53 protein-coding genes and 2 CRISPR repeat arrays (1 of these 55 running past the window's edge) are annotated in these 57,671 nt (G+C 66.8%); of the genes, 39 read left to right on the forward strand and 14 right to left on the reverse strand.

Annotated features, from left to right (window positions below; all coding sequences use genetic code 11):
* Window positions 1-20: 20 nt before the first annotated feature.
* A complete protein-coding gene (locus ACWDSJ_RS26000; RefSeq protein WP_450034910.1) occupies window positions 21-926 on the reverse strand; it encodes a hypothetical protein in 906 nt (301 codons plus the stop codon).
* Window positions 927-1,464: 538 nt separating this feature from the next.
* On the opposite strand from ACWDSJ_RS26000, the gene cas6 reads away from it, so the two are divergent.
* The 3 genes from cas6 (at window position 1,465) to cas2 (ending at window position 5,068) form a co-directional block, all read left to right on the forward strand.
* A complete protein-coding gene (gene cas6, locus ACWDSJ_RS26005) occupies window positions 1,465-2,241 on the forward strand; it encodes a CRISPR system precrRNA processing endoribonuclease RAMP protein Cas6 (RefSeq protein WP_450034912.1) in 777 nt (258 codons plus the stop codon).
* Between the two features lie 102 nt (window positions 2,242-2,343).
* Window positions 2,344-2,679: a CRISPR direct-repeat array (repeat unit 37 nt; unit sequence GTGACCGACGCGGTCTCGCCGACAGGCGAATGGAAAC).
* Between the two features lie 254 nt (window positions 2,680-2,933).
* Entirely contained in the window at window positions 2,934-4,793 is a 1,860-nt protein-coding gene (gene cas1 / locus ACWDSJ_RS26010; RefSeq protein WP_450034914.1) for a CRISPR-associated endonuclease Cas1, read from the forward strand.
* A complete protein-coding gene (gene cas2 / locus ACWDSJ_RS26015) occupies window positions 4,784-5,068 on the forward strand; it encodes a CRISPR-associated endonuclease Cas2 (protein ID WP_450034915.1) in 285 nt (94 codons plus the stop codon). The genes cas1 and cas2 overlap by 10 nt, the downstream gene beginning before the upstream one ends.
* A gap of 173 nt (window positions 5,069-5,241) precedes the next feature.
* Window positions 5,242-6,439: direct repeats of the CRISPR family, unit length 37 nt; unit sequence GTCGACAGAGCGGTCTCGCCGACAGGCGAATGGAAAC.
* A gap of 241 nt (window positions 6,440-6,680) precedes the next feature.
* On the opposite strand, the gene ACWDSJ_RS26020 is transcribed toward cas2, so the two are convergent.
* The gene (locus ACWDSJ_RS26020; protein WP_450034916.1) at window positions 6,681-7,712 is read right to left on the reverse strand and encodes a tyrosine-type recombinase/integrase; all 1,032 of its coding nucleotides are present in this window, start codon (window positions 7,710-7,712) and stop codon (window positions 6,681-6,683) included.
* On the reverse strand, window positions 7,709-8,434 hold the full coding sequence (locus ACWDSJ_RS26025; protein ID WP_450034917.1) for a hypothetical protein: 726 nt from the start codon (window positions 8,432-8,434) through the stop codon (window positions 7,709-7,711). The genes ACWDSJ_RS26020 and ACWDSJ_RS26025 overlap by 4 nt, the downstream gene beginning before the upstream one ends.
* A gap of 448 nt (window positions 8,435-8,882) precedes the next feature.
* Between ACWDSJ_RS26025 and ACWDSJ_RS26030 the strand changes: the two genes are divergently transcribed.
* On the forward strand, window positions 8,883-10,139 hold the full coding sequence (locus ACWDSJ_RS26030) for a tyrosine-type recombinase/integrase (protein WP_450034918.1): 1,257 nt from the start codon (window positions 8,883-8,885) through the stop codon (window positions 10,137-10,139).
* 403 nt (window positions 10,140-10,542) lie between these two features.
* A complete protein-coding gene (locus ACWDSJ_RS26035; RefSeq protein ID WP_450034919.1) occupies window positions 10,543-11,166 on the forward strand; it encodes a hypothetical protein in 624 nt (207 codons plus the stop codon).
* Between the two features lie 788 nt (window positions 11,167-11,954).
* Here the strand turns inward: ACWDSJ_RS26035 and ACWDSJ_RS26040 are convergent.
* On the reverse strand, window positions 11,955-12,722 hold the full coding sequence (locus ACWDSJ_RS26040; protein WP_450034920.1) for an MmyB family transcriptional regulator: 768 nt from the start codon (window positions 12,720-12,722) through the stop codon (window positions 11,955-11,957).
* 427 nt (window positions 12,723-13,149) lie between these two features.
* Between ACWDSJ_RS26040 and ACWDSJ_RS26045 the strand changes: the two genes are divergently transcribed.
* Complete coding sequence (locus ACWDSJ_RS26045; protein WP_450034922.1) at window positions 13,150-14,040, forward strand: MmyB family transcriptional regulator; 891 nt, start codon at window positions 13,150-13,152, stop codon at window positions 14,038-14,040.
* Window positions 14,041-14,134: 94 nt separating this feature from the next.
* The gene (locus ACWDSJ_RS26050; protein ID WP_450034923.1) at window positions 14,135-15,487 is read left to right on the forward strand and encodes a cytochrome P450; all 1,353 of its coding nucleotides are present in this window, start codon (window positions 14,135-14,137) and stop codon (window positions 15,485-15,487) included.
* Window positions 15,488-15,836: 349 nt separating this feature from the next.
* On the opposite strand, the gene ACWDSJ_RS26055 is transcribed toward ACWDSJ_RS26050, so the two are convergent.
* Window positions 15,837-16,652, reverse strand: a complete 816-nt coding sequence (locus tag ACWDSJ_RS26055; protein ID WP_450034924.1) for a helix-turn-helix domain-containing protein — start codon at window positions 16,650-16,652, stop codon at window positions 15,837-15,839.
* 581 nt (window positions 16,653-17,233) lie between these two features.
* On the opposite strand from ACWDSJ_RS26055, the gene ACWDSJ_RS26060 reads away from it, so the two are divergent.
* From ACWDSJ_RS26060 to ACWDSJ_RS26215, 32 genes are all read left to right on the forward strand, one after another.
* Window positions 17,234-18,112 carry a hypothetical protein gene (locus ACWDSJ_RS26060; RefSeq protein WP_450034925.1) on the forward strand — a complete coding sequence of 293 codons (879 nt, stop codon included), beginning with the start codon at window positions 17,234-17,236 and terminating at the stop codon, window positions 18,110-18,112.
* Window positions 18,109-19,338: a cutinase family protein gene (locus ACWDSJ_RS26065; protein WP_450034926.1), complete on the forward strand. Its 1,230-nt coding sequence runs from the start codon at window positions 18,109-18,111 to the stop codon at window positions 19,336-19,338. Before ACWDSJ_RS26060 ends, ACWDSJ_RS26065 begins: the two co-directional genes overlap by 4 nt.
* A complete protein-coding gene (locus ACWDSJ_RS26070) occupies window positions 19,335-20,429 on the forward strand; it encodes a lipase family protein (RefSeq protein WP_450034927.1) in 1,095 nt (364 codons plus the stop codon). The genes ACWDSJ_RS26065 and ACWDSJ_RS26070 overlap by 4 nt, the downstream gene beginning before the upstream one ends.
* Before the next feature lie 151 nt (window positions 20,430-20,580).
* Window positions 20,581-22,029 (forward strand): cutinase family protein, encoded by a 1,449-nt coding sequence (locus ACWDSJ_RS26075; protein WP_450034929.1) that lies wholly within the window; start codon window positions 20,581-20,583, stop codon window positions 22,027-22,029.
* A 120-nt stretch (window positions 22,030-22,149) separates the two neighbouring features.
* The gene (locus tag ACWDSJ_RS26080; RefSeq protein WP_450034931.1) at window positions 22,150-22,863 is read left to right on the forward strand and encodes a hypothetical protein; all 714 of its coding nucleotides are present in this window, start codon (window positions 22,150-22,152) and stop codon (window positions 22,861-22,863) included.
* A complete protein-coding gene (locus ACWDSJ_RS26085; protein ID WP_450034932.1) occupies window positions 22,860-23,537 on the forward strand; it encodes a DUF6668 family protein in 678 nt (225 codons plus the stop codon). The genes ACWDSJ_RS26080 and ACWDSJ_RS26085 overlap by 4 nt, the downstream gene beginning before the upstream one ends.
* Complete coding sequence (locus ACWDSJ_RS26090; RefSeq protein ID WP_450034933.1) at window positions 23,534-23,824, forward strand: hypothetical protein; 291 nt, start codon at window positions 23,534-23,536, stop codon at window positions 23,822-23,824. Before ACWDSJ_RS26085 ends, ACWDSJ_RS26090 begins: the two co-directional genes overlap by 4 nt.
* Window positions 23,825-23,908: 84 nt before the next feature.
* Window positions 23,909-24,826, forward strand: a complete 918-nt coding sequence (locus tag ACWDSJ_RS26095) for an alpha/beta fold hydrolase (protein WP_450034935.1) — start codon at window positions 23,909-23,911, stop codon at window positions 24,824-24,826.
* On the forward strand, window positions 24,823-25,056 hold the full coding sequence (locus tag ACWDSJ_RS26100; RefSeq protein ID WP_450034936.1) for a hypothetical protein: 234 nt from the start codon (window positions 24,823-24,825) through the stop codon (window positions 25,054-25,056). Before ACWDSJ_RS26095 ends, ACWDSJ_RS26100 begins: the two co-directional genes overlap by 4 nt.
* 25 nt (window positions 25,057-25,081) lie before the next feature.
* On the forward strand, window positions 25,082-25,705 hold the full coding sequence (locus ACWDSJ_RS26105; protein WP_450034937.1) for a hypothetical protein: 624 nt from the start codon (window positions 25,082-25,084) through the stop codon (window positions 25,703-25,705).
* 14 nt (window positions 25,706-25,719) lie between these two features.
* On the forward strand, window positions 25,720-26,499 hold the full coding sequence (locus ACWDSJ_RS26110) for a hypothetical protein (protein ID WP_450034938.1): 780 nt from the start codon (window positions 25,720-25,722) through the stop codon (window positions 26,497-26,499).
* A complete protein-coding gene (locus ACWDSJ_RS26115) occupies window positions 26,496-27,893 on the forward strand; it encodes a hypothetical protein (RefSeq protein WP_450034939.1) in 1,398 nt (465 codons plus the stop codon). Before ACWDSJ_RS26110 ends, ACWDSJ_RS26115 begins: the two co-directional genes overlap by 4 nt.
* Entirely contained in the window at window positions 27,890-29,362 is a 1,473-nt protein-coding gene (locus tag ACWDSJ_RS26120; RefSeq protein WP_450034940.1) for an SCO6880 family protein, read from the forward strand. The genes ACWDSJ_RS26115 and ACWDSJ_RS26120 overlap by 4 nt, the downstream gene beginning before the upstream one ends.
* A 41-nt stretch (window positions 29,363-29,403) precedes the next feature.
* Window positions 29,404-31,095: a hypothetical protein gene (locus tag ACWDSJ_RS26125; protein ID WP_450034942.1), complete on the forward strand. Its 1,692-nt coding sequence runs from the start codon at window positions 29,404-29,406 to the stop codon at window positions 31,093-31,095.
* 105 nt (window positions 31,096-31,200) lie between these two features.
* The gene (locus ACWDSJ_RS26130) at window positions 31,201-31,689 is read left to right on the forward strand and encodes a hypothetical protein (RefSeq protein WP_450034944.1); all 489 of its coding nucleotides are present in this window, start codon (window positions 31,201-31,203) and stop codon (window positions 31,687-31,689) included.
* 238 nt (window positions 31,690-31,927) lie between these two features.
* Entirely contained in the window at window positions 31,928-33,043 is a 1,116-nt protein-coding gene (locus tag ACWDSJ_RS26135; protein WP_450034945.1) for a C40 family peptidase, read from the forward strand.
* A 73-nt stretch (window positions 33,044-33,116) separates the two neighbouring features.
* On the forward strand, window positions 33,117-34,019 hold the full coding sequence (locus ACWDSJ_RS26140; protein ID WP_450034947.1) for a hypothetical protein: 903 nt from the start codon (window positions 33,117-33,119) through the stop codon (window positions 34,017-34,019).
* 118 nt (window positions 34,020-34,137) lie between these two features.
* The gene (locus ACWDSJ_RS26145) at window positions 34,138-35,034 is read left to right on the forward strand and encodes a hypothetical protein (protein ID WP_450034948.1); all 897 of its coding nucleotides are present in this window, start codon (window positions 34,138-34,140) and stop codon (window positions 35,032-35,034) included.
* Entirely contained in the window at window positions 35,009-35,743 is a 735-nt protein-coding gene (locus ACWDSJ_RS26150) for a hypothetical protein (protein ID WP_450034949.1), read from the forward strand. The genes ACWDSJ_RS26145 and ACWDSJ_RS26150 overlap by 26 nt, the downstream gene beginning before the upstream one ends.
* 184 nt (window positions 35,744-35,927) lie before the next feature.
* On the forward strand, window positions 35,928-36,518 hold the full coding sequence (locus ACWDSJ_RS26155) for a hypothetical protein (RefSeq protein WP_450034951.1): 591 nt from the start codon (window positions 35,928-35,930) through the stop codon (window positions 36,516-36,518).
* A complete protein-coding gene (locus ACWDSJ_RS26160) occupies window positions 36,515-37,411 on the forward strand; it encodes a hypothetical protein (protein ID WP_450034952.1) in 897 nt (298 codons plus the stop codon). Before ACWDSJ_RS26155 ends, ACWDSJ_RS26160 begins: the two co-directional genes overlap by 4 nt.
* On the forward strand, window positions 37,408-38,277 hold the full coding sequence (locus ACWDSJ_RS26165; protein ID WP_450034953.1) for a hypothetical protein: 870 nt from the start codon (window positions 37,408-37,410) through the stop codon (window positions 38,275-38,277). The genes ACWDSJ_RS26160 and ACWDSJ_RS26165 overlap by 4 nt, the downstream gene beginning before the upstream one ends.
* The gene (locus tag ACWDSJ_RS26170; protein ID WP_450034955.1) at window positions 38,274-38,864 is read left to right on the forward strand and encodes a hypothetical protein; all 591 of its coding nucleotides are present in this window, start codon (window positions 38,274-38,276) and stop codon (window positions 38,862-38,864) included. Before ACWDSJ_RS26165 ends, ACWDSJ_RS26170 begins: the two co-directional genes overlap by 4 nt.
* Window positions 38,861-39,949 (forward strand): hypothetical protein, encoded by a 1,089-nt coding sequence (locus ACWDSJ_RS26175; RefSeq protein ID WP_450034957.1) that lies wholly within the window; start codon window positions 38,861-38,863, stop codon window positions 39,947-39,949. Before ACWDSJ_RS26170 ends, ACWDSJ_RS26175 begins: the two co-directional genes overlap by 4 nt.
* A gap of 277 nt (window positions 39,950-40,226) precedes the next feature.
* Window positions 40,227-41,123, forward strand: a complete 897-nt coding sequence (locus ACWDSJ_RS26180) for a hypothetical protein (protein ID WP_450034958.1) — start codon at window positions 40,227-40,229, stop codon at window positions 41,121-41,123.
* Window positions 41,120-42,025: a hypothetical protein gene (locus tag ACWDSJ_RS26185; protein WP_450034959.1), complete on the forward strand. Its 906-nt coding sequence runs from the start codon at window positions 41,120-41,122 to the stop codon at window positions 42,023-42,025. The genes ACWDSJ_RS26180 and ACWDSJ_RS26185 overlap by 4 nt, the downstream gene beginning before the upstream one ends.
* Window positions 42,026-42,083: 58 nt before the next feature.
* Window positions 42,084-42,962 carry a hypothetical protein gene (locus ACWDSJ_RS26190; RefSeq protein ID WP_450034961.1) on the forward strand — a complete coding sequence of 293 codons (879 nt, stop codon included), beginning with the start codon at window positions 42,084-42,086 and terminating at the stop codon, window positions 42,960-42,962.
* A gap of 52 nt (window positions 42,963-43,014) precedes the next feature.
* Window positions 43,015-44,787 carry a hypothetical protein gene (locus ACWDSJ_RS26195; protein WP_450034963.1) on the forward strand — a complete coding sequence of 591 codons (1,773 nt, stop codon included), beginning with the start codon at window positions 43,015-43,017 and terminating at the stop codon, window positions 44,785-44,787.
* A 338-nt stretch (window positions 44,788-45,125) separates the two neighbouring features.
* Window positions 45,126-45,779 (forward strand): hypothetical protein, encoded by a 654-nt coding sequence (locus tag ACWDSJ_RS26200; RefSeq protein ID WP_450034965.1) that lies wholly within the window; start codon window positions 45,126-45,128, stop codon window positions 45,777-45,779.
* Complete coding sequence (locus ACWDSJ_RS26205; protein ID WP_450034967.1) at window positions 45,776-47,071, forward strand: hypothetical protein; 1,296 nt, start codon at window positions 45,776-45,778, stop codon at window positions 47,069-47,071. Before ACWDSJ_RS26200 ends, ACWDSJ_RS26205 begins: the two co-directional genes overlap by 4 nt.
* A gap of 70 nt (window positions 47,072-47,141) precedes the next feature.
* Complete coding sequence (locus ACWDSJ_RS26210) at window positions 47,142-48,974, forward strand: type IV secretory system conjugative DNA transfer family protein (protein ID WP_450034969.1); 1,833 nt, start codon at window positions 47,142-47,144, stop codon at window positions 48,972-48,974.
* Entirely contained in the window at window positions 48,971-49,846 is an 876-nt protein-coding gene (locus tag ACWDSJ_RS26215; RefSeq protein WP_450034970.1) for a DUF4913 domain-containing protein, read from the forward strand. The genes ACWDSJ_RS26210 and ACWDSJ_RS26215 overlap by 4 nt, the downstream gene beginning before the upstream one ends.
* Before the next feature lie 108 nt (window positions 49,847-49,954).
* Here the strand turns inward: ACWDSJ_RS26215 and ACWDSJ_RS26220 are convergent, their stop codons facing one another.
* From ACWDSJ_RS26220 to ACWDSJ_RS26260, 9 genes are all read right to left on the reverse strand, one after another.
* The gene (locus tag ACWDSJ_RS26220) at window positions 49,955-50,635 is read right to left on the reverse strand and encodes a hypothetical protein (RefSeq protein ID WP_450034971.1); all 681 of its coding nucleotides are present in this window, start codon (window positions 50,633-50,635) and stop codon (window positions 49,955-49,957) included.
* A 104-nt stretch (window positions 50,636-50,739) separates the two neighbouring features.
* A complete protein-coding gene (locus ACWDSJ_RS26225; protein ID WP_450034972.1) occupies window positions 50,740-51,138 on the reverse strand; it encodes a histone-like nucleoid-structuring protein Lsr2 in 399 nt (132 codons plus the stop codon).
* Between the two features lie 466 nt (window positions 51,139-51,604).
* Complete coding sequence (locus ACWDSJ_RS26230) at window positions 51,605-52,267, reverse strand: hypothetical protein (protein WP_450034974.1); 663 nt, start codon at window positions 52,265-52,267, stop codon at window positions 51,605-51,607.
* Window positions 52,260-52,862 (reverse strand): hypothetical protein, encoded by a 603-nt coding sequence (locus ACWDSJ_RS26235; protein WP_450034975.1) that lies wholly within the window; start codon window positions 52,860-52,862, stop codon window positions 52,260-52,262. The genes ACWDSJ_RS26230 and ACWDSJ_RS26235 overlap by 8 nt, the downstream gene beginning before the upstream one ends.
* A 232-nt stretch (window positions 52,863-53,094) precedes the next feature.
* Window positions 53,095-53,967 (reverse strand): hypothetical protein, encoded by an 873-nt coding sequence (locus ACWDSJ_RS26240; RefSeq protein WP_450034976.1) that lies wholly within the window; start codon window positions 53,965-53,967, stop codon window positions 53,095-53,097.
* Window positions 53,968-54,095: 128 nt separating this feature from the next.
* On the reverse strand, window positions 54,096-54,893 hold the full coding sequence (locus ACWDSJ_RS26245) for an SAM-dependent methyltransferase (RefSeq protein ID WP_450034977.1): 798 nt from the start codon (window positions 54,891-54,893) through the stop codon (window positions 54,096-54,098).
* Complete coding sequence (locus ACWDSJ_RS26250; RefSeq protein ID WP_450034979.1) at window positions 54,890-55,723, reverse strand: hypothetical protein; 834 nt, start codon at window positions 55,721-55,723, stop codon at window positions 54,890-54,892. Before ACWDSJ_RS26250 ends, ACWDSJ_RS26245 begins: the two co-directional genes overlap by 4 nt.
* 46 nt (window positions 55,724-55,769) lie before the next feature.
* Complete coding sequence (locus ACWDSJ_RS26255; protein ID WP_450034980.1) at window positions 55,770-57,134, reverse strand: cytochrome P450; 1,365 nt, start codon at window positions 57,132-57,134, stop codon at window positions 55,770-55,772.
* 73 nt (window positions 57,135-57,207) lie between these two features.
* Window positions 57,208-57,671, reverse strand: partial view of an FAD-dependent monooxygenase gene (locus ACWDSJ_RS26260; protein WP_450034981.1) — the 3' end only. Its footprint extends 1,129 nt past the window's final position; the window shows 464 of its 1,593 coding nt (coding positions 1,130-1,593); its start codon lies beyond the right edge, outside the window; the stop codon is at window positions 57,208-57,210.

The following is a 57,671-nucleotide window of genomic DNA, read 5'->3' on the forward strand; positions in this document are numbered from 1 at the left end:
GGCCACCACATACTCGTACCTCAAGTACCTAGTACTTGGAGTAGCATGCACGGAGCCGACGGCCCGTAGTCGCGGCGCAGCCGCGCCTGCTGCCACACCAGCGGATCCACCCACCCACCCAACTGAGTCGCCAACGGCCGCAACGCTTCCCCACACTCGGCGACCGGGGCCTCGGTCACCACCCGCTCGGGCCGCACCCCCGTCACCGCCGCCACCGCCCCCAACAGCCGCTGCACCGCCTCCGCCAACCCGGCGGGCGGATCGGCCAGCAACGCAACCCGATACCCGGTGGTGGCGATCGACCACGTCGACCGCGTCGCCGGACCCGACCCCCGCCCGTGCAGGCGTTTCACCCAGCCCTGGGCCGACAACCGCTCCCGCCGCTCATGCCCGCGCACCCCCCGCTTCGGCGCGGCCACCGACGGCAACCCCGGCGACTGCGTACTCAACCACGACCGCGTCACCACCAACGGCTCGAACACCCGCGACCGCCGCCGCCCCGCCACCGCCTCCCCCAACTCCCGCCACAACACCGCATACGGCTGCGCCGGACCCCGCACCGACACCCACCACACCTCCGGAAACCCCGGCGTCGCCACCACCTCCCCGAAACACCCACGCACCATCCCCGCCCACTCCGCCACCACCGCCTCCCGCGCCGCCCCCGCCACCACCACACCACGACCGGCCGGAGCCCGGAACACGATCTTGCTCGTCACCCCCCGCCCCACACCCCCCGCCTCGTCCACCACCGGAAACACCAGACCCCCCTCCCCAGCCAAGCCCTGCCGCACCGCGTGGGCGGCCGCGGCCGCCAACCGCTGCACGATCGCACTGGAATTGGCCACATCCGCCGTCGTCGCCGACTCCGCGATGAACCGCTGCACACCCCCGATCCCCACCTGAACAAGATCGACAACGTCCACGCCGAACCCCCTGCACGACAACAAGTTTCGCCAGGCTACCAGCCCCACCACCCCACCACCGGATACCCGCCGGTAACCCCACCCGCACCCGGTAATAAACCGGACGGTCCCCCAACCGCACCCCCCAACCCCCACCACACCAGCACAGAACAACCGACTCCGGCCCTTCTTGCGGGCCCGCGCCCCGACAGCTATGTTCGATATCCGCCGCGCGCGACAACACCTATTCCGGCCTGGGAGTGAGGATTTCGATGCGAAACCCACCCCCCACAGCGCCACCGACACCACGAACCCGCCCGCACCCGGCCACCCTCACACCCGAGTCGCGCCCTGGAACCGCTGCGCGACAAGACGTTTCGATCCGGAAATGTTCAACTCATCCACGATATCCCGGCAGTGCCCCGAATCCTGCTGTGTCACAGACGCTTTGGTACTCGGGTGAGCGTTTCGTCGGCGAAAATATCCGTGGCATCGGAGATCTCGCCAGCCGCCGCCGAGGACGGGCCCGTTCGCGCCCTCTGGAGCGGGAGCCGGAGCGGTGATCACCCATTGGGCAATCCCCCTGGCCGGAATCAACCCCGCCGAAGTCACTCTCACCCAGTTGCACGCTGTTGCCTCCCATCTGGCCGACCAGCACCACTGGACCACGCCCAAGCCCTGGGCCACTCGCCCCCCACGCACCCTCGACGGCCTCACCGTCCTCGAAATCATCACCCTCACCACCGAAGCCGCCCACCACCTCCACACCACCGCCACCCCCGGCACCCCAATCACCTTCGGCCACCAACACGGCACCATCCTCACCGCCCCCCACCCCCTGACCAGCACCACCTGGACCGAGCTCCACACGAGCACCCCCACCCGGCCCGCGTGGACGCTCCGGTTCCGCACCCCCGCCACGTTCGGCAACCGTGACCGTTTCTCGCCTTGGCCCGACCCCGCGACCGTCGCCCGCTCGCTCACCCTGCGCTGGAACGCCCTCAACCCCGACAGTGCTGAGCACCTCGACGAGGATCCGCGTCCTTGGCGTCGGATCTGGGTCAGCGACGTCGAAGGCCACACCGAGCTCCTCGACCTGCCCGGCCTCACCGTGCCCGGCTTCCTCGGCCGCATCCGCTACCGCTGCGACGACCCCTCCATCAGCCACACCCTGCACCGCCTGCTCGGCTTCGCCGCCCTCGCCGGCCTGGGCCGCTACACCACTCGCGGCCTCGGCGTCACCACCCTCGAACGCGGTGACGCCCCTCACAACAGGGTGGCGAGCGGACCCCCGAAACCATCCAGGTCTGTGCACGACGCCCATCAGCACAAATAACGAAATTCCGGAGGCTACGGCACCGGCAGGGAGGACCAAGGAAGGAGGTCTGTGCAGTCACGGCACGACACCGCAGATCGGACAGGCCAAAATGGCGGTAGGGTGACCGACGCGGTCTCGCCGACAGGCGAATGGAAACGGTGGTGTGGGTGTACGGGTCGATCGTGTGTGAGTGTGACCGACGCGGTCTCGCCGACAGGCGAATGGAAACTCAAGCAGACAGGTGAGGGTTAGGGAGACACGCGTGACCGACGCGGTCTCGCCGACAGGCGAATGGAAACTAGACGAGCAGCTCGTGCCACGCGTCATCGATCTTGGGCGCGTGACCGACGCGGTCTCGCCGACAGGCGAATGGAAACATCTGGTCGATCTGGTCGGTATACCAGTCGGCCATCATCCCCGTGACCGACGCGGTCGTGCCGACAGGTGAATGAACAGTGTGAGTTGAGGTGCTCCCACATTCCGTTGCAGAGCGGTAGCATCTGCTCGTGGACAGTGGTAAATTAACCTGGAAAGGTTTTTCCCCGAGATTCCGATGGAATCGCCAGCAGGCGAATGGAAACTAAATATGTAGCAAAGCGCCATGGGGTCTGTTACACGAATGCTGTCTCGCCGAAGGCGAATTAGAAATATCAACTAGTCTGATTATCGAAGCTCTGGGTCATGTCGTGGTTGATGGTCTCCTGAATAAAGTGGCCTCCTTCGAGGAGTTGAACCGCGCGTGGGGTGACATCCTGGACCGGGGTGATTCCAGTGAGCAGCTTTATGTGCCGATCGCGCGCTTCGCTGAAAACGCCGAGAGTCGGCTTGCGGAATTGCGTTCGGAATTGCTGAACGGCACATTTCGGCCCGCTCGGCTGCATGAGGTTTCGATTCCGAAATCGGATGGTGATTTCCGGCGGCTCGCCGTCCCCGCTATCCGTGACCGGATTGTCGAGCGTGCGCTGCTGTCGGTGATCACTCCCCACATCGATCCGTTGCTCGGAGCGGGTTCTTTCGCCTATCGGTCCGGCCTCGGCGTCGCCGACGCGGTACAGGCGGTTGTGCGGCTGCGGGACGAGGGCATGAACTGGGTGCTACGTGCTGACATCGCCGATTGTTTCGGCTCGATCCCACGTGAGCACGCGGTCCGTCTGGTGCGAGCGGCGCTTCCGGACCCGAGCGTCGACGCTTTGGTGGCGATGTTGACCACCCGTCGTGTCCTGACCCGAGGCGGGCTCCGCGAGGTGCCGGGCATCCCGCAGGGGACGTCGTTGTCTCCGCTGCTGTCGAACCTCGTTCTGGTCGCGCTGGACGATGCCCTGTTCGACCGTGGGTTTCCTGTTGTTCGTTACGCCGACGACTTCACCGTGGTCTGTGCGACCGCCGAGGACGCGTGGGAGGCGGCCCGCACCGCGGCCGAGGCATTGAGGAAGCTGCGCATGACGCTGTCGGAGGACAAAACCGCGGTGATGTCGTTCGAGGAGGGGTTCGCCTTCCTCGGTGAGGATTTCGGGCCACGTTACCCGCCCTCGATCGACGAGCACCGGATAGCCGAGCCGACCCGCCGCGTGGTCTATCTCGCTTTGCAGGGGAGCCGGGTGTCGATCGGGAAAGGTCGGCTGGCGGTCGAGACCCGCGATGACGAACCCATCCTCAACGTCCCCATTTCGCATGTGGCCCGGATCGTGTGCTTCGGCTCGATCGGCGTCAGCGCGGGCGTGCGTTCGTGGGCGTTCGCCAATGATGTGGAAATCGTGTTCCTGTCCCGCCGCGGCACCTATCTCGGCCAGATGCACGCCGCGTCCTCACCCACCCGCGCGGCCCGGCTGCGTGCGCACCTGCGCGCGGCCGACGATCCCTCTGTCCGAACACGTTTCGCCCGCACGGTGGTTGACGCGAAGCTTCGTCATCAACTGACGGTGTTGCGGCGGTTCGGTCGCCGCGACCACGCCGACGACCTCGCCGACCGGATCGGGCAGATCAGCGCGGCGGCGAGCATGCTGCCCATGGCCGAAACGCCGAGCGAGGTCATGGGATTGGAAGGAGCCGCCGGACGTAACTATTTCGCTGGACTGGAAATTCTGCTACCCGCCGACTTCGGGTTCCACGGCCGCACCCGCCGCCCGCCGATGGATGTGGTCAACGCCGCGCTCAGCTACGGCTACGCCGTGCTGCTCGGCGAATGCGTCTCCGCGCTCGTTGCCTGCGGCCTGGATCCGGCGTTCGGCCTCCTGCACGCCGAACAGGAGGCTCGTCCGAGCCTCGCGCTGGACCTGATGGAGGAATTCCGGCCCCTCGTCGTCGATCAAGCCGTCCTCACAGCGATCCGACGTAACGCCCTCACTCCAGAGCACGGCACCCACCGTGACGGCGAATCCGGAATCTGGCTCACCAAAGCGGGAAAACACGTCCTGGCCGACGGTTACGAACGCCGCATGCTGCAACTGACCAGTGGCGCCCTGCCCGGGTTCTCCGGCAGCCTCCGCCGCCACCTCTACCGGCAGGCCGAGCGCCTGGCCGCCACCCTCAGCGACCCCACTGCCGCCTGGACCGGTCTGTCATGGCGCTGACCGTCCTCATCTGCTACGACATTTCCCACGATGATCGCCGAGCCAAAGTCGCCGCCCAGCTCCAGCGCTGGGGCGACCGAATCCAATACAGCCTCTTCCTGTGCACCCTGACCGAAACCGACCTGGAGGTCCTCGTCACCACGGTCACCGGCCTCATCGACCCCGACACCGATTCCCTGCTCGTGCTCCGCCAATGCGCCACGTGCTGGGACCACAAGCAGGTAGTCGGCCAATCCCAACCCCCGACACCCGAACTGTTCTGGGCAGTGTTCTGAATCACCGAGAGGTGGTGAGCGAGACGAGGAGAACGGTGAGGTCTGTGCAGAGCCACTACCAGCAGAAACAGCCAGGTTGGTCGACAAAATCGTCTTCGGAGAGGGCTCCCGGGAGTAGGTCTGTGCAAGCGGTTCCCGAATCCGCCGGTCAGCAGGGGCGAAACCGAGCTAGGGTCGACAGAGCGGTCTCGCCGACAGGCGAATGGAAACGTGATTCTGCCACAGAGTCAGCCTCTTGCCGCTACCCTGTAAAGTGAAATGTCGACAGAGCGGTCTCGCCGACAGGCGAATGGAAACGGCGACGGCCATGGCCTCGCCGCTTACGTCGGTGGGCTTCCGTCGACAGAGCGGTCTCGCCGACAGGCGAATGGAAACAGAGCAGGGCGACACCTGCGTGCTCATCGACATCATTGTCGACAGAGCGGTCTCGCCGACAGGCGAATGGAAACCGCAGCAACTAGCCCGGAGAATTACCTGTCGTCGAGAATACGTCGACAGAGCGGTCTCGCCGACAGGCGAATGGAAACACTCGTCCATAGCCTCGTTCGCGGTCAGCGAATCCGTCGACAGAGCGGTCTCGCCGACAGGCGAATGGAAACCCATCAGCTAGCGGTCGCCGCGACCGCTTCTTCCGCTGTCGACAGAGCGGTCTCGCCGACAGGCGAATGGAAACTTCGGTCCCGATGACCGTCCAGGCGATAGCGATGGGCGAGAGTCGACAGGGCGGTCTCGCCGACAGGCGAATGGAAACGCGCTGTCAGGAGCGTCCTGGGCGGCCTGCTGGGGTCGCGGGGTCGACAGAGCGGTCTCGCCGACAGGCGAATGGAAACATCGATGCCCGTTCGGCGCTGGATGCGTACAGGATGTATGGCAGTCGACAGAGCGGTCTCGCCGACAGGCGAATGGAAACTGGACCCTTGTCGTCAAGAACAAACGTGGGGTAGGTCAGAGTCGACAGAGCGGTCTCGCCGACAGGCGAATGGAAACTGTAGCAGGAACACGATATAGGCCTCAGGTGCTTACGGTCGACAGAGCGGTCTCGCCGACAGGCGAATGGAAACCGGTCAGCCAAATGCGACAGGTTCCGCCGCATTGATGTCGACAGAGCGGTCTCGCCGACAGGCGAATGGAAACCGCCTACTGAGACGCGTGAGCGTTCAGCGGCACGGTGCGGCGTCGACAGAGCGGTCTCGCCGACAGGCGAATGGAAACCATGAGCGGTTTGGTGCGGCACTCCGATTGAACCACGTCGACAGAGCGGTCTCGCCGACAGGCGAATGGAAACGATACTGTGTCCCATACAGTACTGTCCTGCGCGACCTCGTTGGGTATCGGTCGACAGAGCGGTCTCGCCGACAGGCGGATGGAAATGGTCGGTGAGCGGTATCAAAAGCAACCCGGTAGGAGACCTCGGAGCAAGTCTCGCCGACGGACGCGGTTGTCCGATGTGTGGCTGTGAGGGTTTGTTGGCTCTGACAGTCGTCTCGTTGGACGACGCGTAGCGAATGGAGGGTGTTTGAGCGATCACCTGAGCGCGTCTGTGCCGCAGGCTCTTTGTCCGGTCTCACCGTTGATTCGGTGGGGTGTTAGCCGGTGGAGTAACTGTTCTTCGTCAGTGTGGTGGTGCGGGTCGAGAGTTATCTGCGTCGATGAGGGGGTGAGTCTCTTCGACCAGGGCTGACAGGGCGGCGGCTACTTCGGGAAGTGAAGCGCGGACGTAGGTGAGTGTTGGGCTGTCGTGTCCGGCCGGTTCGGCATGACCGGCGAAGGCGTGGGCAACGGCGAAGCCGAAGTTGCGTTCCACCCAGGTCAAAGTGGTGTGCCGGAGCCAATGCGCGGAGACGCCGAGGGTGGTGACCCACGGCAGATGGCGTCCGACGCGGTCCCAGAGATGGTCGTAGCGGCGTCGGGTGATCGGTCGGCCGTCGCGGTAGCGCAGGAGTTGTCCGTCGGGTTCGTTCCCGCGTCGGGCGTGGTCGATCAGGGCGCGCATGAGGGTGGGCGAGACCGGTTGCCAGCGGTCGGAAATGCCTTTTTCTCGAAGCCAGATCAGGCAGTTGTGGGGATCGAGATCTTCGGGTCGTAGAGCGAGCGCACCGCCGCTGCGGCAGGCGGTTTCGATGTGCAGACGCACGATCAGGCTGTCGAGGGCGGTGTCGTTTCCGGTCGTGGTGACCACCTGAACGATCTCGGCGAGTTGGTTGTGGGAGAGCGCGCTGCGGGAGCTACCACCACGGCGCGGCTTCATGACATGGTCGGCGGGGTTGCCTGCGCGGGGGAGATATCCGTCGTCACGGGCATGCCGATACAGGCAGCGGAGGGCCCCGACCATGTGTTCTGCCGCGGATCTGCCGCGGCGGGAGTTGCGGCGGACCCGGGCCTGTCGTTGAGCGTCTTCGACGAGCTGTTTGAGTTCCAACGGGGTTGGTTCGTCCAAATGCCGATCACCCCAGAGGGTTTCGATTCGTCGCCAGTACGGGAGATAGGTGCGGGCGGTGCCGGGCCGGACCGCGGCGACCACCCGCGGGACGTACTCCGCGAACGTGGGGACGCTGCGCTCGGGGAGGTCGCCTAGAAGGTCCTCGGGGTGAAGGTTCAGCCGTGCCAGAAGAAGTCGCGCTGCTTCGACGTCGGTGTGGCTCATTCCAGCCCCTCGATATCGGGCAGGAGCGAGCGCAGCGCTCGATGCACGGACTCGGAGGAGTAAACAGCGAGAACCCGCGCTCGGCGCGCCGCGACCAGCAGCATCGTCTCGCCGGGGCGCAACTGGGCGGCGGCGCGAAGAGAGGCGGGAAGCCGCAGATGCTTGCGGGCATCGATGCGGCTTTTGATCGCGGAGTGCTCGCCGCGTTTGACGACGACGATCCTGTTGGTGATGGCGAAGGAAATTGGTTGCCCGGCGCGCCAATCCAGGTGGGTGATCGCTGCTGCAGCCGCGAGCCGTCCCCGGTCGTTGAGGATGGAGAAGGCGAGGCAGAGGTCGTCCCATTCCGGACTGGACAACGTGGAAGCAGCAGGAAGGGCGGGTGAGTTGACTCGGACCGGCGTGAGCGGACGAGGCTGCCGCGGCGGCTTATCGAGGTGCGGTAAGGGCAGGCTCAACGCTGGCAGCGCACAGGAGCGCTGCGTGGGATCGGGCATGGTTACCTCCGGTTCGCCGTCAGCAGGCACCCGAAACGGGCACCTGCTGCTCCAGAACCCCTGGTAACCGCTGGCGCCGGAACCGGGCCAGACAGCTGGATCAAGTATACGGCTCAGATCAACAACCCGGACTGGCAACATATCGGCGAACAACTCGGGCGTTCCATCCGCCAGCGCGTCCAATCCGTCCTGAATTACTTTCGAGGATGTTTTGTTCGATTTCATCCTTCCGTTGGGCGCGGCGATAACTTTCAGTAAGTGGTGAAATCTCGCGAAATATTCGTCCCATATAACAAACTATCGGCCGAAATTATTGGCCGAGTAATTTTCGAGAGTTGTCGCAAGCACCTCATCTTGAGGTCCTCGGACGATTTGGCGAGAGGGTAGATGTTGACGCCGCCAGTTGGTAGAGGGACCGAACCGGCAGCGAACGCCACCGAACGTCGCGGTGCGCCCGTAAGATCCACTCACGAAGTGGCTGTGACCAGCGAGGATGCTGCGGCAGGGGTTAGGGGTTCGATTCCCCTAGGCTCCACCCACGCAGACTGGCCGCTCAGCGGTACGGCAACGTACTCTGGGTGGTGGCTACGACGTTCGCGTCAGTAGTACTCGTTACCAGGGGTTAGGTAACAGCGCACCGACAGGTGGGCTCGAACCGACCCGGAGGTAGACGATGCCGACCCCCCGCCCCCGGCCGCGCAGCGACGGCAGTGTGGCCTGGCAGGTTCCGTTCAATATCTACGAGTACGGCCGCCGACGCCAAACATCGGAGACCTTCGACGACTATCAGGAGGCAGCGCGCTGGGCGACGCTGGTCGAGCGTGTTGGTGCGGTCGAGGCGCTGAAGGTGCTGGATGCGCAACGCGGCGAAGCCCCAGACTGTCCCACTCTGACCGAATGGCTTCGGCGTTACGCCGACATGCTCACCGGGATCGAGCCCGAAACGCGCCGCCGTTACCACCGGTTCATCGACCGCGACATCGACCCATTCATGGGATACCTTCCTCTGCCCGCGATCGGCCCTGAGCAAGACGCGGCGTGGGTCGTGTACCTGGAAGAGGAAGTGGGTAACTCCCCGAAAACGATTTCCAACAAGCACGGCTTCCTCTCGGCGGCCTTGGCCGAGGCTGCCGCACGCCAGCCGACTCCGCTGATCCCGTACAACCCCTGTGCGAACACGCGGCTGCCTCGAAACGACGCGCCGGAGCCTGACTACTTCGACGACGCCGAATGGGAGCTGTTCGAGCAACTGATGCCGCCGCGCTGGCGTCCTCATGCTGAGTTCGCCCTCATGTCGATGGCGAGGCCGGGGGAAATCGCGGCTCTGCGAGTGGGCGACGTCAACCGCAAGACCGGCGCAGTAAGGATCAACAAGGCGTGGAAGTACGCCGGCGGCAAACTCAAATTGGGAAAGCCCAAGTCCGCCCGCGGGATTCGCACCGTGAACGTGCCGCTCGACACACTGGATCGTCTCGATCTGTCCAGACCGCGGGACGAACTGCTCTTCCACACGGCTACGGGGCAACCTATTACGGTTCCCTACTTCTACAAGAAGGCGTGGCTGCCCGCATTGAACCGGCTGCATGCTCTGGATGAACTCAACTTCCGCCCGTTCAATACGGCGACGGGTTGGGCTGGCGCAGATCCCGAAGTTCTCCTCGATCGCCTTGGTGACGCCGTCGCGACGCTGGTGGAGAAGCGTCTGACACCGTACACACTGCGGCACACAGGGATCTCGTGGAAGCTTCAGGATGGAGTTCCGCTGTTCGTCGTTTCCCGCGACGCAGGACATGAATCGGTGTCCACCACGGACAAGCGCTACGGACACATAGATCGCCGTGCCAGCGAGGCGGCGGCCGATATCATCCGCCTCCGGCTTCCGCGCGTCCGCAAAGCGGCTCTGGACGCTCTCAGCGGAGCTGCCGCGTGAGGTGTGGCGAAACTCCTAGCCCCTGAAGGCAATTCATTTCATTCCCAGGTTGGAATGAAATGTAATGAAAGGGAATGGAATTCATATGTCCCAGCCCATCGATCTACAGACCGCACGCGACAAGCAGAGACGGCAGTGCAAGTTCCCGGGCTGCACGGCCGAGCCGCCTTCCACCCGCGGCCGTCGTGGGCGACCCGCCGACTACTGCGATGATCCCACCCACAACGCTCAGACCCGCTTGCGGGCCGTGCGCAAAGAGGCTGACCAGGAGGCGCGGCGCGACCCGCCCCGACCCAAACTCAGGCCCGTCACGGACGGAATAGCTACGGTCGCAGGGCAACTCGACCGGATCGTTCTCTTGCGGGAGGAGCTCGCGGCTCTCGTCGCAGATACAGCTGAGCTGTTGAACGAGATCACAATGCCTGAATCCGTTGACCGTCAAATCGCGGATGTAGAACCGGAGGCCGCGATGAAGGTCGCGGCGGCGGAGCAGGCTAGAGCCGATGCGGAACGGGAACTCGCCGAGATGACGCAACGCTGCCAGCATGCGGAAAACGTCGAGCGGCTGGCCTTGGCCGCAGCGGACGAGGCCGCAGACGAGGCCCAGGTGGCGCGTGAGGAGGCTGAGCGAATCCATACCGAAGCGGAGGCGCGAGTATCCGCAGCGGAGGCAGACCGGGATGAGATCTACCAGGAGGCCGAGGAGACGCTGGCCCGCATGCGGCAGCAATACGACGCTGCACGCACGGCTCAAGCCCGTGCTGAAGGAGAACGGGACGCGGCGCGTGAGCAGGCCAACGTAACCGCCGACGAGAACGCTAGTTTGCGGTGCCAACTGGACGAACGAACCGAGCAGCACCGACAGCAACTTGAAGCGCGGGATCTCGAGTACGCACGTGCCATAACAGCTGCTCACGCTATGGCGGACCGCGCCGCTCGGGAGCAACGGCAGCAGGTCAACGAAATCCTCCAAGCGCGTCACGCGGTGCTTGGGCGGACCGGGGATGCACGGGAGCCAACGACCTGACCAGGGTCGCCGATGGCGCGGATGCATCTTCCGGTTCGATTGGCCGCGAATGCGTGGCCCGCAGAGGAGCACTCTGGCTCCGAGCGGCCTCGTCCAATCCAGGGATGAGGCCGCAGGCGCTGGAAGCTCCGGCGAACCCCAATCTCTCTACTTCCACTGCAAGTGCCGCGGAGCATCTACGCCCGCCCGCATTCGGCGAAGGCCGTGGGCTCGGTGGTTCAGTCCAGGGGGACGGTATCCGATGGGAACCGCGGTAGATCAGAAAGCGAGCCCTCCGAAGCGGCAGCGATTCTCGCAAAAGGGACATCTGCGCGATTTCAGCCTTGAGATGTTAGAAACACTCAGATGTTGCTACCATTCTGATTGGCACGTCCTTCGAAGTTCGCCTCCTGGGGAGGTGAACGGCACGATCGTCGAGCCGCAGGTGACGGCGCGGCCTCTCTTCGACCTATGCGCCTGGGCCAACATCCCGCGGTGGCCTGCTGAGCCGATGTCCCGGGTGGGGTGTGTCGTGAGGAACGGCTCCTGGAGGCGGCTTTGATTGGGAACGATCCGAACTCAGAAGTTCACCCGCGTTCAGCAACGATCACGTTTGAACTGGACGGCATCGTTTACGAGACGCCGCCACTCACGGAGGCCGAGGTCGGCGCGCTCCGGGCGGTGTTCGGTGAGTGGATTCCGCATGCTCGTCGTCGACGTGAGCAAGGCAGGGTTCCAGGCGGGTCTGGCTCGGTGGGTCATCGGGGTTCGGTCCGTTAGAGCCGTTGGCTACGCTGTACCGTGTAGCTTCAACCGGCGAGGGTAGCAGCAGCGACGGTGCCGTGGATAGCGAAGACTGCGGGGCACGAATCGCCCGTCGTTTGCAGCCAGAGCTCAGCGTGACGGCCGGCAGGTGGAAGACGAAATCGGACCGGGTAGGCTATCGGGCGTCCATAAGCGACGTGAAGCGGCTCCTCCGTCATAATGCGCCGAAACTCGTTGTGGTACAACAGGCTGCGAAGTAGGTGATGCGCTTGGGGCGCGTCACGGTACCGCCCGAGGGCCGCGCGGACGCGAGCAACAGCGAGACCGGCCTCAACCTCCCAGTGCTGGATCACGTCTTTTCCTGGCCCGAAAAGCCATCTCACGAGGTTTGCCTCGACGTCATCGATGCCAGGGAACAATCGGTAGAACTCGTCTGTCGCCATTAGTACGGTGGCCAGGGGATCCACAAAGGCAGAAACCACCTCGAGCGCGTCGAGATGATCAAAGTGCAGGCGCATCGCGGGGGAGTCGATGCTCCGTCGGAGATCAGCTGAAGGCGGGAGGGGCACCGACGGCTCCCACAGTTCCAAGGTGTGCGTGCGCTGCCAGGAACTGAGGCGGTAGCCGCGGGTGAGCTTGTCCCTGATCTCGGGAGTCGGCAGGCGGCGTTCCATTTCAATGCCTCGAATGTACGATGCGCTCACGCCGGTATGCCGGGCGGCGCCTTCCCGTGAATAGCCTAGGTGTTCGCGAGCGCAGCGTATCCAGTCGAAAAAGTCTGGCATAATATCAGGCGGGGTAGCGCAAACCATAATCAACTCCTTCGAACATGTGATCAGTTGTTACCGCTCGATAAAGAAATCCGTTCCGCAGTCCGGAACGAGTGTGGCACTGAAATCAGAACGTTTCGAACTTCATTGTTTCGCTTTCCAGTGTTGTTGAAAAAAACGATCCAACCGGGTCCTCTCGGCCTGGCAGGCTCGGATGGATAGCACCATCCAACTCGCCGAGACCCGAGGTGCGCTACTTCCAGGAGGTACAAAGATTTTGAACCCGATGGCAGAACCGGGCGTACCAGGGAAGGTACAAAAATTTTGAACCTGCCCCTGCGGGTCCTCGCGACCGAAGTGTTGCTGCCTGCGGCACAGTCTGATATCCAGGTAGGTAGATGAAGGTTCCCAGGCTTGGGGACAGTCTGGATCGCGACGGGGTTTGAGTGCGGTGCGTGGAGGGGAACGGATGGACGAAGCCCAAAGCGCTCCGCTGCATACCGATTCCTACCGCCGGGACAAAGACAGCGCGCTCGAATTACCCAGTCTTGGGGAGTGGATGGGCAAGATGCGTCAGGAGGTAGTGATAACCGACGAGCAGACCGGTCTTCGACGTCGCGCTCGGCAGGCAGATGCCGCGTCCTTTCTGCCGGTTAGCTTGTCCTACATAAAAAAGATCGAGTCAAATTACGTTGTGCCAGATCGCAAGGTTTTGGAAGAGATAATTACTGGCTACAAACTAGACTTCGGACAGGCTCGGCACATGCGCGAACTGGCTGAGCCGGCGCGTCCGATGCCATCAGTCGCGGAACTGCGTGAACGCCTCGCAACCCCGAATCGACTCAAAGCATTGGATACGTTCGACGAATGGGGTGTAGTATATTTATACACCGATGCGCTTTGGCAGGTTGTTCTCGCAAATAGGCGAACGTATGAGGCAATGCCTGGACTCGATGACGAAGCGGGCGACAACATCGCGGTATGGCATTTTCAGCCAGGTGTAGAGAAGCCGAGACGCCCGTATGCGCTCTTTTGGGATGATGAGGCCGATGGCACGATCAGAATGCTGCGGCCTGGATTCGGACGATACCGGGAGTCGCCGCGGGCGAAGCAGCTACTGGAACAACTGAGCGCGAGTGCCGATTTTCGGAATAGGTGGAATGCATGTCGTCATGTCGATTTCGGCCGCGAGCCAGACCGTTTGTGTCACATGCGAAACCCTGAGACAGGAGAACCCTACTCAGCCTCGATACATGTTGCTGAATTACCAGAGGAAAATCACGAAGTGCGTCTACACTTGGTGCATGTGGGTCCGTACTCTGGACCACCCCTAGGTTCTCTTCCACCATTAGAGCATTGAATGGTCATATCCTCGCGACGTTGATACCATGATGTTGCTCCTCAAGCGTCTACTTTTGATCTTGTGCAGACGCGAGCGAACAAAGGGGAATCTCATGCAAGGATCATCGGAACTGGTTCGTATCCCACGAGCTCAGGGAGGAATCCCGGTAATCGGTCACGGAGCGTTACTGGCTCGTCGCCCACTCGAATTTCTCAAGTCGCTTCCCAATAACGGACCGATGTGTCGAATCAGACTGGGTACGGCTGATGTTGTCTTCGTTTCCGAACCGTCTCTCGTCGCGCAAGTTTTGAGTCAAGATATCTTCTTTGACAAGGGCGGCCCGTTCTTCGAGCGTGCAAGACCGATAGCGGGAAGTGGCCTGGGCACTTGCCCCCACGCCGAGCACCGACGACAGCGCCGTCTGTGCACGCCCGCGTTCTCTGACGACCAAATCGACATGTATTCCGAATTAATGAGTAGGGCCATCGAAAGTCTTGTCAATAGTTGGTCCGATCGCCAGGTGATCAATGTCGGGAGGGAAGTATCTCTCACGACTTTTCAAATTGCGGTACGAGCAATGTTTTCTACGTCGCTGAGCGACGAATCCGTTCGCGGCCTTACAGATGACATCTGCGAGTTGACCCATGGCCTATTTCGCCGCACGGCGATGCCGGACGTAGTCAATCGCCTCCCGTTGCCGATGAATCGTCGATTCGATCAAGCATTGCGAAGAGTGCGCGAAACCGCACTGGCCATTATCGCCGAACGACGGCAAGAAACAGTGCGCCGCGGAGATCTACTGCAATCGTTGATGGAGGCTCGCTATGAAGACGCGCCTGAAGCCCACGCGATGTTCGCAGACGTTGAGCTGGTAGACCAGATAATGACCATGTTTTTCGGCGGCGCAGAAACCAGTGCCGGATCGATCACTTGGTCACTTTACATGCTGGATAGAAATCCTGGCGTCCGGCGTCGCTTGGAAGCAGAGGTAGACAATGTTCTTGAGGGAGGTGTTGCTCGTAAGGAGGACCTAGCCCATCTTCCCTATACAGAGAAGGTGGTCACTGAGACGATGCGGCTGTATCCGCCTTCGTGGATTTTGACTCGTGTCGTTAGCCAGGATACCGAACTCGGGGGAGTTGTTCTTCCATCGGGAACAATGATTGCGGTTAGCCAGTTCACCGTTCATCATGATGATTCTATATACCCAAATGCAACTGAGTTTGATCCAGATCGTTGGGAAGACGGACAGATTCCCGGGCAGCGAATGAGGCAGTACCTCTCATTCGGATTAGGTCCTCGCCGCTGCATTGCGGAACGCTTCGGTCGAAGAGAGGTTTCTCTTGCATTAGCAACTATCATTGGGAAATGGCGCTGCACGTCAGTTAGTGACCGTCCGGTGGCTATGACCCTACAGCAAATACCGGTGTCTGATCGGGTCACGATGAGAGTCACGAAACGGTAGTAAGGAACGTTTAGGTCCAGGTCCTAGGATAGCGGAAGTTAGTCAGATCCCCGTGCCGTGTAGGAGCCGCGTCGTCTGCGTCGACGTCGAGATCGGCTTGTACCAGGAGCGAGCCCCTCCCTAAAGCTGTCCTTGGGCTTGGCGGGCACAGCAGTGCTTTCGATTGCGGCTTTTATATCGGCGGCGGTAAGGTACCAGCGTCGTCCAGCCTTGTGGCCGGGAAAATTTCCCAGCCTGAGCTGCTGGAGGTACCAAGCTTCCGATTGATGCAATGCCTTAGCTCCCACGGAGATCGGAAATGTATCCTCGTGGGGCTGTGCCGAGGAATCATCAGAGTTCGGATGCTCGTTCATGGGCTCGTCGATGAGAAAGTGGCGGCAATGGGTGGGCCAGCGTAGGGACTTCGATAGATAAAGTAAAATATGATAGAGGAGTTTCCGGAACATTCCCCCATGTAAATTCTTGCGGAGAATGGCTTCCTTGTCGAAGCATCTAGCAGATGCGCCGGTTGATCGGGACGGCGGCCGTATGCCACTGCTAGGCTGTCCGACCAAGTGGTCGAAAATTCGCGGCTGCGCCTCAACTGCCGCCAGATGGATTTTGCGTGCGGGGAGTCCCGAAAGGAACCCAAGGCCGCGCGAAGGGTAGCGACGTAAAAGATTGACTCGAGCTCCCACTCCAGAGTCGTTTGGCGTGACGTGGGCAAGTCATTGCCGGGTTGGAAGTGCCATAAGGCGAGGTTGCCGTCGTACGTGTCGATACCCGGGAAGGAGGAGGTAAGCAGGTCGTTCCCCTCGATCAGGTTCCATAGCGGATCGAAGTACCCGCAGCCGAACCCGCGCCTTTCGAACTCGGCGAGGAGTGCAGTGCTTAGTGCAGGCAGCATGCTGTTACGAAGCTGAGACCGGGGAGGGAGACTAGATGATGGGCTTGCGAGAGTGTATGTGTACCGCTTCTGCGCAGGGGTCAGCTCATATTCAGTCGCTAGGCGTTCCACGAACGCCCTTGAACAAGCAAGCTGACGGCGCTCGATCCTTTTGAGGCTAGTTTCGCTTATATGCAGTCGGGTGGCCGCCACCTTACGAGAGTGTCCGTGGTGCCTGCGGATTTGCGTTATCCAGTGACCGACCTCCGGTGGAAGATCGCTCTCGTTATCCCTAGCCACGTGCTTCCCCTCCTAGCGCCGCCAGACGCCCCAAGTAAATGGGATACGTCGAATGCCGATTCCCCCTGAGCTGATTCGTTCTTACCAGATGAGGCGCGTATGTGGCAACGCGGATGGACATCGAGACGGGTCCGGCGATAGGGGTTGTCTGGGCCGATCCAGGAAATGTTGCTTCGGGGGGATTTTTTTTTAGGTACACAAATGTGACCTGTTCCGGCTGTCGCAGGTGGTCAGGCGCGCAAAGGAACAGGTCTCCACAGTGTGTACACAAATCTGACCACCGAAAACCATAGCGGTGCAGGCTGTCTCGGCGTTGTGATGGTGAGGCAACATCAACTGCACCGAAAGGAAAGCACGTGGATCCCTACGTCGTTCTCTCCTGGCTCAACGCCGGTCTGGGCGTGATCGCCAACGGCTTGTCGATCGCGGGGCAGGTATTGAGCCTGGTCCTGCCCTTCCTCTGACTCGCAATCCGCCAGAGCCCTCCCGGTCCTAAATGCAGGGCCGGGGGAGTCCGGATTCGCAGTAATTCGGCTAGCCGCAATTCCGCTTCAGTTTCCTTCGACGAAGGGTTATTTGGCATGCCCAAAAACCGAAATGCGTCGCGTCCGAGCGCGGGATTCCATCCCGAGCGCAAAGGTCCGTTAGCGGGCCTGCTGGTCGGTGCCGTGCCGCTCTACTTGGCGTTGGCCGCTCCCGCGATCGCTACAGCGGCCGCACCGGCGTATGTCGCCGACCAGCCGGGAGTCACGAGTCCGTCGCAACCCGGCACCACGGTACCGGCACCGCCACCACCGGCGGTGGAGCCGCCGTCCACCCCCGAGCCCGCGGTGTATCCGGAACAGCCGCCCGAGATCCGCAACGGTCCGAGCGCCAGACCGGCACCGTCGGCGTCGGAGCCCGCTCCGCCGGTGGAACTGGAAGATTTGCACCTGCCCGAGCCCGTGCCACCGGTCGCTCCGATTCAGCCGCCGGACAACGTGATCCGGATCGGCGAGTGGCAGACACCGGCACCGGACTGGCTGCCGGTCGACTGGAGGGACTGCATCAACCAGACCGCCGCCGGAGCGGAAGCTCAGGTCGCCACAGCTCTGGATTCGATCGGCATCCCAGCCGGGCGGTCGGACAGGGTATCGGGGGCGACGCTGGCTGGTGCGGGGATCGGCGGTGCTGCCGGTGCCGCGATCGCGGGAGGGCCCGCGGCGGCGGCGGGCGCGGTGGTGGGCGGCCTGGTGGGGGGCACGATCGGCGGAGTAGCGGGTGCGGCGCTGGGCACGGTGATCGCGGTGCCGGTGGTCGGCACCGTCACCTCGGGCGTGGCCGGCACAGCGGTCGGTGCAGCTGCGGGTGCGGCGGCGGGCGCAGCGGTCGCCGGGGTTCCGGCCGCGCTCGCCGGGGCCGTCGCGGGGGGAACGGTGGGAGCGGGCTTCGGCGCGGGCGTGGGGGTGGGCCAGCCATGAAGGCTCTCGGTCTGTTGTCGACGACAGTGGCCGCCTCGTGCGGGGTCGCGCTGGTCGGGTTGGGATCGACTGCGGCGCAAGCGGTTCCGATCGGACCGGACTGTCCTCCGTTGTATGTGCTCGGCGTCGAAGGCACGGGATTGTCCTCGCAGGGCGCGGACCCGCTCGCCGATACCGGTGTGGTGGGCGCGTTGGTGAGGCCGGTCGTGGCGACGCTGCCGGACTTGGTGCAGCGCAGCTACATCCCCTACGACGCCGCGTTCGGGGGCGCGGTGCCCGGCGGCGGGACGGCCCCGTACGTGGTGTCGGTGACCGGTGCGATCGAACGACTCAACGCCGCTGCGGCGGACGTGGCCGCGGCGTGCCCGAATACACTGCTGGCGGTCGCCGGCTATTCCCAAGGCGCACAGGCAGTTTCCGAATTCGCTCGCGCGGTCGGCGCAGGGGAAGGACCGGTCCCGGCGGACCGGGTAGCCGGGATCGCGTTGTATTCCAATCCGGAGCGCCTGCCGGGGACGGGGGTTTTCCCGGGTCGTCCCGGGCAGACAGCACCCGATCCCGCCCCTGGGACCGACGGTGCGGCGGTATCGACGGTGCAGATGGTGACTCCCCTCGCCGCGGGCAGCGGAATCGCCGCCGACGGGGTCGGGTACGGCGCCCTCACGGGCCGCGTGGCAGACATCTGTGTCGACGGCGACCTCAGCTGCTCGGCGCCCGACCACGCGTCGGCGCTGCGCCTGGGCGCCGAGATCGCCGCCCAAGCCGATCTCCGAGACCCGATCGCCGCGCTCGGCTCGATCCAGGCACTACTGTCCGCGACGCTCGGCGAAGCGTGGACCGCGGTGCTGGCCAACGACTTTCGGATCGAGGCCGGGGCGGTCGACTATCAAGCTCAGGCATCGCTTTCGCAACGTCTGCTCACCGCGGCCGACCCCCAGGTCTCCGCCCCGTCCGGAGACGACATCACACGAGCGGCTCAGCGATGGGCGGACATCGTCTCAGTGGTCACCACGAATCCCCTGGTGGTGACGCGCTTGGCCGCGCAGTTGGCCGCCGCCTGGGACCAGCTGGCCGCCGACAACTCGGCACTGGCCGACCCGAGTATGTGGGTGCGGCTGGCCGGAGTGGTCGCCCGTCACACCGGCTACGCCACGACCGGGCAGCTCGCCTCCGGTACCGCATGGTTCATCGCGCTGGCACACGACGCTGGTGGGAGAACGCGATGACGGACTTGTCGTTCTACGCCGCGCCGCCGGTCGACGAAGGCCGTCGACCGGGCGAGGTGCTGCGTCAACGCAGAACTCCTATACATCAGCTGGGCGGATCGCTGGACTCGTGGCAAATCCTTTATGTCTCTACCGACACCCAGGGTGAACTCGTGCCCGCGTCGGGAATCGTCATCGCCTCCGACACCGCTTCCGGACACGAACCGATCCTGGTGTACTACCCGCCATTCCATGGCCTGGGAGGTCCATGCGCACCCTCGCAACTGATACCGGAAGGAGAGGACACCGGCATCGGCCCCATCCTCGCCGCACTGGAGCGAGGCTGGACGGTGGCGGTCGCCGACGGCGAAAACCTAGGTGTCACTGGAACCGGCCCGCACACCTTTCTCGCCGCCCGGGCGGGTGGACAACTTTTGCTCGACCTCGCCCGCGCCGCCCACAGTCTGCGTGATCTCGAGCGGGGTCTGGTGCCGGTCGTGGGATGGGGCTACGCGGACGGCGGTCGTGCGGCCGCCGCCGCGGCAGAACTCCAGCCGGGATACGCCCCCGAGCTGGACCTGCGCGGGGTGGCCGCGGGAGCCGTGGTGTCCGACCTGGCGGAGATGGCCGAAGTGGTGAACCGCGGCCGGTGGGGTGTACTCGGACTGGCGGGGCTGATCGGGCTCTCCCGCGCGTACCATCACCTGCCGCTGCGGCACGTACTGACCGACGATGGCCACCGTGTCGCGACCGACGCCGAAAAGCTCAGCCGCGCAGTGCTCTTGGCGCAGTACCCGCAGCCGTTGTCGCACTGGTGCGACCGCCCCGACCCGTGGGACGACCCGATGTGGCGCTACGTACTCGCACACGAAACCCTCGCCCACACCACCCCCGTCGTGCCGCTGCACCTCTACCACGGCCGCGACGACGCGATCGTCCCCGTGCACGCCGGCCGCGCGGTGTTCATCGACTACCACCGTCGCGGGAGCCTGGTGACCTGGCGCGAATTCGACTCCGACCACGCGCAGACCAACACCGAAGCGGTACCCGACACGATCGCCCGGCTCACCGAAGACCTCCACGAACGACCCATACCCCCCAGCACCGCATGACCCCTCGTGGGGCGCGCCTGCCCGCACCCGGGCCACCTAACCCCTGGCGGATGCGGGCAGGTAAGCGGATCGAACCATTTGAACGAGGTGAAAAACCGTGCATCACAGCGTCATTCACATTCGGCGTCCTCGCCTGGACACTGCGAAAGCCGTGCGACTGGTCGCCGGGGCGGTCGTGGGAGCGACGCTGGGCACCCAGATCTGCGCCGGAGTCGGCCACGCAGACGTGCCGCTGGGTCCCCGATGCCCGGCGCTCTATGTGCTGGGCGTACAGGGCCCGGAGGAAGGTGTGAGTGTTACCGGGGATACGGGAGCGCTCGGACAACTGTTCACACCGCTGCTAGCCGGGTCCGGAAATCTAGTGCAGCGCGCCTACATCGACTACGAGCAGGCCTACGGCACCGCTGAGCAGCCCTTCGAGCACGCCGTCGCGACCGCCACGCAGCGAATCCAGGACGCCGCCGTCGAGATCGTCAGCCGCTGCCCGGCGACCCGCATCGCCGCTGCGGGATACGGCCAAGGCGCTGCCGCAGTCGCGGACTTCGCGCACCAAGTGGGGAGAGGGAACGGCGGGCTCGCGGCCGACGCAGTCGCTGCGATCGCGCTGTTCGCCAACCCCGACCGTGCCCCCGGTCCGGTCCTGCCCGGGCGCCCCGGTCAGACGACTCCTGCTCCCGTACCGGGAACGGCGGGCACCACGGTCTCGGGTATCTCCCTCACCATGCCCGCGACAGCGGGGTCGGGGATCGGCCAATCCGGCATCACCGCAACAGATTACGGAGCTCTGGCCGGGCGGGTCGCCGACTTCTGCACAGCCGGGGACCTCAGCTGCGACGCACCAGGTACAGACGCACCGCTCACCAGAGCGCTGAGGAACATCGCGTCGCAATCGAAATCCGGTGACCCTGTCGCCGCGATCTCCACTGCGGCCGAGGCTCTGGCCGCCACGGCGTGGACCACCGCGGTGGGCGTGATCACCGAAGACCTCTCCGGCACCAGCCTCGACCAGCTCTCCTACACCCCGACGAAATCCCTTGGTCAACGGTTGGCCGAAGCCTCCGACCCGGCGACGGAGAAACCCGGTCCCGACCAAGCACTCGCGGCGCTGATGAAACTCGGCACGATAGGACTGGGCAGCGTGGTCTCCGTCGCCCGCAAAGTCATCACCCCGGCCACGATCGGCGAACTCGCCACGGTCGGCATGAGCAACCCGCTCGGCGCAATCGCGGTGCTGGGCACCAAAATCGCGGGAGCCGTCGCTGAGCTGATCCCGCCGCGGACCGCCTTGACGTGGGTGAACCAGGCGTTCGACGCGATTCGCTCCACCCTGAGCACCGACAACGATCTCTACGAGCTCGCGGCGCGGTCCCGCTACAGCGACACCGACGGACGCCACACCGCCTACACCACCGCGGCGGCCACCCCCGCCGGGCAGTCCCCCCTGCGCGCAGCCGCGGACTGGTTCGCCGCAGTGGCCCGCGACATCGACGCCACCCACCCGGCCACCTACACACCCCGCCCCGCCACCACCTCGACCCCAGGATTCCCCGCCCAATCCTCCGCCGGCGCAACGACGACACCGACGGCGCCGACCGGATGAAGCCCCTTCGGCGGAGCCCGCCGTCCAGTGCCAGTGGACGGGCCGGTCCTCCCTCGCCGGTCTCCTCCGAAGGGCCCGCCCTCCCATTTCACAACCAGCACCTCGAGGAGGTGAAAACCGTTGAGCACCAACAGCATCGAAACCGCGAGCAGAGCCGGAGACGAGTGGAAGTGGCTGTCGGCCCCCATCGCCCCGACCCCTCTGCATCCCAACCCGGACCCTGCGTCACAAACGGAGCCGGATTCGGATGAATGGACCTGGCTCGATCGCACCGATGGATCCGCCGATGCAGCCGCCGACGGCACCGGATCGCGGCGGCGACGCTCGCCTCGCATGTGGCTCGTCATCGCCGTCGTCGGCGCCATCGGAGTTCTGGGTGTGATCGGTGTACTAGCTCCAGGGGACTCCGGCAGACAGGCGGCATCATCAACGGTGACCGCAGGGCCGCCGACCACCACGGTGCCAGCGGTAGCCACGGCCTGCGCAGGACTGACCGGGAACGTCGTCACCGACGGGCGCGGCGACACGAACTCGCCAGCGGGCGTAATCGCCGTGTTCGAAGCTGGCTACTACCGGGCCCGGTCTGCCGCTGAAGCGCTACGAGTGGTGGGGCCGGAAGCCGGACTCGCCCCCGACGCGCTCGCGGCTGGGATCGCGTCCATCCCCGAGGGAACCACCCACTGTGTAGCGATCACCCCGCTGAGCGACACCGCCGCAAACGTGCACTTGGTCGAACTTCATCCTGACGGGCAGCGCGTGGACTACCTGCAAGTGATCAACACCCGTGCTGGTGAGAGCGGATTCGTGATCACCAATATCCAGGGGCAACGATGACCCCCGCGTCGGTCCTTGTCCTCGGTGCTCGCGCCGCCGGAATCCGCGACGAACCGCACCAGCGACGTGTCGACCCGGCCACGATCATCGCGCCGAATCCGGAGCGGCGAGCCCCGATCCGCGAAACCCCGCTGCCGGTCACCGGACCGCACCCCCCGTTGTTCGCGGTGCTGGGTGCCCACGGCGGCGCGGGCGCCTCGACGTTGGCGCGGTGGTGGGCCCCCGCCGCAGACACGGGCCGGGCCTGGCCCGCCCACCCACATACGACCCGTCGGGTCGTCATCGCGGCGCGCTACTGCCTTCCCGGACTGGTCGCAGCGGGAGAACGACTGCGTGAGTGGCACGCGGGACTCACGCCGGATGGAGTCACCGTCGTCGGGCTGGTCCTGATCCCCGCCCGTCCGGGCCGCATCCCAGCCCCGGTGCGCCGCTATCAACGCACCGTCATCGCGCTGGCAGAGGAGGTCTGGACGCTCGGCTGGCACGACGAACTGCTCACCCACGACCTCGACAACCTCGCCCAATACACGCCAGGCGACCCACCCCCACCGCGCCGCGCCCGCCTGACCCAAGCCGTGCCGATCGACGTCCACCACACCGCAACCGCCATCACCGCCCGCATCGCCGAAAGCCGCACCCTCGCAACGGATTTCCAGTCCGGGAGCACCGAATGAGCCAGACCCTGCTACTCGCCCAGACCGCCGGCCTCCTCGCCGAAATCAAGATCATACCCACCGAACCGCCAGGTGCAGCGGGGTTCACCAAGCTGGTGAACTGGCTGGCCTGGGGCGTCACGCTCGCCGGTATCGCCGCATTGATCTACGCGGGCGGGAAATTCGGCTGGGAGCGCTGGCACGGCGGCGCGGTGGAAAGTCCGAAGATCGTGCTCGGCGCTCTCGCCGGAGGGGTCATCGCCACCAGCGCGGGACAGATCATGACCCAGATCGTGGGCTCCGGCTGACATCCCAGCCGCGGGTAGCGCCCCTTCCCGCGCCCGCAACCCCATTCCTCGGTCCTTTCTCTTCGAACTCGCAAAGGAATTGTCATGACGTCGACCGAAGCCCACCGCCTCACCATCACCGCCAGCGACGGGGTGCGCTTGGCCGCCACCTGCACCGGCCGCCCCGATTCGCCCGCCACGCTCGTCTACGTGCACGGGCTGCTGTGCGACCGGCAGTACTGGACTCCGGTCGTCGAGCGCGTGGACGACTGCCTGCGCGGCGGCATCACCCAGATCACCTACGACCAACGCGGACACGGCGAATCCGGCCGCCCTCACCGTACGGCGCACACCACGGTGCGCCGTCTGGCAGACGATCTCGACGCCGTGCTCGCCATCACCAGCGGCTCGGTCCTCGTCGTCGCCCACTGCGCCGGAGCGCTCACCGTCGGCGCCTACGCCGCCCAATACCGCAGACGGGCCGCCGCCCTCTCCGGACTGATCGTGTTCAACGGAGGTGGTGAATTCCCCGAATTCCCCTCCCTCCCAACGACATTCCGCCGCCTGCCTCAGCGGGTGGCCCGTCTGCGCCGAGGGTGTCTCGACGGGGTCGCCGCCGTCGCCGCCGCAATGCTCGAACACCAATTCCGGCGGGCGGGCCGGAAATCCAGGGCTCAGCTCACCATCGGTGACAGAGCGACCGATCCGCGGGTGAGCGCCGACATCCTCGAGAGCTACCGCAACTACACCATCACCGAGGACGTCGCCGCGGGGCTGCGCAGTGTCCCGTCCTGGGTGTATGCAGGCGGGCGCGACAAGGTGGTGCCCGCGACCCAGTCGGCACGGCTGGCCGACAAGCTGTGGTCGGACCTGGAAGTGATACCCGACGCGGGACACTCCCTGCCCCACACCGACCCCGACTACGCGGTCACCGCGATCCTCGCCGCCCTCGACGTCGCCTACCGCGCCGACCGAGACGACCCCTCCGTCGAAATCGACGACTGGATCGAGGACGTCTCGTGACCGCAAAACCCTTGCCGCCCACCGTGACCGGGCCCCTGACCCAGCTCCTCGGCTGGCTGGCGTGGCTGGTGCTGCTGCTGTGCATCGCCCGCGCCATCTGGGTCGCCGGACAACTGACCGTCCGGATGTACCGCGACGAAGCGATCGAAGGACTCGTCGGCGCGCTCCTCGCCGCAGCCCTCGTCGGATCCGCCAGCGGCATCGCTGCCGCACTCCTACCCACCCACTGAATCACCGAAAGCCTTGAGCCACACCGTGAAACGCGCTACTACGCCCCATGTCGCCGCCCTGGCCGTCTCGCTTCTCGGACTGGCAGCACTGGTCGGCTGCACCAGTCACACCGACACGACCCCTGCCGTATCCAACGCCGACGTGCACGCCGCGCCCACGAACCTTCGATCGGATCGGTTCCAGGGCATCGTAGTTCCCCTCGCGGACCAAGGCCCTCATCGTCAGACCGACGCGGCCGCGACGGGCTTCGATCACAGCCCTGTGGGGGCGGCGCTGGCGGCGATACAAGCCACGGTCCGGATGTCGGTGGCCACCGACAATCAATGGCCGACGGTCGGCCAGCAGATGCTCGCGCCCGGCCCTGGCCGCGACGCCTGGGCAGTGGCCCGCGCTCAACTGTCGATCACCGAACCACCGTCCGGACCCGTGGTGACGATCCTCGGCTACCAGGTCACCAGCTACACACCCGACCGCGCCGCGACCGCGATCTACAGCCTGCAACCGGACAGCTCCCTGACCTGCAACACCGCGACGGTCGTATGGATGGCCGAGGACTGGAAACTGCTGCTGCCCGACCAGCCCCAGGTCCCCGTCGTCGCCAATCCCACCAGCTTGCCCGCGGGCCTGGTCACCCTCCCGATGCGCTGAGAACGGACTGCACCGTGAACAACCGCCTGCGTCTCATCCTCGCCATCAGCATCACGGCGATCGTGCTGGCACTCGTTCTGGCCCACATCCGGCAGGGCCCTGACCCCACCCCATCGCCCGGTCCCACCGCAACTCCGACAGAACCCGCCGCGCTATCCGGCACCAGCCTGCCGTCGGCGGACATGTTCGGTAACCGGCTCGAAGGTGTGAGCGACCCCGCCGGACAACCACTTCCCCAAGACCCGACCGCACGTCTCGACCCCGCCCGCCCCGACTACCTCACCGCACCCCCGGCAGGAATCCAATGGCAGCGCGGCTGGGACGGCGCTGCCTTGCCGGTGTCGCGCAGCGACGGCCCCGCCCGCATCCAGAACGGTATCGCCTCGGGATTCGCCGATACGCCCCAAGGCGCCGGCTTGGCCGCGTGCGACGCGGTTGCCCGCGCAACGGCGGCACCCGAGGGCGTCTGGCAAACGGTTGTGCGCGAGCGGTATCTCGGCGGCGGTGAAGCGCTGGAAGCGAGATTCACACGGAGCCACCGGAACAACGCCGCGGCGGGCCGTTACGTCACCGTGCCCGAAGGGGTTCGAGTCCTGCCTGGATACCGTCCTGACCTCGCGGTCGTCGAAATCGCTGGCCGCGCCCGCGACGGCTGGACCATCGCCACGCTGCCCATGGTCTACGTCGACGGCGACTGGCGCGTGCGAGTACCTGACGACATCGAAAGGCTATGGCAGCCAGGCCGACCCGTTCCGAGTCTCAACGACTTCGGTATGTGGAAGGGCACCGCATGACCACTTCGATCCTCGCATTACCACTCACGGACGCGAACCACACGCAGCTGTCTCCGAAGGATCTGTGCGACCTGCTCACCGGACCTGGGGGCGCCTGCACCCTAGGTAGTGACGCAGCAGGATATGTGGGCAAGTCCGCGCTCGAGGACCTGGTCAAGACGATTGCCGATGGGCTGGCGCTGCTGATCCGCTTGACGATGACCTGGTGGCTTCAGCTGCCCTCGCCGCAGTTGGCCTCCGAGACAGGAGAACCTGGGCCGGTCCTGGTGTCGATCCGCGACTACACCAGTGGCTTGCAGCTGCTGTTGATGATCGGCGGAATTCTCTTCGCCGCAGCGCGATTGGCGCTAGCCAAACGTGGTGGCCTCGCGGGAGAAGCACAAGAATCGTTTCTAATATTCGCGCGCGGCGTATTCGCCTCGATGCTCTTCGCCGCCGCTGTCACCAGCGGTACGAAAGCCGGAGACGCATTCTCCCACTGGGTGATCTTCGAAGCCACCGACGGCGACCTCGCCGGCGCAATGAACCGACTGGTGTCCGTCGACCCCCTTGCCGACGCGCTGGGAACAGGCGTGTTGCTGTTCATCGGGATCGTCGGGGTGATCAGCATGCTCATCCAGCTGGTCATGCTGGTGCTGCGCCAAGCGATGCTGGTGCTCGTTGTGGCGGTGTTACCGATCGCGGCCGCGGCGGCGGGAACCGGGCCAGGATCGCAAGCCTGGAAGCGGCTGCTTGGTTGGTCGCTCGCGTTCGTCCTATGGAAACCGGTGGGCGCGTTGATGTACGCGATCGCGTTCACCGCAGCGGGAAACACGAAGGAACAGGATCCGCAGCTGATCTTGCTCGGGATGATCCTGCTGGTCTCGGTGACGCTGGTGCTTCCCGCGTTGATGCGGCTGGTGGCTCCGGCGGTGGCCACGCTCGGCGGCGGCGGGGGAGCCGCGGGAACGCTGGCCGGTGGAGCTCTCGGGCTCGCGATGGGGTCCGCGGGCAGCGGCGGCGGTTCGAGTGGGCGGGCGGTCAGCGAAGGGGAGAACGCGCCCAACGGATCTGCACCGCCCCCTCCCTCGTCGCCAAGCTCCTCGTCCGGTAGGGGCGGGAGGCCGATGCCGGGTGGCGGGGGCTCCGGGGGCGCTGCTCCGGCTGGGGGAGGCGGCGGTGGAGCGCGAGCGGCCGACACCGGATCCGGTCGGCAGGCGGCTGCGCAGTCCGGCGCGGGAGCGTCGACAGCGGCTGCGGGTGCGGGGCCGGTGGGCGCGGCGGTCGCGGCGGGAGCGCAGGCCGGGAGATCGGCTGGGCAGCAGGCTTCTTCGGCTGCGGGGGGCGCGGCGCAGCCGGTGGGGGAGGCGGAGCGCGGTGCGGACGCGCCGGGACCGTGGGAGGTGCGGCGATGACCACGCGCATGTACGGGCGCTGGGAACGACCACGATCGGCGGGGTTCTTCGGGCTCACTTGGGGGGTCTCGATGCTCGGGCTCGGTCTGGTGATTCTCGTGATGCTGGTGTTCTTGATCACCCGTTCGATCACCGTGACCGCCGTCGTAATCGTCGGGGCCGCAGTGCTTTTCATTCCGCTGGCGGTGACCGTGGGCGGCCGGACCGGATGGGAATACCTCGCGCTGCGGGCGCAATTCGCGGTGGCGCGGTCGAGGGGAGAGCACCTCTACCGCGCGGGGCGTTTCTCCCGTATCCCGGGTGTCGCGAAACTTCCTGGGTTACTGGCTGATTCGCGACTGGCGGAGTACGAGACGCCGGGGGGTAGGAGGTTCGCCGTCGTCCACGTACGGCGCACGGACCACTACACGGTGGTGCTGCGAGTGCTCCCTCGCGGAAAAGAACTGGTCGACCAAGGGCAGATCGACGCCTGGGTGGAGGAGTACGGACGTTTCCTGGCCGCGCAGTCCCGTGGCGGGGATGTGGTGGCTGTGACCGCGGTGCTGGAGACCGTGGTGGAGACCCAGCTCAAACAGCGCCGCGAAGTCGCGCGTCTCGTGCGGCCCGGTGTGCCGGAGTACGCCCGCGCGGTCATGCATGAGGCGGCGGCCGATGTCGGTGGTGTCGGGGTGCGGGTGGAGGCGCGCATCGCGATCACCTACCGGGCGGTGGGGAAAGGCCGAATCCGGCGCGATCTCGCGGAGCAGGCCCGCGAGATCGGGCAGCGGCTGCAAGGGGTGCTGTCCCAGCTCGCCCGCGCGGGGCTGCCCGCGACCCCGCTCGAGGCGTGGGAGGTCCTCGGCCTGGTGCGGTCCCGCTACGATCTGGCCGCCCAACGCGATATCGAGGCCGCGGGCAGGGAGATCGAGTCCACGCAGTCGTGGTCCACCGTCGGCCCGGTGGCGCACGACGAGCTGTGGGACCACTATGTGCACGACGGTGGCCGGTCGATCACCTGGGAGATGGACGCCGCCCCGCGCGGCGCAGTGCTCGAAACGGTGCTCGAAGAGTTGGTCCGTCCCCGCGCGGACGTGCCGCGCAAGCGGGTGGCGATCGTTTATCGCCTGCATTCGGCGGCCGAGGCCACCGACATCGTCGATTCGGACTACCGCGACGCCTTGGCCGCGGAGCAGACCGAACGCGGAATCGCCTCTGCCGCGGCGACGATCCGGGTCTCCAATACGAGCACGGCTCGCCAGGAGCAAGCCCAGGGCGCTGGTCTGACGAGATTCGGTGTGCTGGTGACCATCACCGATCGCTTGGACGCAGACCTGCCCGGTATCGAAGCGATCGTCCGCGCGATGGCGGCGGCGTCTCGGCTGACCCTGCGCCGCTGCTACGGCACCCAGGCGGCGAGCTTCGCCTCGTCGCTCGGCATCGGAGTAATCCTGCCCGACCACACCTCCCTGACGAGCGGGGTCTCGTCATGACCGGAACGACCAGGACCCGAAGGGCGAGCGTCTCATCGACGATGACGGTGGCGGGTATCCGAGTGCTCACCCCGGCCGCGCGGGCCGTCATCGAAGCTGCTGCGGCGCAACGGGGTTGGCGCGGCGCTCGGGCGCGGGCACGGTTGTCCTCGGATGATCACCGCCGGGCGACCGCGGCGCGCCGGGCCGAGGATCGGCGAAACGACGGCTTCGAGCGCCCCCTGGCGCGGTTGTCCGACCGCGGCTATGTCGGTCGCGGTGGGGGCCGCGCCAGCGTGGTCACCGCGCCGCCGGAATGGCGAGCCACCACGGTTCAGGTGGCGGGTCTGTGGCCGTGGTGTGTGGGAGCGAGCGCTCCGATCGTCGGAACCCCGGTCGGCAGCCACTACATCACCGGTGCGCCCGTGCATTTCGACCCGATGGCGTGGTTCGTGCGTGGATACTTGAGCGCTCCCATCGCATTCGTGTTGGCGCTCAACGGGTTCGGCAAAAGCTCGCTGATCCGTCGCATGGTTACTGGCGCTGTGGCCTCGGGTCGGACCGTGTTGTGTATGGGCGACACCAAACCTGACTACCGGGAGCTGGTCGAGCGCCTCGGCGGGCAGGTCATCGACCTCGGCTATGGGTACGGGAGCATCAACCCCCTCGCGGTCGGCGCGCTCGGCCAGGTCGTGGATCGACTCCCGGATCCCGATCAGCGCCGCCAAGTTGCGGCGCGCGTGGAGGCCGGACAGGTCAATATCATCGCGGGGCTGATCGAACTCGTGCGTGGGTCTCGCGTAGCGGACTACGAGGAAACCCTCATCGCGGCCGGTCTGCGCGAACTGTACAGCGCAACAGGCGGTTTCACTCCGGAAACACCGCCTCGGCTGTCGGATCTGCTAGCGGTGATCGCCGGGGGCGCCGATCGTTTGATGCGCTTCGCCGAGGAAGACGAGGCTACCGCCTATCGGGCCACCACCAAGATTCTGCGGCGATCGCTACGAGCGTTGGTGGAAGGTCCCTGGGGGGAGATCTTCGACCGGCAGACGAGTACACCTCTGAATCTGGACAGCCCCGCGGTGTGCATCGACGTCTCCCGCATCCCCGAAGGCGACACCAAACTTCTCGCCGCGGCGCTGATGGTCTGCTGGTCGGAAGGGTTCGGTGCGATCGCCGCCGCGCACGCCCTCGCTGACGCCGGAGTGGCGGTTCCTCGCGCCTACGAGGTCGTCATGGACGAGATCTGGCGCGTGCTCGGCGTCGGGGAGTTCATGGTCGACCGCACCGACGCGTTGACCCGCCTCAATCGGACGCTGGGCACCGGGTTGATCATGTGCAGCCACACCATCAAAGACCTCGCTGCTTTCGATTCGGTTGCGGCACAGGCCAAAGCGTTGGGTTTCTTCGAACGCGCCCGCGCGAAGATCATCGGTCCGGTCGGCCCGGAGGAGGTCACCCGGTTGCGTGCGGCGGTGTCGATCACCGAGACGGAGAAACTGCTCCTCACGTCGTGGGCCGCGCCGCGCCCACCCACCGACGACCGCATCGACGACACCGGACAGCTCGAGGTGCCACCGGGTACCGGCTGCTTCCTGCTGAAGACCGGCGAGGCCGCCGAACCCGGTATCCCCTTCCGGCAAACCTTCACTCCCACCGAACGTCGCAGCCGCGTCCACGACACCAACCGACGCTTCGAACATCTGCACCATCCCACTGCGACGGCCGCCGCGGGAGATTCCCATGAGTCATGACGGCATTCCCATCGACGTGTCCCCGACTTGCCGCTCGCCGCTCGTTCGATTCGACATTTGGCCGATCCCCGCTATCTGTCGGTTGACACAGGGCAGGGCGAGCCGATGGGCGAGAACGCTGATTTCGTGGTGCTGCATCCCGACGGCACGGTCGTCTACGGCTGCGGCGACATCCACAGCATGATGGATGCTCTCGGTGTCGATCGGGTGCTCCTGGACATCGGCGCTGCGGGCCGGGTTCAGGTCTGGCACGTCGACGCGCGTTCTGGACCGAACCAGTGGGGCGAGAGGGTCCTCACCGCCGTGGGGTATCGGCGTCCAACGGACTGGATGGGCCCGATCGCGCTCACTACTCGGACCTATCCCTTCCAGGACGTCGCACCCTTGGCTGCCGACGTTCGCGTGGCGGTGGAGGAGCTGGTGACCCCCGTCCGGCGCGCTGGTGCCTCGGCCGCCGCCCTCACCACGGAAACCGTCGACGCCATGCTGCCGCCCGGCCCGGATTCCACCCTCCCTGAGGGGCGCGCCGACGCGGTCGGGACACGACCTGACCCGCTGCCACCACCGGTCCCGGATACGGGAGTCGAACTGTGAACGCCCTGACGAAACGGGCCGCGTGGGGCAAAAGACCCGACAGAACGCGAAAGATGCTGGGGCGCAACCGGATTTTCCCCATTCGCTCTTCGACGCTTCCGGTTGGAACGGGGCGGCGCGCGGTAGCGCCGAGATCGGATTCGAACAGCTCACGAGAGCTTCAACGACCGCAGTGTCGAACCGGTGACCAATCGGCTGGCTCGGGGGAGCCCGGAAGAGGGGGTGAGAGGCGTGAGCGATGAACGCGTCGAAAGTCACTGCCACACTGGCGATCTCACTTCCCGTGACATTGCTGTTGTTGCTGGTGGTGATCGTCGGGGTGGAACCCGGGGTATCCTGCGCGGCGTCGGCGACCCCGAGTTCGGAGAGCGCGGGATCCAGCGATGCGCCAGTGGGGTTGAGCGAGCGGCAGTTGCAGCTGGCGCGGCAGGGTGTGGCGGTCGGGAAGCAGCTGCGGCAGCCGAAGTCGGTGATCGTCGCGGAACTGGCGGCGATGATCACCGAATCCACGCTTCGGAATCTGGCCAACCCCGCGGTACCGGAATCCCTGCGATACGCCAACGACGGGCTCGGCTACGACCACGACTCGGTCGGCCCGCATCAAATGCGGGCCAGTGTGTGGGGAGCTGCCGGGATCGCCGCGCTGATGACGCCGACCTATCAGATCACGTGGTTCTACTCCCAGGCGGTGAAAGTAGCTGGGGCACAAGTGATGTCGCCGGCTGCGCTGGCGCAGGCGGTGGAGCTGTCGGCGCCGAACGCGTACGCGGGCGCGCTCGATCTCGCCGAGCGGCTGTACGCGATGTTCGCCGACGTCGACGTGGACCCCGCACCGACCGATACCCAGCTCCCCGTCGGGTGCGGAGCGACGGGCAGTGGCGCCCCGCTCCCGGAGGCCAGCGAGTTCGGGGCGGCGGTGATCCGCGCGGCCGAACGCTGGATCGGGACCGACTATGTGTGGGGCGGCGGGGACTTCACCGGGCCGACCAACGGCGGATTCGACTGCTCAGGTCTCACTCAATACGCGGTCTATCAAGCGTCCGGTGGTCGAATCCGGTTGCCGCGCACCACCGGAACCCAGCAGAACGACCCCGCGGCGCAGGTCGTTCCGTTCGAGCAACGCCAGCCAGGGGATCTGATCTTCTTCACCGCGCCCGGCGAGAGCACACCGCATCACGTCGGAATTTACTACGGCCGCAACAACTCCGGCACGGACTTGATCTTGCACGCGCCGCAGAGCGGCCAGACCGTCACCGTCGCGCCCCTGTGGGGAGGCGAGCACCTCGAGGTGCGCCGCTACACCCCTCCGGCGACCACACGAAACCCGAACACCGAGGAAAGGAATTCCCTGTGACGCAACACGATATCTTCGACGGCGCTGTGTCGGCCTCGTCGCGGCAGCATCGATACGGCGGGGGAGCGACCCCGTGACCGCCCCGACAGTGCGGCCGACAGCGCGGCAACTCCGGTTGCTGAAGGAGATTCACGCCCAGTACGTCACCGCGGCCACGCCCGCATCGTTCCCGAGAGCGGCAGGCCGTACGGGGTGGGATGCGCGCCGTGTCGAGGCTGCTCGATTGGGCCGGGGGTTGGAGACTGTCGCGGCGGCGGCGGGCGTGCCGGGTGAGTGGGTCGAGCAGGTGCGCGAGCGTGGCACGCAGCGGCTGCCGTGGAATCGACGATTGAATTGGCGCGTCCCCGCACGTGTGACTCCGCGGGCGGAATCGCTGGCCCGGCTGGCGTCCGAAGCGCGGCAAGCCCAGGACGTCGCCGCGGTTATCGCGGGTTACGGCGATCGGGGGCGGCGCGGCGAGGTCGGGACCGCGCAGCTGATCGACCGGAAACTGCGTGCGCTGGCCCAACGGATCGCCGCGCTGTCCTGGGTGCTCGAGGTGACCCCGGGAGAAGCCGACCAGCTGTGGGGCGCCCAGAGCGGCTGGAAAGCCGTTATCGACAGCGTCCGCGGCAGCAGCGTCGCCGACCTCGCCGAACGCTGGCGGGCGCACGCACGCTCGTACACGGTAGCGCTCGAGCGGGAAGTCGCCGCGTTGAGCGCCGCCGGGATGACGGGCGAGGAGGCCCAGCTCGGCTCGCGCGCGCCCGATGTGCTGGTGCGGATCAGCCGAAACCTGTTGGGGCACACGGCCTCACCGGTGCGGCCGAGCTCCGCGGCGGAGTCGACCGCATCGCCGACGGCCGGTCACGCCATCGCCGCGGCAGCGACCGCCGCGGTCGAATTCAGCCACCTTCCCGACACCGAGGTCGTCTTCACACCGCCGTGCGGGCCTCCGCGCAACCCCCCGTTCTTGATGCCGGGGATCGAGCCTTGAGCGCCGACGACCACGCAACCGGACGAGCGCAGCACGCGGATCTCGGCGCCGCACCGGCGCCGCGCGGCGAGGGTTGTGGCGGCGCGGGGACGAGCGGGCTCGCGGAAAGGGGAATGCGGTGAGCGACACCCCACCCCCCTGGCAGAACGAGCCGGCTTGGCGGGCGCGGCTGATGCAGCGAATCCAGGACCTAGCCGTACGGCGAGCCACGCTCAGACGCGCCTATCTGGCCAGCGGCGGGCACCGAAGCGAGGCGACCGAGACCAACGGGCGGGAAGAAATCTCCGCCATCGAGGCGCTGATCGACGATCTCGAACAGCGCGCGCTGGCTTCTGGCATCTCGCGGCACTGGCTGGAGGAGGTCGGTGAACTCGGAGATCGCGGCATCGGCTACCTCGACCACTACGCCGACCCTGCCCGTGGCACCAACCGGCAGCGCGAGGTCCTGATCGACCTGCTCGCCGAGGACGTGTGGCATCTCCAACACATGGCGGTTCTCTCCGCAACGCGACGCGACCGCCTCTACGGCCACGGCGTGCTCACTGAACCCGAACCCGGTGCGGCGCAACAGTTCCAGCGGATCATGATCACCACGTGGCTGCGTGCCGACAGCCTGGCCGCGTCACTCGACCTCACTCCCGTCGAACGAAAAGGACTGTGGGCCACCACCATCGAGCAATGGCGTGATGTGATCGCCGCGGCCAGCTACAGCGACGACGAACTCGCGCGACGGTGGTGGGGTTACGCCCGGATCACCGACGTACAGGCGCAGGCAGGCACACGCACAGGCCTTTCCGCGATCAGCCCGATCACCGGCAACGTCTGGCACCACACGCTCCCGACACCGACGGACATGATCAGCGCGGTGGAACACGCCCTCGTCCCCCCACGCCTCCCACCCGCACCCGATCCGTTCGCGCCGACACCGCCCGAGCCGCAGACCTGGGAGCCCCTCGACCCGCCCCCGCCCATGCCCCACCCGCCCCCGGGTGCCGATCCGGGAACCGAACCCTGAACTGGCAATGAGAAGGAGAACGTTCATGCCACAGACCGAATTTCGATCACCTCGCACGGCCGGCCCGCCCGTGCTGGCCGCCGCCGATCGCGGATCGATCATCACGATGATCGAGCACGAATGGGGGGCACTTCGTCGGATGGTGCTGCTCCACGTCGCCCGTCAGGAGCGACTGGGGCAGGGTTTCCCTTTCGGTTCCGACCCGATCGCCATTGCCGCTGTGGAGCGCAGCCTGAATGTCCGCTGGACGCGGATCGCGCTGTTGGCCGGCGCGGCGGGGCTCACCGACCAGCAAGCGGCGACGGTGTGGGACCACCACGGTGTGGAGGGGATGCGGCGTTTGGCCCAGGTGAGCATCGAAACCCACGACGATCTCGCGCTCGAAGCGGCATGGCGAGCGATTGCGCGGCACCGTGATGTGGAAGAACCACCGTATCTGCGCGAATACGTGGGGTCGGGGAACCGGGCTGCGCCGATTCGTGTGCTGCCCCCGACAGTGGAGGAACTCGCCGTCGATGCCCTCGCCGCGCTGCGGGCGGGAAACGAAACCACGGGTTCCCCGAGCGGCGCGGCAATCGAGTCCGCGCGGTCGGCGACGACCGCCGCCGAAACGATGACCGCGGTTCCGGCACCGGAGTGGCAGCCCGTCAACACAGCCGGCCCAGCGCCGCCGGAGATCGGCCGAGAGGCCGGTGCGGAACCGGACTGACCCCACCGGAAGATCGGTGCGTTGGTCCCGGTCGTTCCGGAAGCGTCACCGAGACCGGCACGAGAACAACCGCACAACACCATCTTTGGTCACGGCAGTCGCTGGCACCGACCGCCGCTGGCGCCCCCACGAACGCGCATCACGAGGGACATCAACCACACCCGTTACCCCTGGGAGCACAACGATGTCCGTCACCGAACCTCGCCACCGCAAATCCGAGCGGCAGCCGAATATCCGTGCAGACGCACCGAACCCCCGGCAGACCGCCGAATTCGGTCTATCTTGGATCGAACTCTCCAGCGCAGCAACACTTTCCACGTTCACCGTCTGCAACGCCGACCAGACGATCTGGCACGCCCCGTTTCACCCCGCCCTCTTCATCGACACCCCGGCATGCGCGACGGAAATTGCTGCGCTGCAAGCGATCTGGCTGGCAGGACGCGCACGAGCGCGAGGCGAGTACGCGACGGTCGTGTCGCTTCGCCTGATCACGGCCACCACCGTCGACCAGCGCGTCCTCGCGCGGGCAGCCGTCGGAAGCGGCCTCCGCCTGATCTTGGCGATCGATGGCCGCACGAACGCGGCCCGGCATCCCTCGCAGACATGGATCTCCTGGCGCGACCGTGATCTGGACACCCTGATCCACCGCGCGGCCCGTCCATCGCCAGGGACCGTGCTCCCACTGTCCAGCGGCACGGTCCGATCCAGCCGCGCCGCGCAGTCGCCGTCGCTGGTTGGCGAGGTCGCACCGGGGCGAGGGGCGACGCGGTCATGACCAGACGGAAACGTGCTCCATGGTGGGAACTGCCGCGGCGGCACCGACAGCTGCTGCGCCTGCTCCAGGACACTTACGCCGAAATCAAGGATCTGCATTACGGGCCGCCGCGCACGACGGTGCCGCGCCAGAGCCAGGAATGGCGGGAGACGGTCGAGCGGCTCCTCGACCGCGCCAATGATCTCAAAGACCACGCGGTGGCTCGCGGCATCCCACATGACTGGATCAGCGCCGCCATCCGCGACTCCCGAGAAGGAATGCGCTACACGAATTTTCACCCACACCCGCACGAAGGTGCTGTGGATGAAAAGCGCGTCGTGATCATCGACACGGTCGAAGCGGAGGTGTGGCGGCTGGAGAAGATGGCTGCCCTGGTGGCGTTGCGCCGCGAACGCTTGGACGGGGCGGGGATCCTGACCGAACCGGATCCAGCGACCGCGACTCGGATCGATCACGTGATGGGTCAGGTTTGGGCGCGCCTCGCCATGCAGGCCGACGCCGCGGACCTGACCGAGGAACGGGAGCAGCTGTGGGGCACAGACGTCGGCCGGTGGCAGCGCGTCCTCGCTGTCGTCGCCAGGGCAGATAGCGACGATGAGCTGTTCACCCGCTGGCGCACCTGCGCGGACTACAAGGTCTCCGGTGTCCGGTCTCGCCGCGCGCAATCTGCCGAGGTCACGACGCCCGGTCCGCTGCCGCCCCGTCCGGAAGAGATGATCGCCGCCGCTGAGCGCGCGTTGACCCTCCCGCCGGGTATCGACCATCCGGGAAAGACCGGCGCCGAAACGGGTCTCGACATCGATGACTGCGGTGGTACGTGGACCACGCCAGCAGCAGGTCTCCACGGCACGGGTGTCGAGCCGTCGGATTCAGACCGGGGGGTCGGCCTATGACCCGCTTCGACCCCGACAACCCGCTCGGTTATCCCTTGACCGAGCCGCAGGCGAAGTTGCTGCGCGAGGTGTACGCCCTCGCCTCGGCCACCACGACGTTGGTGGAAACGATCGCGTCCAGATCGTGGCCCCCGCAGATCGTTGACGCCCACGAGGGACTGCTGAAGGAACTGATGAGGGGTCGCGTCCAAGCGGTGGCCGCCGCGCGCGGCGGTGGTGTCCCGCCACGGATTACCGCGATGGCGTGGATGGCCGGTCATCGCCGCCAGACTTGGCCGCACGAGGTGGACCCGGCCGGGCTCGACGCGGCCTTGGTCGAACGGACCTTGCGCGGACTCGCCGCCGACTTCGAGCAAGTGGCGGATATGGGTGCGGTGGAGATCGTCGGCCGATCCCGGCCGGACGTGCCGGAACCGGCGGCCGTGGAGGGAGTGCACCGTAACGTGGCGGCCCTGATCGACCGCGCTGCCGCGATGGCGGACGTGATCGGGGTCACCTCGGCGCAATGGCGGCAACTCTGGGACCTCGACGGGCAGGCGTTGGTTGCCCGCTACATGGTCACCGATGCGCACGCTCTTGCCGAGCGTTGGCTGACCTACACCTATCCCAGCGTCGCGGCCGAGGCCGAGCTCACTGTGGTGCTGCTGAACCACGTGGTCGACGACGCGACACCCCCCGAAGCGCACACGGACTCCGTCGCGCTGCCACCCGGCGCCGGCCTGGATGCCCTGGACCTGAAGCAGACAGAAGCCGCGATCGACGTCGCCCTGCCCGGCTCCGAGGCCGGTTGGTCGCCCACCGAACCGGACCCGCCGACCGGAACCGACCCCTCACCGAACACGCCGGATACCGAGGTGGACCCGTGAACGCACCCCGACTCGGTCTCATGACCCCGACACCGACCGACGCGGCCCCGCGACCGCGTCCTCGTTGGGTCGTCGGCGTGGCTGCCGCGATCGGGCTCGCGCTGCTGCCCACCGCCGGGTGCGCCAGCTCCCGTGTCGAGACTGCCTGTGTGGCACAAGGATTCACCGAGCCGTTCACCGCGGTGGATCCGTGTTCGGCGGAGGCGGTGATGACCGCGGCGACGGCGGCGGTGTTCAGCTACCGCCCAGCGGTTCAGGTCGATCAGCGGGCCGCGTTCCGGGTCGCCGCGCAGTTGATGGATCCCGCGCTGGCTGCCCACGGGGAGGCGTCCGCGGTGGCGCTCGCCCCGATCTCCGGTACGCAGTGGCAGCGGTGGGCGGCCGACGGTGTCGCGGTGACGGCCACCGCGACCATCAGCACCGACGACCATCCCGCCGATACGGCGACCGCCCGCGCCCGCGTACTGGCCGTGACCGCGACCCCCAGCGGCGGCGCGGCCCCCCTTCGTTTCACCACCTACGTCCGCGCCGCCCGCCCCAATTCGCGTGCGGGATGGCGCATTTCAGCATTGGAGGTCCGATCATGACCCAGAGCGGCGACCCGGTCGAGGAGGCCGGCCAAGCAGTCCGCACCGGATTCGTGCAATCCATGCAGACCGCGGCGATGACCGCGAATCTGCTCCAGCGCCGGGGTGCGGAGTCCCGGTCGGTGACCGAGCACCATGGGCGGCTGGCCGACCGCGTGGTCGAGCAGGGCCGCAAAGGGGAGATCCACCAGCTGCAAGCCTGGGGATATCACCACCGCGAAGGCCGAGACCGAGCGCTGTTCGACCTGCAGCTGCGCATCAAGCAGGCGCAGTTGGACGCCATGACGGCCGACGCCGAGCGAAAAGTCGAGTCGGACAAGGCTTTCGACGAGCGTCAGGCGGCAGTGCACCGCGAGCGGATCGCCGGGATGCGGGCCGACCGCAACCGCCGCGACGCCCTCCACGCCGAGCAGATGCGTGGATACGCCCGCCGCGCCGCCCAGGACCGACACCTGCACAAGCTGAAGGTCGAGTACCAGGAGCTGCTCATCGAGAGTCGGCGGAGGGCAATGGGGTTCACCGAAACCCTCGACGCGCACACCGCGTACGCGGGCGCGGCGACCGCGGGGGCGCAGTGGGCCGCCGCGCACGCCACCGCGGACCTGTCCGAGGAGCACAACCAGCACACCGACGCCTACGCCGAGCGCTACGCCGAGGACACCGGAGCAGACCCGCACCAGATCGTCGACTCCGCGTGGACGTACCACCCCGGCCCAGCCGACACCGCCGTCGACATCGACCCGGACACCATTATCGACGCCGAAGTCGTCGAGATCGATCCCACCACAGGGCAATTCGTCACCGACCCCGCCCTCGACGCTGAAAGCGAGTCGTCGTCGGGGACAGAGGCGGCGATGGCGGGACTGGCCGACGAACTGGTCTTCGAGACCTACGCCAGCGCGGCCGATCCCACTGGGAGCGACGGGCCACCGGCCGCTGCCGCGGGCGAGATCATCGGCGAGGCGGTCGACGCCGTCGCCGCCGAGGACGTAGCGGCGGTGCCCGAGTGGGAGGCGCAGCCGACGCTGATGCTGCCCGCCGTGCCGGACGCGGGCTCCCGGCCGGGGCCGGAGGTGGCGTCGTGAGCACGTACCCGACCCTGCGCACCCGGCAGGAAGACACCGAGACAGCCTGCCCGCCGGTAGGTCTCTCCCCGCACGACGTGCGACGCGGCGATGAGAAGGCCCCCGGCGAAGCGCGCACGGATCGTCCGCGGCACGGGGATCCACACCATCGGCATCGCGACAGGACGCGGCGGGCGGACCCACGGCAGCAGACCCGGCTCCATCGTGCTCGGCAGCGTCGGCGTGGGTCGACCGCCGACCCGCGCGACCAACAACCGTGCGTCCCTGGAGCGTCACGATGACCGCGCCCACACCGCCGCCGCCCGCCGACCGCCCGGACCCCGCGTGGGTCACCCGGTTGCTGGCGCAGATCCAGACCTTGTCGAGGCACCTGTCAGAGGTGGTGTCGCAGGGTTACGACACCAGTCTGGTCGGCAGCGACGCCTCGATCCAGGCGTGGCGGGCACAGATACACGCGATCGCCGCCACGCGCAGCGAAGCCGAAACCCGCGCGCTGGCCCTCGGAGTCGGTCGCGCGCGAGTCGACACTGCCCGCGACCGCGGCCGCCGCGGAATCCGACCCAGGATCCCCGTCAGCGCCGATCCCGTGCGGGACAAGATGGTCGACGGCGTCGCCAGCGATGTCTGGCAGGTCCAGCACATGGCCGCGATCGCCGCGGCCCGCAACCGTCTCGTGCGCGCGGGTGAGCTGCCCGAGCTCGACCCCGACGTGGCCGAGCAGTGGGCGCGCACGATGGACGCGCTGTGGGACCGCGCCCGCGAGGTCGGCGACGCGATCGCGCTGACACCGGCCGAGTACGACGGCATGTGGGTGCGCGACCTCGAGGGCTGGCGGCGCATCCACGACGTGCTCGAGTACAGCTACGACATCGACGGGCTGCAGGAGCGCTGGTGGGTGTACGCCTGGCCGGGCATCGCCATCGAGGCCCACCGTGACATCGCGGTCCTGGGAGCACGGCTCGCCCGCGGCGAGGTCATCGACCCGCTCCCGATCCCCCACTCGCGCGACATGCTCGTCGACGCCCACCAAGCCCTGCCGCCCACCCCGACTCCGGACCGCCCCGCGGACGAGATCTGGTCCAGCGGCCCTGGAACCGACTGGGCCGACCCGGGAGAGGTTTCACCCGCCCACCCCGCGGAAGCGGCGGACCCGACGGTGGAGCCGGAGCCATGACCGGCGCCGGAAAACCCATCGATGGCGACCACGCCGAACTGCTGCGCGAGATCCAGCGCCTCGCGCGCGAGAGCGGGCAGCTGCTGGCGGCGATGTACGCCGCCGGTGGCGATGCGCGCGCCAACCCCGAGCTCATCGCCCGCATCACCCAGGTGGATCGGCAACGCGACCTGACCGAGATCGACGCGGGCGCCGCCGGGGTTCCCCGCGAATGGATCGACCACGTGCGCGCCCTCGGGCAACGCGGTCTCGAATGGCAGGACACCAGGCCACTGCCCCGTGCCGCCCGTCGCGGTAAACCCCAGCGCCGACACCCCTCACGCATCGCCGCCGACACCGAGCAACTCAAGGACACGGCCGCCCTCCATGCCGTCTACGTCCACCGCTGCCATGCCGCCGGACGCGTCCCCGAACCGGGTGCCGCGCAACAACTCCTGCGGAACATGGACGCGCTGTGGATGCGCGCGGGCCGTACCGCGCACACGCTGAATCTCCCCGAACAGCGGCTCCGAAGTCTGTGGACGATCTCTGCGAAGGAATGGCGCCACCGTGTCGAGCACTACCTCACCGCGCGCAGCGTCGACGAACTCGACGTGCACTGGAACACCCACGCCGACCCGCGCATCGCCGCCACCGCCCGGCGGTCACTGAAACGCTTGGCCCGCAACGGATTCCATGGCCCCGGCGTGCCCCTGCCGCCGGTGATGCCGCCGCACCCGCGCCATATGCTCGCCGAGGCCCACACCGCTGTCGCCGCCAGCGCGGAAGGCGAGGCGGTCATCGGCGCCGACACCGCGATCGACGTGCTGCTCGCAGACGTCTCGCCCCTCGACGGGGCCACCGCACCGACACCCGACCACCATGCGCTCCCCGATCCACCCGGCGCGGGCTCCGAGCCCTGAGTCAGTCCCGCCGAACTCGTTGCCTTCCAATCCTTTTCGACCACAGCAGGTGACCATCATGACCGATCCTGATCCCCCATCGGACCCGGTACGGGACTGGCAGACCGAGTTGCTCACCCACATCGCCTTCCTCACCCGCGAGCACGACCGCGTCGAAAGGCTGGGTCCGGACGATCACGACACCCAAGCCGACTGGACACGAACCCTCGACAACCTCACCGCCAGCCGTGAACGCGCCGAGGAAGTAGCGCTCTCGGCGGGAGTGAGCGAAGACGACATCACGCGCGCCCGAGCGGGCGCGGCCGCGCTCACCACCCGGCCCGCCGAGGCCGGGCCGGGCGACGATCGCCAGCTCTACTCGGACATGCTCATCTCCGAGTCCTGGCTGCTCGAGCGGATGGCCTTGCTGGACGCGACTCGTCAGGCGCGCCTGCACACGGGCAACTACACCTTCGCCGCAGACCCTGCCGCGCAGGCGCAAATGGAGCGCGCGATGACGATCGCCCACGCGCGCGTCGTCGTCCTCGCCAACGCCGCGCGGTTGTCCGCGGAGGGTGCGAAGACCCTGTGGTCTGGGCCCCAAGCGGTTCAACTGCGAAACACCAGCATCACCGTGCTGCGCGAGCGTGACGACCTCGCCGTGGAACACGAATGGCGCCAGTACGCGCAGCTCGATCACGTTCCCGCGCTGCCGGCGCTGCTGACTCCGCACGCATCCGCCGGCAGAGCCGAAGTCCCGCTGCCGACCCTGGCCGCAATACGAGCAGCCGCCCACGCCGCGCTGGGCCCGGATTCACAACCGTCAGCCACCAGCGAGGCGACTCGAACGGCCATCGACACCGCGCTGCCGCAAAGCGGTATCCGCACCTGGCAGATGCCGGACAGCCCCGATCCCCATCCACCCAACGGCGCGCCGGACCTGGGCCCGCACCTGTGACCTCATTCCGCCGCGAACACCCTGCCCGCGACATTCGGAAGGACCTGAAACCATGGTGGACAACATCTTCGACGACACCAGGACGACACCGGCAAGCACACGACCGATCGTGTGCACCACCATTCCCGACGAAGCCGGGCCCCGCTACCGCTTGACGGTGCTCGCCGCGGCTGCGGGCTGGCAACACGGCCGCGACCGCGCCGATGAAGACGCGGCCCACGAGCAGCTGCCCGCCGCGCCGCTCGCCGTCTTCGAAAAGCGCAGCGCCGCAGTGCGATTGCGGGAAACGGCCGAGGTCGCCTCCCTGCTGAACGACAACGTCGCAGCCCGGCACGAGGACCTGGCGTTGGCGCTCGAACGCACGGTCGCGTGGGGCGCCGACATCGAACGCGACCAAGTGATCGAGTCCTACCGACGCGAGTACGGAATCGTGATCGATCCAGCGAGCGCCACGATCGGTCACGACCCGGAATTCGATCTGGAACAGGCGGAGCGGCTGCAACAGTGGGCGGTCGATCAGAGTCGCGTGGAGGCCCTCGTGCTGGCCGCACATGACATCCTCGACGCGGCAGCAGTTCCCGAGAACGACCGGGCCGCAGCGCATTTCGCGATCGCGCACTGGTCTGCCGCCGCAGTCGCAGGGCGCGGCGATCCACCACGGCCGCTGACCGAGGTGTTAGCGGGCCTCGACATCGGCCAGCGAACAATCGCGCGGATCGAATTCCTCGTCGCCTACCTGGCGGGGAATACCGAAGGCTGGGATCTGACCGACAGTCCGCTGCTGATCGACCCGGGGGAGTCGATCAAGGGCCAGGTCGCCACCATGCTCGCGCAACTGCCGCAGTCCGGTTCTCTGCACGGACCACCTCCGGATCTGTCGGTCCTGCTCGCGCCCGCCGACCGCCACCTCGTGCGGGACGCGACAGCTCGCGCGGTAGCCGGACACACCGACTATCGGCTCGATATCTTTCCCCACCACGTCGACCGTCCCGGCCTGATCCGGGCCATCAAAACGTATGCCGAGCTCGTCGCCGACGCCCACACCGTCGCCGACCACTTCACCCGCAACCCGACGGGCGGCGGGCCGGTTCCCGGCATGGTCGTTCCGCTGGTCGAGGAGCTGCTGACCACGCGCGAGGACCTGACTCGGCTGATCGCCGAGGGCCGAGGGTTGCTCGACGTCGAACGGACTCTGCTGTTGTCGGTGCTGAGAGACCTCGACGCCGGGGCAGAGCTGCCCGACCTGCTGCTGGTCGACGAGCAAACCAAAGCCACCGTCGACCGCGTCCGTCACGAACACAACGCCGCTGCCGAATTGCGGGACAGCGAGCACCAGCTCGCGGTCATCCTCGCTCCCAGCGGGATCGGGGTCGGGGTGCTCGGCGAGCCCGGGCGGCGGCTGAGCGAGATCGACATCACCTCCTTCGACCTGCACTCCACCGCCCGCCATATCGCGCGAGGTGACGGCGACCCCGAGCAGCTACGACGTCGATTCGACAGGATCGCCCGGCGATTCGACAATCGGCTGGCGGAAGCGCAGGTGGCGGAACTGCCGCGTCGCGCGGTCAGTGCCCACCTGGCCCGCCTGCTGCGGGTCGCGGACACGATGGGTGAACATCGGCGCGACCGCGTGGAGTGCTGGCGGGATCGTCTCGCCGCAGCCGTGCTGGAACGCAACGACCAGGCCAGCCGCCACACCATCGGCGTCGCCGTGGACGACCTCCTGCCCGAGAAGCACTCGCATTCCGACGCCGAGTTCATCGACGGCGGCCCAGCGCCGACGTCCCCGCCCGACCCCCCGCCCGAGCGAGGGCCGGGCCCCTGACCCCGCCCCCGGGTAGCGGCGCGTGCTGGCACCGCGACGACGCAGCATCACACCCATTTCGACCCACCACGAGGGACATCCCACCGCCACCACCGATCGGACACCACCGATCGCGGGTGCACCGCTTCTGATCTGACTGCTCGAAGGCGGAACCGATGTCCGACAAGCCTTTTCCCTCGCACGCCATTCCCCACGCACCCGAAGCCGACCGCCGACCCTCCGCCCACGCCCCGCACCCCGAGTCGATCGCGGCCAAGCCCCCCGCCGGGACATTCCGGTACCTCTGGGCTCCCACCGCCGCCATTGCGGACTGCTTCGGGGACGAGGATCGCGACGCCGTGCGGGCGAGACATCTGCGCACGGTGCAGGACCGGGCGTTCGTGCGCGCGGCATGGATGGCCGACACCGCCGCCGCCGACCTCGACAGTTCCGCGACCAAATTCCGGTGGGCCGCAATCACTAACGGGGTCGACGACGACCTGCGCGGCGCCCGCGCCGCCGCCGAACAGGCCGGCATCGCGCGCACCGACATCAGCCACGCCGAACAACTCGGTGCCAGCGGCAGCGCCTGGATCCATCAACCCTGCGACGAACGACTGAGCCACCTGGACAAGCTGTGCGCGCAACTGCTCTCGATCGAACGGCGGATCGCCGAAGACTACGGCGCCGACGAACACCTGAGCAGCCGCTACAACCAGACGCTGGCCCTCATCCAGCAATTGCGAGCCGACCCCGCATCTCGTCGCTCCCGACCCGGTGAGGTCCACGTCGATCAGCGGCAGGAACACGGCCTGCTCGGCACGGGCGTTGCGGAACCGCCCGCCCACACGCAGGCGGCGACCGCGCACTCGGGCGAGGGGAGCGGCAGCGATATCGGCGCCGCCGTCGACACCGCCCTGGCGAACGGCTCGAACGCCGAATGGAGCGGGCGTGACGGCACGCGGCTGACTGCCGAGCAGGTTCGCAGCCCTGAGGTGGGGGTGCAGGCGTGAATCTGACCACCGCGTCGGTCGGGTACGCCGACCCCGACTTCTACCCCGACCCCGAGCCCGAGGTACGGCAATTACGCGCCGACTTCGCCCACTACTACCAGCTGCTCGAGATCGCCCCGTACGCCATCGACGAGCAGACCCGTCTCGAATTCACCCAGCACGCGGAAGGTTTGGCGACGCGGTGGGGAAGCCACGACGATCGGCGCCTGCGGGAGATGTGGCAGGCCCGCCACGCCGCGGTCCTCGGATGGGAGTCGCGTCCGGAGCAGGCGCGCGCGATCTTCGACCAGATCGCTCGCTCCCGCGAGGCCCACGACCTTGTTGTGGACGATCAGCTGTGGGAAGCGCTCGTCGACGCCCGCCGCGTCACCGGCCACGGCCCCGGCCCCCTGACCGGATCCAGTCAGGACGCCGACCATCGGTACCCGCACCTGCGGGCCGAGACCTACCGCGATGCCCGACCCGCGCCGGGCACCGACGCCTCCCTCGACGTCGAGGACGTGCGCGAACCGTGGGAGCGGACGCTCGGAGCACCCCGGAACGGCACCGTATTGCCCGACCTGACCGAGGTCGACGCAGTGATCGCGGCCACCGACGCCGCGCTGGACGCCGAGGAACGCGCCGCCGACCTCGACACCGGCTACGACGCCCGATCCGCGCTGCTGCCGCGCGCGGTCCGCGAAGCCCCCGTCTCACACCTGTATCTCGACACCGCCGCCCGGGACGCGCGCCACGCGGCGCTGCTGCGGCAAGTCCAGGACCTCGCCGCCGAGCACGCCAACCTCGCCTTCGACGGCGACCCGAGCGACGACCAGGCCCGCCTGCACCAGCTGGAAACCCTGCGCCAAGCCATCTCCGACGCCAGCCGCGAAGCCCGGCACGCCGGGATCGCCGTCGAAGCCATAGAGCACGCCTACCATCTCGGCCGCGACGGCATCTACTGGAGCACCGAACCCGCCGACCCCCACCTGGGCCGCATCGCCCAGCTCACCGAGCAACGCGACCACGCCCGCGCCGAAACCGACCGACTGCGCGCACAGCTCCAGCAACTCGCTGCCCACGAGCCCCGGCACGTCGGTCCCGAAACAACCGTCGCCGCAAGGGATCCGGGTGACATCGACCCCAGGCCAGAGGGGACAGATCCCCCGAACGGGGGGTTCGGTATCCGCGACGCCGTGCACACCGCATTGCCTCCAGCTCCGCATTCGGCGTGGCAACACCCCGGCCGCTCCGACGACCCACAGCGATACCCCGATCCCGCAGCCCATCCCACAGTGGAGGCAGAGCCGTGAAAGCCGCTGGCGCAGAAGCTTATCCACATTCATCCACAACCCCATCCCCACATCGAGGGGCGGTGTCACCGTGACCCGGCGCGAAGCGCGTCGCCGTCGCACCGGCGGGCTCGGTGAAGAAGCGTGGCTGCTGGTCCTCGCCCTCGCCGCCGCCGCGGTCGCCTTGATGGCCTGGGCGGCACTGAGTTTGGGCAGCTGGTGGGCCGGGCTTCCGGTCACCGGCCATCCCGTCATCGCACTGCTGCAAGTGATGGTCGGCAAACACCGCTGGCCCTGGCAAGCCACCGTCATCCTCGGCGTCATATCCTGCTGCGCAGCGGTTTTCGGTATTCCGCTGTGGCGCAAGGCGCCGCGCCGCGATCCCATCGACACCGCCGCCCGTACCATGGTCTCACCTCGACAGATCACGATCGGTCGCCGCGAGAACACCGCCGCCGACGCGCGCCGACTTCTCAAAGACGCCCCGGCCGCAGTGCGCGCGTTGCCCGGCCCGCTGCTGGGGGTAACCGTGACGGGGGGAATCCCCCTGCATCTGCCTGCTGAACTGGGCATGTTCGTCGCGGCCGGGCAGCGGACCGGAAAGACGATGGCCTGGGCGATCCCGGCGGTGCTCGACGCCTGGGGCCCGGTGCTGGCGACAAGCAACAAACCCGACCTGTACCGGCACACCACCGGTGGTCGGGAACAACGCGGCACGGTGTGGATCTGCGATCTGCAAGGTGTCGAGGGCCGTCGGCAGCTGACGTTCTGGGTCGATTTGCTGGCTCAAGCCCGTAGCCTGCCTGCCGCGCGGAAGTTGGCCGCGTTCTTCGTGTCGGGTGCCGCCGGCTCAGCGACGCAACAGGCCAACGCGAAAGTGGACAGCTACTTCGACGGCGGCGCGCAGGAACTGCTGAGCCTCTACGCCTTCGCCGCCGCGTGCGCGGGCGGGGATCTGCTGCATGTGGCCGAATGGCTGTCCGCGGACCAGGACCAAACGCCAGCGATGATCCTGCGCGCGCACAACCACCAGCACGCCGCCCGCCGCATCCTCGACGCGCAATCGCTGTACGCGCGTCAGCGCGATGGGCTTTTCGATATGGCGAGGCGGTTTTTGAACGGCCTGTCGGATGAGGGCTACGCGCAAATGATCACCCCGCCAGCGCGCAAGCGACTCACCGTGTACGAGAGCGATACCGGTGTCGTCGTCGACAGCGTCTTCGAGCCCGCCACCCACCAGCTGCCACAGTTCCACCCCGACGAATTCGTGGTCAGCACGGACACGATGTACGCGCTGTCGATGAAGGGCCCGGACTCCGCGACCGCGCTCACCGCCGCCCTCGTCGGGCAAATACTCGAGGCCGCACTCGCCGCCGCGCGCCGCCGCCCCGACGGACGGTTGGCGGTGCCGCTGCTGGCCGTGCTCGATGAGGCCGCCAACTGCGCCAGAATCAGCGAACTGCCCGAGTACTACACCTACTGCGGGGGATGCGGGATCATCCTCGTCACGATCGTGCAGGTCCTCGAGCAAGCCGAGGAACTGTGGGGGCCGGGCGGGGTGAAAGCCATGCGCGCACAATCGATCGAGATCTACGGCGGCAACATCGCCACGCCGGCATATCTCGAAGAATGGGTGCGCGCGATCGACGAGCACGACGTCGCCGACCACTCCCGTTCCCGCGGCCCCGGCGGTTCGACCCGCAGCGTGTCCTGGCGGGCCGAACCGATCCTCAACGTCGCCAAGCTGACCCGGCTCCCCAAGAACCGCGCTCTCCTCCGGCTGCCCGGCCACGAACCGGTACTCGTGAAAAAGATCTTCTGGTGGGAAAACCCGTCCCTCGCACCGGTGGTCAAAGCCTCCCTCGCACGATTCGCCTCACCCGCCACCCCAGACAACCCCACCGACACAGGAGTCGAACTATGACCGGGCCAAGTCCTGGTGCCCCCGGCGGCACGAGAGCGTCGGTACCACCCGCGTTCGGCGACTTCGTCGAATTCGCCGAACGATGGCTGCTTCCTTTCGTGAATGTTCGCCTGGCCGAAGCGAACCGGGAGCAGACCTACACCTGGTGCACCCAATGGTGGCGCCACCGCCCCGTCGCCGTCCGAATCGCCCACCTCCACACGGCTTTCGAAGCAGCACGACGTTCCCGCAGCGGCAGCACCGTCTCGACCTACCTGAGCAGCCACGTCGACGCCCACATGCGCACCATCCTCGACGCCGCCCAAGGCCCCCTGCACCGCTGCACCCGCGCACGCCACGTCGCCCTCCCCTCCCTCACCGCCGACACCGTACCCACCGGATGGTTCGGCCCACCCCGCAAACCCGAAAACCGCGACCCCGCAACACAAAACGACGAGAGCGAGAAACGACCCCGGTTCGCGCACTACGCCGACTGGGTCGAACAATGGCTCCTCCCCGTCACCGCGATCCGGGTCGCCGGAAACGGCCGCGAAGGCCAATACACCTGGTGCCGCCAATGGTGGGCCCACCACGGCGTCGCCGTCCGCTTCGCCGCCCTCCACGCCTGCTTCGAAGCCGCACGCCTCGCCGACGACAAAACCGCCATGTCAACACTTTTCGTTTCCCACATCGATCCCCACATGCGCACCATCCTCGACGCCGCACAAGGACCCCTCCACCGCTGCACACCCGACCGACACGTCCCCCTCGCCGGCCTTCCCACCGCCCGCGTCCCACCTCACTGGTTCGCGCCATACGGGCGGGCCACTCCTGCCGACGAACTCGGCTTCGGCCCCGACTTTCGAAGCCTCCGACTCGGCGATAGGCCGTGATGGCCCGCCAAGGAAGACTACGCCGTGTGTGAGTGCGCTTGTATCAGCGGCTGAAGTGGCGATCTGGTGATATGCGTGCCGCGGAGGCCGCAGGGCTACGGCGTCGGCCTACAGGTCGTCCTCGGTCGGCTCCAAGGGATCTGGCATCGCCTCCGCCTCGCTATCGCGTTGAGAACGTTCCGCCCCCTCCTGTCCGCTGTCAACGGAGTCCGGCCATACCCGCTTCGGCGGAAACTCCGTCCCGTCCCCCTCCGGCCCCTGTTCTCTCGGAAGCCGCAACCGCCCGGCTTGGACTGCTTTCACCAAGTCGTTGAACGACTCGATGCACCAGCACAGTTCGGTCGTGTCGCGTTCGTGGTGTGCGGAATCGTTCTGCCTGAGCGCGTAGAGGAGGTACTTCCACACCAACCATGCGACCCATTGGCCGTAGGTCGATGGGCTAAGCGGTGCGTCCGGTTGGTAGACAACAGCGTCGAGATGCCCGCCCGCTTCGCGGTCGATGAACCAGATGTTCAGGTTGAGCTGTTCGTTGAGCTTTGCCGTGGTCTTCGGGCGCTCGTGGTAAACGTGCCGCCAGACGCCGACCAACTCGCGCGTTGCACGCAGCATGACCGTGGTCGGTTCCTCGGCCCCGGCGCACACACGCAGGAACGGTGCAGCGTCCGGCAGGGGTGTCTCCGGCGTCGCCTCAACCGGCGGCATCGTGAATGCGAACGGCGTCTCGGGGGTGAAGCCAAAGATGGTGTAGACGGGGTGGTTCGATGGTGCTGATGGCTCGGTATCGGGCATAGCGCGGCATCTCCTATCGGGAGCATGAAATACGGGAAAAGGCTTGGGGGAGAGCGCCGTTCGAGATCCAAGCGACTCGAAGTGCAGGGCCCGGCGCGCCTGCCTCAGTGCCCTATCTCGTCGTTGGAAAAACGGCAGGTCGATGCCGCACTTCGGTGTCCATCGTCACCAAGCTGGCCTCTGCGATGTGCGGCGACGATGTCGGCTCGAATTCGGCCGCGTGTGCCTACATCGAGACCGCTTGCGCGAGCCCATTCCCGAATCGTTGAAGCAGGAGCCGGTTCGGTGGGTGTTTGACGCGCATGGCGCGCGATGTTGGTAACCCGGCCTGCCTTACGTGCGGCCCTGATCCAGGGTGAGAAGGCGGCCCGCAGCTCCTCAATGTTCGAAGCTGATAGATCCAGCTCGTAAGTGACGCCGTCAACCGAGAATCGCACAGTTTCTATCGCAGGTGATTTGCCGTCGTAATCGTCGATCAGCTCTACGGTGACCTTCTTCACCATTGGTTTTCCCATACCTCGTTCTTTTGGAATGTACGAATTTCGCAGCCGCGGTGTGCGTTATCCAAGGTGCTCGGCATAGAGTCGGGCCGGATCGAGTTTGTCGAGGTCCGACGGATGCGCTCGAATGGTTTTCGGATTGCGCGAAGCAACCCGCTGCGGCTGTGATGTGGGTGCGGGCGTTGCTCGCTCTTAGGGTCAATCGCACTCACAGCATGTACTTCATGGAGGGAACCAACCGACCGGTGTCGGCGAGCGCCTTGAATGCACTGCCTTTCTCCGGCAGCTCTGAGCCCGGCACGTGATGTGGTTCTGCGTCACGGTATGGGCCTGGCTAATAGAGGGAGGTACCGGGGGAGTCCGATGGGATTCCTGTGCGGACAGTGCGAGGGTCTGATGGCATGGCCAAGGGGTGCACGGCACTGTTCTCCTTTCCGAAGAGCGTGAAGATGGTTCTCGTCAATCATTCTCATCGCGAGGCGGGCACGATATCGGGAAGTTCTTTGTCCGGGTACGGTTGGAGAAGCGACCGCTGAGTGGGGAAGCTGGAATCTCGATAAGGAAAGCATGGTGATGTCACCAGAATGCTGAGCCAACCGTCTCCCCGCCGCGGATTCGAGATGGAAAAGGAGTAGCCATCCGGTGATTCCGTTGCGGCCCAGGTGTGGGTCGATCCCGTCTCGTCATGGAATTTCCAGTCTGGCCAGGATTTCCACGTATCGCGCAAGCGTGCGAAGTATTCATCCGATTGGTTCTGGGACACCCCGGTGACCCACATGGAGAGTTCCACCCTTTGGGGGCCGTGCAGCCGATAGCCGCGATAGCAGTCGTGGGTTACGTACGCACTGAATGGTCGGCCCGGGTTGTCTCCGCCCGGTGTCAACGAGAAACCGACGCCTATTTCATCGGCGGATTGCTGGAGGTAGTGGACGATCCGTCGCATCGCGAGGTCTTCGGTGAGGTCCTCGTTCGTGGGACCGTAGGGCCGGTAAGGATACGGAGCTTCGTTCAGTTCGCGCACCAACGACGCGAATACCGCAATCGCGCCTGCGACGCCGGCCGCTGTGATGACGAGGACGGCTATCTTCCACCACGCGCAGCGTCGGCCGGGACGGCCCGCGTTCTTAGGCATGCTTGTCACGGTTCCTCTCTCCGTCATTGTCTTGAGTTCGCCATCGGGCGCTGCGGATGAGCGAAGTCTCGGGAGGCTGTGGGTTGTCGGAGTGCTCGATGGGGTTCGTGCCGAAGCGGGTGATCGCGCTGAGTGGGCCGCGGTAGCTGCGACGCAGGGCGACCGCGTGCCAGTACGCCGGGGGCAGGCCCTCCTCGAGCACCGTCGCGCGCCGGTCTTCGTCGCTGGTCAGGTGGTAGAGCTGGCATTGGTCGCAGAGGTACCAGACGATCGGCTCCTCGTCGGTGGTCTCGAAACCTGCGATGAGGACGGCGGTGCCGCGGTCATCGAAGGCGCGCTTCAGGGGATGATTCGGGCACGGACGTCGACGGGGACCGCGCCGCTGGTTGGCCCGTGCCCGCTTGGCCGAGTGGTGCCGGGTGCAGTGCAGGTAGTGCGGTGCCGGGGTGAACCATCCGCACCATCGGCAGTGCGGCCTGCGCGTGGGGTCGGCGGTCTGGGCGGGACGCAAATGGTATGCGCCGCAGGCGCATCGGTGCGGGATGTGGGCGGGGTGGACACGGCTGAGCAGCTGCGCGGTGCCGTGGTACTCCACGGCATCCTCGCCCGTGGGGCAGGGCGCGGCCCATTCGTGCGCGTCCTGACGCTCCCGCTCGGACGCACGTCGATGTACAGCGCCGCAATACCACTGCCCGTCGTGTAGCCGCGATCCTTCCAGCCCGGTCCCGCACCATAGGCAATGAGGTTCGGCGGTCACGAGCGCGCCGAACACCGTGCCAGCGGCGGGTCCGAGGTCACGCGGAGAGGTCGTCGCCCCTATTCCCAGGTCAGGAGCAGGCATTCGGCACGTCCGGGAACTCGCCGTTGCGGATCCGGGTCAGCGCCGATTCGCTGGCCAGTTCGCCACGATTCTCCGGGTGGCGCCAGTAGAAGCGCAACAGGTGGCAGAGCAGGGCGGGGTCGACCCGGAACAAATGGGCGTTGATGATCATGTGGCGCAGGTACTGACGATTCAGTCGATCGACGACGAAGGAACTGCGCAAGGTCGCGAGGCCGTTGCTTCGGGCGGGATGGATGAACAGCGCCGGATGATTCGTGTTGGCGCCCGGCTCGACATCTCTGATGTCGTCCCAGGCGATGACCTGATGGACCGAACCGTTGTCCAGCTCGACGCTCGCCGGTCCGATGCGCAGCCGCGACCGCGTGCGTAACGACGCGGCGGATACTCGGACGAGCCAGCCTGCCCCGATCGCTACCAGCAGCAACGTCACGGCCGACGCGCGCCCCAGCACTGCCGCCGCCTCGGAGTCGTAATCGCGGACGACCAGGGAGACCGCGCAGGTGAGCAGGAGGAGGGTTTTGAACAGGGCCAGCACGAGGATGGATATCCCGAACGGCCGTCCCATGCGTAAGGTCAACGCGGATCCGGTCTGCGTGGTTTCGATTCCGGTTCCGGCCGGCAATTCGTTCGTTCTGATATCTCCGACGGCGAGGAAGGCCGCGGCGAAGCTGAGGGCGACGGCGGTTCCGCCCGCACAGGCGACGGTCGTGACCATCTCTCGCGCCGCGATCGCCTGAACCACTTTGACGGCGAAGAACACCGCGACGAGCGCGAAGAATGGAATGCCGAGGACGACCGCCGGGCTGCGCCCCCTGGAGCCGAAGCCATCGGCCAGCGGTGCGATCTTGTCAGTCGCCACGGTCGTCCTTTCTCCGTTGCTCGAAAAGAAGGGCATTGGTTCCTTACAGGGCGTGCGAATTAGATTGGGGCACTACTCTTTTCGTAGCGCTCATGGATCGGAGCGAGCGGCTCTCCGCCTGCGAGGGCCTATCGTGTGCGGCACACGGCGGCGAGGATGACCAGGTTCGTCGCGGGGAGGTCCCCGCCCAGCCAGCTCTGCAGAGGCACGATTCCGGGCCCGAGGACGTCGAAGCCGTCGCCGATTAGGTCTCGCACCGCCTCGGTGGACCGGTACTGCACCTGCGCGGGACTGCCCCGGGTATCGGTGGTGGTTTGCTGAAGGAAACGAGGATCGGTGTCGTCGGTGGTGGCGTGGGTGAGCGCGAGGTAGCTACCGGATGCCATCCGCTTGCGGAAGCGCACGATGATGTCGCGCGGGTGCTCGTCATCCATGACGAAATGCAGCAGACCCACCATCAGCACGGCCACCGGCCGATCGAAGTCGATCAACTCTTCGGAGCGGACATGGTCGATCACGGCTTCGGGGTCGCGAACGTCCATCAACAGCGTCTCCTCGTCCGGGAGCAGGGCTTTGCTGTGGGCGACAACGACCGGGTCGTAATCGACGCCGACGACTCGCGCTTCGGGGCAGATCCTTCGCGCGACCTCGGGCACGGAGGGGTCGGTGGGGATGCCGCAGCCGAGGTCGAGGAACTGCTGAACCCCGGCCTTGGCGGCGAGTTGTGTTGCGTGGAGCAGGAATTGGCGGCTGAACCAGGCCAGCGTTCGGGTATCCGGGTCGATCGCGAGCATGCGTTGCGCGACCACGCGGTCGGCTTCGTAGTTGTCCTTCCCGCCGAGCAGGTAGTCGTAGATCCGCGCCGAATGGGGCTGTGCCGGACTGACGCCCTGGGGGACGCGATCGAACTCGGGTGAGTGGGTCACGGGCCCTCCACGCCGCTCTGACCGACAGGCTCGGGGCCGAGTTCTGCTGGGCGCGTGGCATTTCTGCGCTCTTGTGCCCATGCGCACAGCAGCGCGTTGTATGTGGCGTGCGCGCCCTCGGTGAGGGCGTACCAGGCCGATCCGAACTCGCTGCCACTCGGCCAGGACACGCCGGGGGTGAGGTGCCTGATGGCCGCGCGCAGCGTGGGGTCGAGCGGGCGGAAGGTGTAGTCGCCGGTGTAGTCGGCGACGGCCGCGCCCACCGCGGTCGGCCCGACGCACAGCACTGCGCGCAGGTGGGTCAAAAGCGCTGCTGGTGGGTAGGTTGCCCATTCTTGCCCGTACGCCAGGCACGCCTGCGCGGCGGCGCGCAACGCGTCGAGGGGGAGAGTGGTGCCGATCATGGCGGTCGCGCTGGGCGGGAGGGCGAGCAGGCGGCCGGGGTCGGGGAACGTCCACCCGGTCATGCCGTCGCGGGAGATCTCGTCGCCGTGGGCCTGGCAGAACCGATGCCACAGGTGGTGACCACGGTCGGCGGTGTCAGCGCGCCGAAACAGGCCGCCCGCCAAGGCTTCCCACAGATTCGGTACCGATACGTGCACCACGGAGCCGACCTCCGCCAACCCGGCCAGCTCGGTGGGGACCCGCCGGGGCACCGTGAAGGTACGCAACACTACGTCGACGCCGCCGAAATCGACGTGGGCGCCCGAGCCCGTGTTCTCCGCCTCGATCGTCAGCAGCGTGGCCCGGCCGCGCGAGGTGACGGCCCGGTAGTGGGTCGTCCCGTTCTCGGCGGTCAGCCATCCGGGATGGTCGGTCAGCAGCAACATCGTCGTCGGTCGTCCTGTCGGGCTCGTCGCGAAAATGGGTGGAGGACTAGCGGTTTCGGTTGCGATGGATGGGCCGGGGCAGGTCGGTCAGGGCCGCGGTGACCATCGCCGCGTGATCGACAGTGGGGTTGAAGCTGTAGAGGCCAGTCGGCAGGGGCGCTGCGGGCGTGAAGGTCACCGGCAGCGCGGTGAGGGCGCGGTGGAACGGGCCGGGCCGCCAGTGCAGCTCGGCTAGGGGCCGGGCGAGGGTGAGGTCGGGCAGTGCGTCCAGGAGTTGGTCGATGGCGTCTTGGGCGATCTGGTAGGCCGGTTGGCGGGCGGGGCAGCGGTGGGGCCCGGCGCTCCACGCCAGGTGCGACCGGTTGCCCGTGCGCTCCCCGGCGGTGCTGGCGGGATCGTTGTTGCAGGCGGCGATGCTGATCACGACCGGCTTGTGCGCGGGAAGCCAGGTGTCGTCCAGGAGTGTGGGCTGGCGGGGGTAGGTGGTGCAGAAGTTCGCCATCGGGGGGTCGGTGAACAGCACCTCGTCGAGCGCGTCGCGGGTGCAGAGGCTCCCATCAAGGAGGTTTCCACCGAACCGTTCGTCGGTGAGCATCAGCACGATCGTGTTGGTGATCAGATTGGGAAGGGCCTCGGCGGCGGCACCGTAGATGCTCATCAGCTGCGCGAACACCTCGGCGTCGCTGAGGCGGTGTTCGTGGGAGATCAGGATCGAGGTCATGTCCGGCCCGGGCACCTTGTGCTTGTGCCGGATCAGGTCCATCAGCGCGGTGTGCAGCAGGCGCATCCCGTCCTCGGCGGCGGCCCCGGCCTCAAAGCGCGCCGCCATCCCCGCGGCGACACGCTCCCCGATCTCCGGTGGGCAGCCGACCACGTGGTTGAGGATCCGCAGGACCAGCGGGCGGGCGTACCCGCCGAGCACGTCTGCTTTCCCGGATCCGCAGAAGCCGTTGATCACGGTGACCGCGTGGTCCTCGAGGATCTGGTGCAGGGCGTGCAGGTCGATCGCGTCGATGGCGGCGCGGGAAGGCGTCCGATATCGCGCGTGGGCGAGGCCGCTGTTGTAGCGGGCGGCCGGATACCAACCCATCATCGGCAGGATCGGCGAGTCCGCGGGTACGGACTTCTGCCAGATACGCGGATCGGCCGGGAAGTGATCGGGATCGTTGAGGATCCGCAGCGCGGTGGTGTAGCCGAGCACCAGGGTCGCTTCGACACCGGGGGCCAGCTCGACCGGGGCCAAGTTCCCGTACCGACGCCGCATTTCCCGGTAGACGCGGTGAGGGTCTTGCGCGAAGCCGGGGGTGTGCAGCGGCACCAGCTCGTCGCCGACATCCACGGGCGACGCGTGCCCGGCGGGGCAAGTACCGGCTTCGGTCGACGGCGGGGTCCGATCTTCGGACTGCACCATAAGGGCGACTCCAGAAGGTAAGGGAGACAGGGTAATTGGTGACTCATGGCGGCGATCGTCCCGCCGGGGATGGTCAGGCGAGGACGGTGTCGAGGTGGGCGAGCAGCGCGTCTTGGTGGGAGATCGGGACTCGGCCCGCGAGGTAGCCGTCGGGGCGGATCAGGCACGCCACATCGGTGTCGGGCGCTCCGTACACCGAGTGCACCGTCGAAGAGAAGAACGGCCGCACAGCACTACCCGGAACAGGCGAAGCCGGGTCGAATACTTGCAGCGTCTCCCAATGGACGAGATCGCCGAAACGCCGCCCCATCCGTTCGGCCAGGGCGAGAGTGGCTGGCGCGACGCGGTCGTGGTGAAGGATGAGCAGCGTGTACCCGGGGTGCCTGGCCAGCAGGTTGTGCACGCTGGCGTGGCTGGTCAGCTCGAGCCGGGCATCCGGGGCACGGTCACCGGCTGCGAGACCAGCCAGGCCGGGAACGTCGGGAGCGGAAACGGCATCGCGATAGGTGTATCCGAGTCCGGCGATCTGCGCGGTGA

The organism is Nocardia sp. NPDC003482, from assembly GCF_053588115.1.

Bases quoted from the DNA above. Each gene is read 5' to 3' on its own strand.
- ACWDSJ_RS26045 (WP_450034922.1), top strand. From the start codon at position 13,150: ATGGACGAAGCCCAAAGCGCTCCGCTGCATACCGATTCCTACCGCCGG.
- ACWDSJ_RS26025 (WP_450034917.1), bottom strand. From the start codon at position 8,434: ATGAAATCGAACAAAACATCCTCGAAAGTAATTCAGGACGGATTGGAC.
- ACWDSJ_RS26190 (WP_450034961.1), top strand. From the start codon at position 42,084: ATGACCGATCCTGATCCCCCATCGGACCCGGTACGGGACTGGCAGACC.
- ACWDSJ_RS26060 (WP_450034925.1), top strand. From the start codon at position 17,234: ATGCCCAAAAACCGAAATGCGTCGCGTCCGAGCGCGGGATTCCATCCC.
- ACWDSJ_RS26255 (WP_450034980.1), bottom strand. From the start codon at position 57,134: ATGGTGCAGTCCGAAGATCGGACCCCGCCGTCGACCGAAGCCGGTACT.
- ACWDSJ_RS26130 (WP_450034944.1), top strand. From the start codon at position 31,201: ATGGGCGAGAACGCTGATTTCGTGGTGCTGCATCCCGACGGCACGGTC.
- ACWDSJ_RS26195 (WP_450034963.1), top strand. From the start codon at position 43,015: ATGGTGGACAACATCTTCGACGACACCAGGACGACACCGGCAAGCACA.
- ACWDSJ_RS26135 (WP_450034945.1), top strand. From the start codon at position 31,928: ATGAACGCGTCGAAAGTCACTGCCACACTGGCGATCTCACTTCCCGTG.
- ACWDSJ_RS26185 (WP_450034959.1), top strand. From the start codon at position 41,120: ATGACCGGCGCCGGAAAACCCATCGATGGCGACCACGCCGAACTGCTG.
- ACWDSJ_RS26175 (WP_450034957.1), top strand. From the start codon at position 38,861: ATGACCCAGAGCGGCGACCCGGTCGAGGAGGCCGGCCAAGCAGTCCGC.
- ACWDSJ_RS26180 (WP_450034958.1), top strand. From the start codon at position 40,227: ATGACCGCGCCCACACCGCCGCCGCCCGCCGACCGCCCGGACCCCGCG.
- ACWDSJ_RS26250 (WP_450034979.1), bottom strand. From the start codon at position 55,723: ATGTTGCTGCTGACCGACCATCCCGGATGGCTGACCGCCGAGAACGGG.
- ACWDSJ_RS26230 (WP_450034974.1), bottom strand. From the start codon at position 52,267: ATGCCTAAGAACGCGGGCCGTCCCGGCCGACGCTGCGCGTGGTGGAAG.
- ACWDSJ_RS26125 (WP_450034942.1), top strand. From the start codon at position 29,404: ATGACGGTGGCGGGTATCCGAGTGCTCACCCCGGCCGCGCGGGCCGTC.
- ACWDSJ_RS26215 (WP_450034970.1), top strand. From the start codon at position 48,971: ATGACCGGGCCAAGTCCTGGTGCCCCCGGCGGCACGAGAGCGTCGGTA.
- ACWDSJ_RS26120 (WP_450034940.1), top strand. From the start codon at position 27,890: ATGACCACGCGCATGTACGGGCGCTGGGAACGACCACGATCGGCGGGG.
- ACWDSJ_RS26095 (WP_450034935.1), top strand. From the start codon at position 23,909: ATGACGTCGACCGAAGCCCACCGCCTCACCATCACCGCCAGCGACGGG.
- ACWDSJ_RS26090 (WP_450034933.1), top strand. From the start codon at position 23,534: ATGAGCCAGACCCTGCTACTCGCCCAGACCGCCGGCCTCCTCGCCGAA.
- ACWDSJ_RS26165 (WP_450034953.1), top strand. From the start codon at position 37,408: ATGACCCGCTTCGACCCCGACAACCCGCTCGGTTATCCCTTGACCGAG.
- ACWDSJ_RS26030 (WP_450034918.1), top strand. From the start codon at position 8,883: ATGCCGACCCCCCGCCCCCGGCCGCGCAGCGACGGCAGTGTGGCCTGG.
- ACWDSJ_RS26020 (WP_450034916.1), bottom strand. From the start codon at position 7,712: ATGAGCCACACCGACGTCGAAGCAGCGCGACTTCTTCTGGCACGGCTG.
- ACWDSJ_RS26070 (WP_450034927.1), top strand. From the start codon at position 19,335: ATGACGGACTTGTCGTTCTACGCCGCGCCGCCGGTCGACGAAGGCCGT.
- ACWDSJ_RS26155 (WP_450034951.1), top strand. From the start codon at position 35,928: ATGTCCGTCACCGAACCTCGCCACCGCAAATCCGAGCGGCAGCCGAAT.
- ACWDSJ_RS26085 (WP_450034932.1), top strand. From the start codon at position 22,860: ATGACCCCCGCGTCGGTCCTTGTCCTCGGTGCTCGCGCCGCCGGAATC.
- ACWDSJ_RS26225 (WP_450034972.1), bottom strand. From the start codon at position 51,138: ATGGTGAAGAAGGTCACCGTAGAGCTGATCGACGATTACGACGGCAAA.
- ACWDSJ_RS26115 (WP_450034939.1), top strand. From the start codon at position 26,496: ATGACCACTTCGATCCTCGCATTACCACTCACGGACGCGAACCACACG.
- ACWDSJ_RS26040 (WP_450034920.1), bottom strand. From the start codon at position 12,722: ATGGTTTGCGCTACCCCGCCTGATATTATGCCAGACTTTTTCGACTGG.
- ACWDSJ_RS26220 (WP_450034971.1), bottom strand. From the start codon at position 50,635: ATGCCCGATACCGAGCCATCAGCACCATCGAACCACCCCGTCTACACC.
- ACWDSJ_RS26050 (WP_450034923.1), top strand. From the start codon at position 14,135: ATGCAAGGATCATCGGAACTGGTTCGTATCCCACGAGCTCAGGGAGGA.
- ACWDSJ_RS26065 (WP_450034926.1), top strand. From the start codon at position 18,109: ATGAAGGCTCTCGGTCTGTTGTCGACGACAGTGGCCGCCTCGTGCGGG.
- ACWDSJ_RS26160 (WP_450034952.1), top strand. From the start codon at position 36,515: ATGACCAGACGGAAACGTGCTCCATGGTGGGAACTGCCGCGGCGGCAC.
- cas2 (WP_450034915.1), top strand. From the start codon at position 4,784: ATGGCGCTGACCGTCCTCATCTGCTACGACATTTCCCACGATGATCGC.